71 protein-coding genes and 2 other annotated features (1 of these 73 running past the window's edge) are annotated in these 55,922 nt (G+C 39.2%); of the genes, 69 read left to right on the top strand and 2 right to left on the bottom strand.

Translation table 11 applies throughout. From position 1 onward, the window contains the following. The 67 genes from clpC to ACM6HU_RS13015 all read left to right on the top strand — a co-directional run. Positions 1–1,856, top strand: the 3' portion of a protein-coding gene (clpC, locus tag ACM6HU_RS13345; RefSeq protein ID WP_016116933.1) for an ATP-dependent protease ATP-binding subunit ClpC. It extends 580 nt beyond the left edge of the window; the window shows 1,856 of its 2,436 coding nt (coding positions 581–2,436); its start codon lies off the left edge, out of view; its stop codon occupies positions 1,854–1,856. A gap of 94 nt (positions 1,857–1,950) precedes the next feature. After that, positions 1,951–3,327 carry a DNA repair protein RadA gene (radA, locus tag ACM6HU_RS13340; RefSeq protein ID WP_016116934.1) on the top strand — a complete coding sequence of 459 codons (1,377 nt, stop codon included), beginning with the start codon at positions 1,951–1,953 and terminating at the stop codon, positions 3,325–3,327. 3 nt (positions 3,328–3,330) lie between these two features. Beyond that, positions 3,331–4,404 carry a DNA integrity scanning diadenylate cyclase DisA gene (gene disA / locus ACM6HU_RS13335; RefSeq protein WP_016116935.1) on the top strand — a complete coding sequence of 358 codons (1,074 nt, stop codon included), beginning with the start codon at positions 3,331–3,333 and terminating at the stop codon, positions 4,402–4,404. Positions 4,405–4,564: 160 nt separating this feature from the next. Beyond that, positions 4,565–5,683: a PIN/TRAM domain-containing protein gene (locus tag ACM6HU_RS13330; RefSeq protein ID WP_016116936.1), complete on the top strand. Its 1,119-nt coding sequence runs from the start codon at positions 4,565–4,567 to the stop codon at positions 5,681–5,683. A 16-nt stretch (positions 5,684–5,699) separates the two neighbouring features. Beyond that, positions 5,700–6,380 carry a 2-C-methyl-D-erythritol 4-phosphate cytidylyltransferase gene (ispD, locus tag ACM6HU_RS13325; protein WP_275857535.1) on the top strand — a complete coding sequence of 227 codons (681 nt, stop codon included), beginning with the start codon at positions 5,700–5,702 and terminating at the stop codon, positions 6,378–6,380. Between the two features lie 109 nt (positions 6,381–6,489). Then, the gene (gene ispF / locus ACM6HU_RS13320) at positions 6,490–6,966 is read left to right on the top strand and encodes a 2-C-methyl-D-erythritol 2,4-cyclodiphosphate synthase (protein ID WP_003205484.1); all 477 of its coding nucleotides are present in this window, start codon (positions 6,490–6,492) and stop codon (positions 6,964–6,966) included. 89 nt (positions 6,967–7,055) lie between these two features. Then, the gene (gltX, locus tag ACM6HU_RS13315; RefSeq protein ID WP_016116938.1) at positions 7,056–8,513 is read left to right on the top strand and encodes a glutamate--tRNA ligase; all 1,458 of its coding nucleotides are present in this window, start codon (positions 7,056–7,058) and stop codon (positions 8,511–8,513) included. Between the two features lie 48 nt (positions 8,514–8,561). Further along, positions 8,562–8,808: a binding site (T-box leader), on the top strand. A 298-nt stretch (positions 8,809–9,106) separates the two neighbouring features. After that, positions 9,107–9,772 (top strand): serine O-acetyltransferase, encoded by a 666-nt coding sequence (gene cysE / locus ACM6HU_RS13310; RefSeq protein ID WP_003194315.1) that lies wholly within the window; start codon positions 9,107–9,109, stop codon positions 9,770–9,772. Continuing rightward, a complete protein-coding gene (gene cysS, locus ACM6HU_RS13305) occupies positions 9,753–11,150 on the top strand; it encodes a cysteine--tRNA ligase (RefSeq protein WP_016116940.1) in 1,398 nt (465 codons plus the stop codon). The genes cysE and cysS overlap by 20 nt, the downstream gene beginning before the upstream one ends. 2 nt (positions 11,151–11,152) lie before the next feature. Beyond that, positions 11,153–11,560, top strand: a complete 408-nt coding sequence (locus ACM6HU_RS13300; RefSeq protein WP_016116941.1) for a Mini-ribonuclease 3 — start codon at positions 11,153–11,155, stop codon at positions 11,558–11,560. Beyond that, a complete protein-coding gene (gene rlmB, locus ACM6HU_RS13295; protein WP_003194319.1) occupies positions 11,557–12,300 on the top strand; it encodes a 23S rRNA (guanosine(2251)-2'-O)-methyltransferase RlmB in 744 nt (247 codons plus the stop codon). The genes ACM6HU_RS13300 and rlmB overlap by 4 nt, the downstream gene beginning before the upstream one ends. Before the next feature lie 2 nt (positions 12,301–12,302). Continuing rightward, positions 12,303–12,815 (top strand): NYN domain-containing protein, encoded by a 513-nt coding sequence (locus ACM6HU_RS13290; protein ID WP_016116942.1) that lies wholly within the window; start codon positions 12,303–12,305, stop codon positions 12,813–12,815. A 67-nt stretch (positions 12,816–12,882) separates the two neighbouring features. Continuing rightward, entirely contained in the window at positions 12,883–13,542 is a 660-nt protein-coding gene (locus ACM6HU_RS13285; RefSeq protein ID WP_016116943.1) for an RNA polymerase sporulation sigma factor SigH, read from the top strand. Positions 13,543–13,672: 130 nt separating this feature from the next. Then, entirely contained in the window at positions 13,673–13,819 is a 147-nt protein-coding gene (gene rpmG / locus ACM6HU_RS13280; protein WP_002055487.1) for a 50S ribosomal protein L33, read from the top strand. Positions 13,820–13,851: 32 nt separating this feature from the next. After that, complete coding sequence (gene secE / locus ACM6HU_RS13275; protein WP_003194325.1) at positions 13,852–14,031, top strand: preprotein translocase subunit SecE; 180 nt, start codon at positions 13,852–13,854, stop codon at positions 14,029–14,031. Positions 14,032–14,162: 131 nt separating this feature from the next. Further along, the gene (nusG, locus tag ACM6HU_RS13270; protein ID WP_000415795.1) at positions 14,163–14,696 is read left to right on the top strand and encodes a transcription termination/antitermination protein NusG; all 534 of its coding nucleotides are present in this window, start codon (positions 14,163–14,165) and stop codon (positions 14,694–14,696) included. A gap of 166 nt (positions 14,697–14,862) precedes the next feature. Continuing rightward, positions 14,863–15,288, top strand: a complete 426-nt coding sequence (gene rplK, locus ACM6HU_RS13265; protein WP_001085872.1) for a 50S ribosomal protein L11 — start codon at positions 14,863–14,865, stop codon at positions 15,286–15,288. Positions 15,289–15,469: 181 nt separating this feature from the next. Continuing rightward, complete coding sequence (gene rplA, locus ACM6HU_RS13260; RefSeq protein ID WP_016116944.1) at positions 15,470–16,162, top strand: 50S ribosomal protein L1; 693 nt, start codon at positions 15,470–15,472, stop codon at positions 16,160–16,162. Positions 16,163–16,211: 49 nt separating this feature from the next. Next, positions 16,212–16,355, top strand: a sequence feature (ribosomal protein L10 leader region). 40 nt (positions 16,356–16,395) lie between these two features. Continuing rightward, positions 16,396–16,896 (top strand): 50S ribosomal protein L10, encoded by a 501-nt coding sequence (gene rplJ, locus ACM6HU_RS13255; protein WP_016116945.1) that lies wholly within the window; start codon positions 16,396–16,398, stop codon positions 16,894–16,896. 66 nt (positions 16,897–16,962) lie between these two features. Continuing rightward, positions 16,963–17,322, top strand: a complete 360-nt coding sequence (rplL, locus tag ACM6HU_RS13250) for a 50S ribosomal protein L7/L12 (RefSeq protein WP_003194333.1) — start codon at positions 16,963–16,965, stop codon at positions 17,320–17,322. Between the two features lie 75 nt (positions 17,323–17,397). Continuing rightward, positions 17,398–17,997 carry a class I SAM-dependent methyltransferase gene (locus ACM6HU_RS13245; RefSeq protein WP_016116946.1) on the top strand — a complete coding sequence of 200 codons (600 nt, stop codon included), beginning with the start codon at positions 17,398–17,400 and terminating at the stop codon, positions 17,995–17,997. A gap of 290 nt (positions 17,998–18,287) precedes the next feature. Further along, on the top strand, positions 18,288–21,818 hold the full coding sequence (gene rpoB / locus ACM6HU_RS13240; protein WP_016116947.1) for a DNA-directed RNA polymerase subunit beta: 3,531 nt from the start codon (positions 18,288–18,290) through the stop codon (positions 21,816–21,818). A 37-nt stretch (positions 21,819–21,855) separates the two neighbouring features. Next, positions 21,856–25,467, top strand: a complete 3,612-nt coding sequence (gene rpoC / locus ACM6HU_RS13235; protein WP_016116948.1) for a DNA-directed RNA polymerase subunit beta' — start codon at positions 21,856–21,858, stop codon at positions 25,465–25,467. A 113-nt stretch (positions 25,468–25,580) separates the two neighbouring features. Next, positions 25,581–25,829: a ribosomal L7Ae/L30e/S12e/Gadd45 family protein gene (locus ACM6HU_RS13230; protein WP_077295466.1), complete on the top strand. Its 249-nt coding sequence runs from the start codon at positions 25,581–25,583 to the stop codon at positions 25,827–25,829. A gap of 115 nt (positions 25,830–25,944) precedes the next feature. Further along, positions 25,945–26,367: a 30S ribosomal protein S12 gene (gene rpsL, locus ACM6HU_RS13225; RefSeq protein WP_001142341.1), complete on the top strand. Its 423-nt coding sequence runs from the start codon at positions 25,945–25,947 to the stop codon at positions 26,365–26,367. Positions 26,368–26,396: 29 nt separating this feature from the next. Then, complete coding sequence (gene rpsG, locus ACM6HU_RS13220; RefSeq protein WP_003194344.1) at positions 26,397–26,867, top strand: 30S ribosomal protein S7; 471 nt, start codon at positions 26,397–26,399, stop codon at positions 26,865–26,867. 208 nt (positions 26,868–27,075) lie between these two features. Continuing rightward, on the top strand, positions 27,076–29,154 hold the full coding sequence (gene fusA / locus ACM6HU_RS13215; RefSeq protein WP_016116950.1) for an elongation factor G: 2,079 nt from the start codon (positions 27,076–27,078) through the stop codon (positions 29,152–29,154). A gap of 117 nt (positions 29,155–29,271) precedes the next feature. Further along, entirely contained in the window at positions 29,272–30,462 is a 1,191-nt protein-coding gene (tuf, locus tag ACM6HU_RS13210) for an elongation factor Tu (protein WP_003205504.1), read from the top strand. Between the two features lie 400 nt (positions 30,463–30,862). Continuing rightward, positions 30,863–31,171, top strand: a complete 309-nt coding sequence (rpsJ, locus tag ACM6HU_RS13205; protein ID WP_001040596.1) for a 30S ribosomal protein S10 — start codon at positions 30,863–30,865, stop codon at positions 31,169–31,171. Between the two features lie 34 nt (positions 31,172–31,205). Then, complete coding sequence (rplC, locus tag ACM6HU_RS13200; RefSeq protein ID WP_016116951.1) at positions 31,206–31,838, top strand: 50S ribosomal protein L3; 633 nt, start codon at positions 31,206–31,208, stop codon at positions 31,836–31,838. Positions 31,839–31,863: 25 nt separating this feature from the next. After that, positions 31,864–32,487: a 50S ribosomal protein L4 gene (gene rplD / locus ACM6HU_RS13195; protein ID WP_001127261.1), complete on the top strand. Its 624-nt coding sequence runs from the start codon at positions 31,864–31,866 to the stop codon at positions 32,485–32,487. After that, positions 32,487–32,777 (top strand): 50S ribosomal protein L23, encoded by a 291-nt coding sequence (gene rplW / locus ACM6HU_RS13190; protein WP_016116952.1) that lies wholly within the window; start codon positions 32,487–32,489, stop codon positions 32,775–32,777. Before rplD ends, rplW begins: the two co-directional genes overlap by 1 nt. Positions 32,778–32,805: 28 nt before the next feature. Continuing rightward, positions 32,806–33,636, top strand: coding sequence for a 50S ribosomal protein L2 (gene rplB, locus ACM6HU_RS13185; protein ID WP_003194355.1), 831 nt, complete (start codon positions 32,806–32,808; stop codon positions 33,634–33,636). Positions 33,637–33,696: 60 nt separating this feature from the next. After that, positions 33,697–33,975 (top strand): 30S ribosomal protein S19, encoded by a 279-nt coding sequence (gene rpsS, locus ACM6HU_RS13180; RefSeq protein WP_000124454.1) that lies wholly within the window; start codon positions 33,697–33,699, stop codon positions 33,973–33,975. A 17-nt stretch (positions 33,976–33,992) separates the two neighbouring features. Then, positions 33,993–34,334 carry a 50S ribosomal protein L22 gene (rplV, locus tag ACM6HU_RS13175; protein ID WP_003194358.1) on the top strand — a complete coding sequence of 114 codons (342 nt, stop codon included), beginning with the start codon at positions 33,993–33,995 and terminating at the stop codon, positions 34,332–34,334. Between the two features lie 3 nt (positions 34,335–34,337). Further along, entirely contained in the window at positions 34,338–34,997 is a 660-nt protein-coding gene (gene rpsC, locus ACM6HU_RS13170; RefSeq protein WP_000529958.1) for a 30S ribosomal protein S3, read from the top strand. Between the two features lies 1 nt (position 34,998). Continuing rightward, positions 34,999–35,433, top strand: coding sequence for a 50S ribosomal protein L16 (gene rplP / locus ACM6HU_RS13165; RefSeq protein ID WP_016116953.1), 435 nt, complete (start codon positions 34,999–35,001; stop codon positions 35,431–35,433). After that, positions 35,423–35,623, top strand: a complete 201-nt coding sequence (rpmC, locus tag ACM6HU_RS13160; protein WP_000855718.1) for a 50S ribosomal protein L29 — start codon at positions 35,423–35,425, stop codon at positions 35,621–35,623. The genes rplP and rpmC overlap by 11 nt, the downstream gene beginning before the upstream one ends. A 20-nt stretch (positions 35,624–35,643) precedes the next feature. Continuing rightward, positions 35,644–35,907 (top strand): 30S ribosomal protein S17, encoded by a 264-nt coding sequence (rpsQ, locus tag ACM6HU_RS13155; RefSeq protein WP_016116954.1) that lies wholly within the window; start codon positions 35,644–35,646, stop codon positions 35,905–35,907. A gap of 43 nt (positions 35,908–35,950) precedes the next feature. Next, positions 35,951–36,319, top strand: a complete 369-nt coding sequence (rplN, locus tag ACM6HU_RS13150; RefSeq protein ID WP_000615914.1) for a 50S ribosomal protein L14 — start codon at positions 35,951–35,953, stop codon at positions 36,317–36,319. A 38-nt stretch (positions 36,320–36,357) separates the two neighbouring features. Then, positions 36,358–36,669, top strand: coding sequence for a 50S ribosomal protein L24 (gene rplX, locus ACM6HU_RS13145; protein ID WP_077295468.1), 312 nt, complete (start codon positions 36,358–36,360; stop codon positions 36,667–36,669). A gap of 26 nt (positions 36,670–36,695) precedes the next feature. Continuing rightward, the gene (gene rplE / locus ACM6HU_RS13140) at positions 36,696–37,235 is read left to right on the top strand and encodes a 50S ribosomal protein L5 (RefSeq protein WP_016116955.1); all 540 of its coding nucleotides are present in this window, start codon (positions 36,696–36,698) and stop codon (positions 37,233–37,235) included. A gap of 33 nt (positions 37,236–37,268) precedes the next feature. Next, positions 37,269–37,454, top strand: coding sequence for a 30S ribosomal protein S14 (gene rpsN / locus ACM6HU_RS13135; protein WP_001085700.1), 186 nt, complete (start codon positions 37,269–37,271; stop codon positions 37,452–37,454). A 29-nt stretch (positions 37,455–37,483) separates the two neighbouring features. Next, positions 37,484–37,882 (top strand): 30S ribosomal protein S8, encoded by a 399-nt coding sequence (gene rpsH / locus ACM6HU_RS13130; protein WP_000245511.1) that lies wholly within the window; start codon positions 37,484–37,486, stop codon positions 37,880–37,882. Between the two features lie 32 nt (positions 37,883–37,914). Continuing rightward, complete coding sequence (gene rplF, locus ACM6HU_RS13125) at positions 37,915–38,454, top strand: 50S ribosomal protein L6 (RefSeq protein ID WP_003194369.1); 540 nt, start codon at positions 37,915–37,917, stop codon at positions 38,452–38,454. 31 nt (positions 38,455–38,485) lie between these two features. Continuing rightward, positions 38,486–38,848, top strand: coding sequence for a 50S ribosomal protein L18 (gene rplR, locus ACM6HU_RS13120; protein ID WP_000628818.1), 363 nt, complete (start codon positions 38,486–38,488; stop codon positions 38,846–38,848). Positions 38,849–38,869: 21 nt separating this feature from the next. Beyond that, positions 38,870–39,370, top strand: coding sequence for a 30S ribosomal protein S5 (gene rpsE / locus ACM6HU_RS13115; RefSeq protein WP_000554646.1), 501 nt, complete (start codon positions 38,870–38,872; stop codon positions 39,368–39,370). Positions 39,371–39,386: 16 nt separating this feature from the next. Beyond that, positions 39,387–39,569, top strand: coding sequence for a 50S ribosomal protein L30 (rpmD, locus tag ACM6HU_RS13110; protein WP_001085234.1), 183 nt, complete (start codon positions 39,387–39,389; stop codon positions 39,567–39,569). 33 nt (positions 39,570–39,602) lie between these two features. Next, a complete protein-coding gene (rplO, locus tag ACM6HU_RS13105) occupies positions 39,603–40,043 on the top strand; it encodes a 50S ribosomal protein L15 (RefSeq protein ID WP_006093108.1) in 441 nt (146 codons plus the stop codon). Further along, positions 40,043–41,344, top strand: a complete 1,302-nt coding sequence (secY, locus tag ACM6HU_RS13100; RefSeq protein WP_016116956.1) for a preprotein translocase subunit SecY — start codon at positions 40,043–40,045, stop codon at positions 41,342–41,344. The genes rplO and secY overlap by 1 nt, the downstream gene beginning before the upstream one ends. Before the next feature lie 54 nt (positions 41,345–41,398). Further along, positions 41,399–42,049 carry an adenylate kinase gene (locus tag ACM6HU_RS13095; RefSeq protein ID WP_003194378.1) on the top strand — a complete coding sequence of 217 codons (651 nt, stop codon included), beginning with the start codon at positions 41,399–41,401 and terminating at the stop codon, positions 42,047–42,049. Then, positions 42,049–42,795 (top strand): type I methionyl aminopeptidase, encoded by a 747-nt coding sequence (gene map / locus ACM6HU_RS13090; protein ID WP_016116957.1) that lies wholly within the window; start codon positions 42,049–42,051, stop codon positions 42,793–42,795. The genes ACM6HU_RS13095 and map overlap by 1 nt, the downstream gene beginning before the upstream one ends. Before the next feature lie 68 nt (positions 42,796–42,863). Next, positions 42,864–43,082, top strand: coding sequence for a translation initiation factor IF-1 (gene infA / locus ACM6HU_RS13085; RefSeq protein ID WP_001029884.1), 219 nt, complete (start codon positions 42,864–42,866; stop codon positions 43,080–43,082). A 35-nt stretch (positions 43,083–43,117) separates the two neighbouring features. Then, positions 43,118–43,231 (top strand): 50S ribosomal protein L36, encoded by a 114-nt coding sequence (gene rpmJ, locus ACM6HU_RS13080; RefSeq protein ID WP_000868344.1) that lies wholly within the window; start codon positions 43,118–43,120, stop codon positions 43,229–43,231. A 21-nt stretch (positions 43,232–43,252) separates the two neighbouring features. Continuing rightward, entirely contained in the window at positions 43,253–43,618 is a 366-nt protein-coding gene (gene rpsM, locus ACM6HU_RS13075) for a 30S ribosomal protein S13 (protein ID WP_003194382.1), read from the top strand. Positions 43,619–43,642: 24 nt separating this feature from the next. Then, on the top strand, positions 43,643–44,032 hold the full coding sequence (gene rpsK, locus ACM6HU_RS13070; RefSeq protein ID WP_000101797.1) for a 30S ribosomal protein S11: 390 nt from the start codon (positions 43,643–43,645) through the stop codon (positions 44,030–44,032). Positions 44,033–44,213: 181 nt separating this feature from the next. Next, positions 44,214–45,158 (top strand): DNA-directed RNA polymerase subunit alpha, encoded by a 945-nt coding sequence (locus ACM6HU_RS13065; RefSeq protein WP_000569645.1) that lies wholly within the window; start codon positions 44,214–44,216, stop codon positions 45,156–45,158. Positions 45,159–45,193: 35 nt separating this feature from the next. Beyond that, the gene (rplQ, locus tag ACM6HU_RS13060) at positions 45,194–45,556 is read left to right on the top strand and encodes a 50S ribosomal protein L17 (RefSeq protein WP_000331491.1); all 363 of its coding nucleotides are present in this window, start codon (positions 45,194–45,196) and stop codon (positions 45,554–45,556) included. A 111-nt stretch (positions 45,557–45,667) separates the two neighbouring features. Next, entirely contained in the window at positions 45,668–46,510 is an 843-nt protein-coding gene (locus ACM6HU_RS13055) for an energy-coupling factor ABC transporter ATP-binding protein (RefSeq protein ID WP_016116958.1), read from the top strand. Further along, positions 46,486–47,367 (top strand): energy-coupling factor ABC transporter ATP-binding protein, encoded by an 882-nt coding sequence (locus tag ACM6HU_RS13050; protein ID WP_016133318.1) that lies wholly within the window; start codon positions 46,486–46,488, stop codon positions 47,365–47,367. Before ACM6HU_RS13055 ends, ACM6HU_RS13050 begins: the two co-directional genes overlap by 25 nt. After that, entirely contained in the window at positions 47,355–48,149 is a 795-nt protein-coding gene (locus ACM6HU_RS13045) for an energy-coupling factor transporter transmembrane component T family protein (RefSeq protein ID WP_016116960.1), read from the top strand. The genes ACM6HU_RS13050 and ACM6HU_RS13045 overlap by 13 nt, the downstream gene beginning before the upstream one ends. 14 nt (positions 48,150–48,163) lie before the next feature. Further along, on the top strand, positions 48,164–48,907 hold the full coding sequence (gene truA, locus ACM6HU_RS13040; RefSeq protein ID WP_016116961.1) for a tRNA pseudouridine(38-40) synthase TruA: 744 nt from the start codon (positions 48,164–48,166) through the stop codon (positions 48,905–48,907). A gap of 152 nt (positions 48,908–49,059) precedes the next feature. Continuing rightward, entirely contained in the window at positions 49,060–49,497 is a 438-nt protein-coding gene (gene rplM, locus ACM6HU_RS13035) for a 50S ribosomal protein L13 (protein WP_001260793.1), read from the top strand. Between the two features lie 21 nt (positions 49,498–49,518). Continuing rightward, positions 49,519–49,911, top strand: coding sequence for a 30S ribosomal protein S9 (gene rpsI, locus ACM6HU_RS13030; protein ID WP_000079986.1), 393 nt, complete (start codon positions 49,519–49,521; stop codon positions 49,909–49,911). Positions 49,912–50,324: 413 nt separating this feature from the next. Then, positions 50,325–50,753, top strand: a complete 429-nt coding sequence (locus tag ACM6HU_RS13025; RefSeq protein WP_016116962.1) for a DUF2521 family protein — start codon at positions 50,325–50,327, stop codon at positions 50,751–50,753. Positions 50,754–50,819: 66 nt separating this feature from the next. Then, positions 50,820–51,533 (top strand): N-acetylmuramoyl-L-alanine amidase CwlD, encoded by a 714-nt coding sequence (cwlD, locus tag ACM6HU_RS13020; protein WP_016116963.1) that lies wholly within the window; start codon positions 50,820–50,822, stop codon positions 51,531–51,533. Positions 51,534–51,681: 148 nt separating this feature from the next. Beyond that, complete coding sequence (locus ACM6HU_RS13015; RefSeq protein ID WP_016116964.1) at positions 51,682–52,749, top strand: Mrp/NBP35 family ATP-binding protein; 1,068 nt, start codon at positions 51,682–51,684, stop codon at positions 52,747–52,749. Between the two features lie 71 nt (positions 52,750–52,820). Here ACM6HU_RS13015 and gerD read toward each other — a convergent pair whose 3' ends face one another. Next, positions 52,821–53,441: a spore germination lipoprotein GerD gene (gene gerD, locus ACM6HU_RS13010; protein WP_003205520.1), complete on the bottom strand. Its 621-nt coding sequence runs from the start codon at positions 53,439–53,441 to the stop codon at positions 52,821–52,823. A 138-nt stretch (positions 53,442–53,579) separates the two neighbouring features. Here gerD and ACM6HU_RS13005 point away from each other — a divergent pair, with 138 nt between their 5' ends. After that, complete coding sequence (locus tag ACM6HU_RS13005) at positions 53,580–54,194, top strand: KinB-signaling pathway activation protein (protein WP_016116965.1); 615 nt, start codon at positions 53,580–53,582, stop codon at positions 54,192–54,194. Positions 54,195–54,410: 216 nt separating this feature from the next. Here ACM6HU_RS13005 and pdaB read toward each other — a convergent pair whose 3' ends face one another. Next, positions 54,411–55,175 carry a polysaccharide deacetylase family sporulation protein PdaB gene (pdaB, locus tag ACM6HU_RS13000; protein WP_077295470.1) on the bottom strand — a complete coding sequence of 255 codons (765 nt, stop codon included), beginning with the start codon at positions 55,173–55,175 and terminating at the stop codon, positions 54,411–54,413. Positions 55,176–55,576: 401 nt separating this feature from the next. Here pdaB and ACM6HU_RS12995 point away from each other — a divergent pair, with 401 nt between their 5' ends. Beyond that, positions 55,577–55,795 carry a hypothetical protein gene (locus ACM6HU_RS12995; RefSeq protein WP_006093093.1) on the top strand — a complete coding sequence of 73 codons (219 nt, stop codon included), beginning with the start codon at positions 55,577–55,579 and terminating at the stop codon, positions 55,793–55,795. Positions 55,796–55,922 lie beyond the last annotated feature (127 nt).

Below are 55,922 nucleotides of genomic sequence, written 5' to 3'. Positions count from 1 at the left end.
TTGAAGTATTGAGCCGTAGAACTAAGAATAACCCGGTATTAATTGGAGAACCTGGGGTAGGTAAAACAGCAATTGCTGAAGGTCTAGCACAGCAAATTGTAAATAATGAAGTTCCAGAAACATTACGCGATAAGCGTGTTATGACGTTAGATATGGGTACAGTTGTTGCTGGCACGAAATACCGTGGTGAGTTTGAGGATCGTTTAAAGAAAGTGATGGATGAAATTCGCCAAGCTGGTAATATCATTCTATTTATTGATGAACTTCATACATTAATTGGTGCAGGTGGTGCAGAAGGTGCAATTGACGCATCCAATATTTTGAAACCATCATTAGCACGTGGTGAATTGCAATGTATTGGGGCGACAACATTAGATGAGTATCGTAAATACATTGAAAAAGATGCAGCACTAGAAAGACGTTTCCAACCAATTCATGTTGACGAGCCAAGCTTAGAAGAATCGGTTCAAATTTTAAGAGGGTTACGCGATCGTTACGAGGCACATCACCGCGTTTCCATTACAGATGATGCAATTGAAGCAGCTGTAAAACTTTCGGATCGTTATATTACAGATCGTTTCTTACCTGATAAAGCAATTGACTTAATCGATGAAGCAGCTTCAAAAGTACGCTTACGTTCTTATACAACACCACCAAATTTAAAAGAACTTGAAGTGAAACTTGAAGAAATTCGAAAAGAAAAGGATGCAGCCGTACAGAGCCAAGAATTTGAAAAGGCAGCTTCTTTACGAGATATGGAACAACGTTTACGTGAAAAATTAGAGGATACAAAACGTCAGTGGAAAGAGCAGCAAGGAAAAGAAAATTCAGAAGTAACAGTAGAAGACATTGCAAATGTTGTTTCTACGTGGACGCGTATTCCGGTTTCTAAACTTGCACAAACAGAAACAAATAAATTATTGAATCTAGAATCCATTTTACATGACCGTTTAATTGGCCAAGATGAAGCTGTTGTCGCAGTAGCGAAAGCAGTGCGCCGCGCAAGAGCGGGTTTAAAAGATCCGAAACGCCCAATTGGTTCATTTATTTTCTTAGGACCGACTGGTGTAGGTAAAACGGAGCTTGCGCGTGCATTAGCAGAATCTATGTTTGGTGATGAAGATGCAATGATTCGTATTGATATGTCTGAGTATATGGAGAAACATTCTACTTCTCGCTTAGTGGGGTCTCCGCCAGGATATGTGGGATATGAAGAAGGCGGCCAATTAACAGAAAAAGTTCGTCGCAAACCATATTCTGTCGTGCTGCTAGATGAAGTAGAGAAGGCACATCCAGATGTATTTAACATTTTACTGCAAGTGCTAGAAGATGGGCGTTTAACAGACTCTAAAGGGCGTACAGTTGATTTCCGAAATACAATTGTTATTATGACATCTAACGTTGGTGCCGAAGCATTAAAACGTAATAAACATCTCGGTTTTAACGTACAAGATGAGAGCCGTGATTATTCAGATATGAAGGGTAAAGTAATGGATGAATTGAAAAAAGCATTTCGTCCAGAGTTCTTAAACCGTATTGATGAAATCATTGTTTTCCATATGCTTGAGAAAAAACATATTCAAGAAATTGTAACGCTTATGGTTAATCAATTAGTAAATCGGTTAAAAGAACAAGAGATTGAATTAGAGTTAACAAGTGCAGCAATTGAAGCGATTGCTGATAAAGGATTCGATCGTGAGTATGGTGCTCGTCCACTTCGTCGAGCAATCCAAAAACATGTGGAAGATCGATTATCAGAAGAACTTCTAAAAGGAGAAATTGAGAAAGGTCAAAAAGTTGTCTTTGACGCCGAAGGGGAATCATTTGTCATTCGCAGTGTAGAAAAGGTAAAATAAGTATAGACAAACAAGGAGGGCTAAATAATAGCCCTCTTTCTTGTACGAGAAGGATGTATGTTTATAGATGAAAGTGAAGTGAAGTAAAAACAAGATGGCTAAAAAGAAAACGAGATTTATATGTCAAGAATGTGGTTATCAGTCACCAAAATATATGGGTAAGTGCCCTGGATGTGGGCAATGGAATACGCTTGTTGAAGAGATGGAACAAGTTGTATCATCGCGTCGCATCAACTATGCAAATGCGATTCAAACGGAAGTAACAAAGCCAAGGCGTCTTACAGAAGTAGAAACAAAGTCAGAGGCACGGATTGAAACAAAATTTCAAGAATTTAATCGTGTACTCGGTGGAGGAATTGTTGACGGTTCCCTCGTACTTATTGGAGGAGATCCTGGAATTGGAAAATCAACCTTACTACTACAAATATCATCGCAATTAGCAGATTCTTCGTATGATGTATTGTATATATCTGGTGAAGAATCAGCAAAACAAATTAAACTTCGTGCAGATCGTCTACATGTAAATGGAAGCAACTTATTTGTTGTTTCGGAAACAGATTTACAGCGAATTGCGGCACATATTGATGAAATGAACCCTTCCTTTGTTGTCATTGATTCCATTCAAACTATTTATTTGCCAGAAGTAACTTCAGCACCAGGTAGTGTTTCACAAGTACGTGAATGTACAGCGGAACTGATGAAACTTGCAAAAACGAAAGGAATTCCAATTTTTATCGTAGGACATGTAACGAAAGAAGGGGCAATTGCAGGACCGCGTATGTTAGAACATATGGTGGATGCGGTTCTTTATTTTGAAGGAGACCGTCATCATACATATCGTATTTTGCGAGCGGTTAAAAATCGCTTTGGTTCTACAAATGAGATGGGTATTTTTGAAATGAAGGAACTCGGTCTTGCGGAAGTATTAAATCCTTCTGAAATTTTTCTAGAAGAAAGGCCTGTTGGAGTTGCTGGCTCTACAGTTGTTGCTTCTATGGAAGGGACAAGGCCTGTTTTAGTAGAAATACAAGCATTAATTTCTCCTACTAGTTTTGGAAATCCACGAAGAATGGCTACAGGGATTGATCATAATCGTGTATCGCTTATTATGGCAGTGCTAGAAAAAAGAGCAGGTTTATTATTGCAAAACCAAGATGCGTATTTAAAGGTTGCTGGAGGATTGAGATTGGATGAACCAGCAATTGATTTGGCGGTGGCTTTAAGTATTGCATCGAGTTTTCGAGATAAGTCAACTGCCCCAACCGATGCGGTAATAGGAGAAGTTGGGTTAACTGGAGAAGTAAGAAGGGTATCGAGAATTGAACAACGGGTACAAGAAGCGGCTAAATTAGGATTTCAGCGTGCCATCATCCCGCAAAAAAATTTAGGGGGTTGGACAATTCCTGATGGGATTGAAGTAGTTGGTGTTTCTAATTTAGGAGAGGCGCTTCGTTTGACATTAGGAGGCTAGGCTATGGAAGAAAACAAGCAACGTGTCAAAAGTATGATTAATATTTTGCAGCTTGTTGCACCAGGGACACCTTTGCGAGAAGGCATAGATAATGTACTTCGTGCGCAAACAGGTGGCTTAATTGTCCTTGGGTATAATGATCAAATTAAAAGCATTGTTGATGGAGGATTTCACATTAATTGTGCATTCTCTCCCGCTAGTTTATACGAATTAGCAAAAATGGATGGGGCTCTTATTTTAAATGAGACGGGAAGTAAAATTTTAATTGCAAATGCACAGTTAGTTCCCGAGGCATCTATTGATTCCATTGAAACAGGAATGCGTCATCGCACAGCAGAACGTGTAGCGAAGCAAACAGGAAGTCTTGTTGTTGCTATTTCACAAAGACGTAACGTAATTACGCTATATCAGGGAAGTTTACGTTATACACTAAAAGACATAGGCGTTATTTTAACAAAGGCAAATCAGGCTATTCAAACTTTAGAAAAATATAAAGCAGTATGGAATGATGGTATTACGAACTTGGGTATTCTAGAATTTGAGGAAGTTGTTACGATGTCTGAAGTGGTCCACGTCCTACATAGTGTCGAGATGGTACTCCGTATTAAGAATGAAATCCTAAGTTATATTCATGAATTAGGAACAGAAGGTAGACTTATTCGTTTACAGCTTACTGAGCTGTTGGCTGATTTGGAAGCAGAGGCAGCATTATTAATTAAAGACTACTATCAAGAAAAGACGCAGGATCACTATCAAATTTTAAAAAAATTACAGGAACTTGCAAATGCACAGCTTTTAGAAGATAGTGATTTAGTGAAATTGCTTGGTTACCCAGGGCAAATGAGTTTAGAGGAAAGTGTTACACCGAGAGGATATAGGATTACAAGTAAAATTTCTCGGGTACCACCTCTTATTATTGAAAATTTAATCAATCGATTTAAAACATTGCAAGGTGTCTGTCGTGCAAGTATTAATGAGTTAGATGATGTAGAAGGAATTGGAGAAGTTCGGGCGAAAAAAATACGAGAAGGTTTAAAACGAATCCAAGAGCATTTATATATGAGTAGACACAATTAAGAATATTACATTGATTTCATAATATAACGACACTATCACATTTTTGGTATATGATATGATATATTGGTAAATAAACCAATTTATAAAAAGACACGTCCGCTTTTGCATTCGGCGTTTTGATTAGCAAAACAATGGTTAATAATGAGTAGGAGGTGGTTGGATGTTAAAACGGATCGTACAGCTCTTTGTTTTAGTAATCGGAGGAGCGTTAGGGATTTATTTAATCCCGAAATTTATTAATGTATTGGACATGGGTGCAATCCCGTTACTGGAGGGCTCATATGTTCGTGCAATTATTGGTGCAATTATTTTATTTTTAACAACATTTTGGCTTGTAGATTATATTGTTCAGCTTATTAAACATATTGAGGAAGCTCTTGTAAAGGCGCCTGTAACAGATGTTTTATTTGGCACGCTAGGATTAATCTCAGGTCTTATTGTTGCGTATTTAATTTTGATACCAATTCGTGAATTTACAATTCCAGTCATTAGTACTGTATTGCAAATCTTCTTTACACTTCTACTTGGTTACTTAGGATTCCAGGTAGGATTTAAAAAGAGAAATGAATTGTTAGGATTATTTACACTACCACAACGCGGTGGCAAGAAGAAAAATAACAATAGTGATAATGAAGAGGCTGAAACGGAAACAGGAGTAGAGGAATCTTCTTCGCATTGGAAAATTCTTGATACTAGTGTAATTATTGATGGACGTATTGCTGATATTTGTCAAACGAAATTCCTAGAAGGAACGATTGTCATTCCTCAGTTTGTATTAGAGGAGTTGCAACATATTGCGGATTCTTCGGATGCATTAAAGCGTAATCGAGGACGTAGAGGATTAGATATTTTAAACCGTATTCAAAAAGAGATGCCAATTCCAGTAGAGATTTATGAAGGCGATTTCGAAGATATTCAAGAAGTAGACAGCAAGCTTGTGAAATTAGCGAAAGTAACTGGTGGTACTGTTGTCACAAATGATTTCAACTTAAATAAAGTTTCTGAACTACAAGGAGTAACAGTTCTAAACATTAATGATTTAGCAAATGCAATTAAGCCAGTTGTACTTCCCGGTGAAGAACTAAGCGTTTATGTTGTCAAAGATGGAAAAGAGCAAAATCAAGGTGTTGCTTATTTAGATGATGGTACGATGATTGTAGTAGAAGATGGTCGACAATATGTTGGTTCACAACTTGATGTACTCGTTACGAGTGTACTACAAACATCTGCTGGTCGCATGATTTTTGCAAAGCGAAAATTACTAGAAAAAGCATTATAAGTAGAGGGTTATTAGCATGTATACATTAATTATTCCGGCCGCGGGCCAAGGAAAGCGAATGGGTGCTGGTAAAAATAAATTATTTTTGCTTATTAATGAAGTGCCTATTATTGTGCATACATTACGTGTTTTTGAAAAAGATGAAGCATGTAAAAATATTATTATGGCAATTAATGAAGAAGAACGTTCCTATTTTGAAGAGTTAATACAGAGATATCCGATTCAAAAGAGTGTGCAGTTTATCCAAGGTGGGGCTGAAAGACAAGATAGTGTATATAATGCACTTCAATATGTGAAGCAAACTGAGTATGTTCTCGTACATGATGGAGCACGTCCGTTTGTAACGAATAAAATGACCCGTGATGTATTGATTGCAGCGAAGCAGAAAGGTGCTTCGATTTGTGCGGTACCTGTAAAGGATACGGTAAAACGGGTAGAACAAAATACAGTTGTTGAAACAGTTGAACGTTCTCAGTTGAGAGCCGTACAAACACCTCAAGGGTTTTCTGTTCCACTTTTACTAGAAGCGCATCAAAGTGCAAAGCAGGGATGTTTCCTTGGTACAGATGATGCAAGTCTTGTAGAACGTATTGGTAAGGAAGTGGGCGTAGTAGAGGGTAGTTATTACAATATTAAAGTGACAACGCCAGAAGATTTATTAATTGCTGAAAGTTTCTTGCGTGTTCAGAAGGGGTAGTAGAAAGAATATAAAGAAAAGCCCGGTTACTGCCGGGCTTTTCTTTATAGGTGCATAGATATAATATAGAATCATAACGTTCAGTAGTTTAGCTTGAGGAGGATGTAAAATGTTTCGAATTGGACAAGGTTTTGATGTACACGAATTTGCAGAAGGTAGACCGTTAATTATCGGTGGAATTACGATTCCGCATGAAAAAGGTTTGTTAGGTCACTCAGATGCAGATGTACTTTTACATACAATTGCTGATGCATGTTTAGGAGCAATTGCTGCAGGTGACATCGGAAAACATTTTCCAGATACAGATCCTGCCTTTAAGGATGCAGATTCAGCGGTGTTATTGCAAAAAGTTTGGGAGTTTGTGCGTGAACAAGGGTATGAGTTAGGTAATTTAGATTGTACAATTATTGCGCAGAAGCCGAAAATGGCACCACATATTGAAAATATGCGTAAGCGTATTAGTGAGTTATTAGAAACTTCTATAGGCAATATTAATGTGAAGGCAACAACAACTGAAAAATTAGGATTTACAGGAAGAGAAGAAGGGATTGCTTCTCAAGCAGTTGTATTATTACAGAAAAAATAGTTGTTTTTGATTCGTAAGATGGATAATCAGATTTTTTTGGTGTACAATTATAGAATGTGTTGACATTAAGAATGGAAGGTGTACCAATTATGGAAAAGCAAGTGAGAGTACGCTATGCGCCGAGTCCAACAGGACACTTACATATCGGAAATGCGCGTACGGCATTATTTAATTATTTATTTGCTCGTCATCAAGATGGCAAGTTTATTATTCGTATTGAAGATACTGATGTAAAACGCAATGTTGCTGGTGGGGAAGAAAGCCAATTAAAATACTTGAAATGGCTCGGTATGGACTGGGATGAAGGTGTTGATGTTGGTGGTGAATATGGACCATATCGTCAAACAGAACGTTTAGATATTTATAAAAAGTTATATGAAGATTTACTAGAACGTGGTTTAGCTTATAAATGTTACATGACAGAAGAGGAATTAGAAGCAGAGCGTGAAGGACAAATTGCTCGTGGTGAAACACCTCGTTATGCAGGTAATCACCGTGATTTAACAGAAGAACAAATCAAGCAATTTGAAGCAGAAGGCCGCATTCCAAGTATTCGTTTCCGTGTACTAGCTGACCGCGACTACACGTTTAAGGATATCGTAAAAGATGAAGTTGCTTTCCACTCAAATGACTTTGGTGATTTCGTTATTGTGAAAAAAGATGGTATTCCAACTTATAATTTTGCAGTAGCGGTAGATGATCATTTAATGGAAATCACACATGTTCTTCGTGGCGATGACCATATCTCTAACACACCGAAACAAATGATGATTTATGAAGCATTTGGATGGGATATCCCACAATTCGGTCATATGACATTAATCGTAAATGAGAGCCGTAAAAAATTAAGTAAACGTGATGAATCTATTATTCAATTTATTGAACAATATCAAGCGCTTGGATATCTTCCAGAAGCGATTTTTAACTTTATCGCATTACTTGGTTGGTCACCAGTAGGGGAGGAAGAAATCTTCTCTAAAGATGAGTTTATTGAAATGTTTGATGCGGCACGTTTATCAAAATCACCTGCATTATTTGATTCTCAAAAACTAAAATGGATGAACAATCAATATATGAAAAAGCAAGACCTAGATGCTGTTGTTGCATTAAGTTTACCGCATTTAGTGAAAGCTGGTCGTGTAAGTGAAAACTTAAGCGAACAAGAACAGGTTTGGGTTCGTGATGTAATTGCTTTATACCATGAACAAATGAGCTTTGGAGCTGAAATTGTAGAGCTTTCTGAAATGTTCTTCAAAGATCATGTAGACTATGAAGAAGAAGGACAAGAAGTATTAAAAGGTGAACAAGTACCTGAAGTACTTCGTGCATTTGCAGCGGGATTAGAAGCTTTAGATGAACTAGAACCAGCAGCAATTAAGAAGGCAATTAAAGCTGTTCAAAAAGAAACAGGTCATAAAGGTAAAAATTTATTTATGCCAATTCGTGTTGCAACTACGGGTCAAACACATGGCCCAGAACTTCCAAACGCAATTGCACTTCTTGGAAAAGAAAAAGTTTTAAATCGTATTCGTAAAGTAATTGGTTAACATTTGACGAATTTAGAAATATAATAAGAATACTTAAAAACCTAATAAGGGAAAGCGACGAGAAGGAGAAGTAGAAAATCAGGCTTTTTACAGAGAGAACCACCTTTTGGCTGGAAGTGGTTTATAAGTGGATTTTTGAAATGCCCCTTCGAGTCTTCTGCTGAACAACGAAGAGTTTCGGGACGTCATAAGGACGCAAAGTAAGCAGAAGCGGTATAAACCGTTATCATGGATGAGTTTGAGGCTTTATTTAAGCCTAAACAGAGTGGAACCGCGCTTATAAGGCGCCTCTGTCAATATGACAGAGGCGTCTTTTTTTATACCATGTAAATAGGTATGGGTATAAGTTTTTGTACAGATGGATAAAAACTAGGTAACAAACAAGGAAGTTAGCGATAAAGTGAACCTCTAATCAGTGGGGGCTTCATTCCTCACTAATTATTAGCCTTCACCAATTGGGCCTTTACGGGTAATTCATCTCCAATCTAACTTCTTTTCTTTCACTGAATGATGAGGTGGAGGTAGTACTGTCCACCAATAGCGGGGGAATCAGTTCACTCGGAATAGTAGTCCATAAAGGGGAGGGGACATCGATGTTTAAGAGGCTTCGAGAAGATATTGAAGTCGTTTTTGAACAAGATCCAGCGGCGCGAAGTTATTTCGAAGTCATTTTAACTTACTCTGGATTACATGCAGTTTGGGCACACCGAATTGCACACGCCTTTTATAAACGAAATTTTTTCTTTATTGCGCGTTGGATTTCACAAGTTAGTCGTTTTTTTACTGGTATCGAGATTCATCCAGGAGCCACAATTGGTCGCCGCTTTTTTATTGACCATGGTATGGGAGTTGTTATTGGGGAGACATGTGAAATTGGAGACAATGTAACCATTTATCAAGGAGTTACATTAGGCGGTACAGGGAAAGAAAAAGGAAAAAGGCATCCAACAATTCAAGATAATGTACTTATTGCAACTGGTGCGAAAGTACTCGGATCCATTACGGTTGGAGAGAATTCTAAAATTGGTGCAGGGTCCGTTGTGTTGAAAGAAGTTCCTGCGCATTCGACAGTTGTAGGTATACCTGGTCGTGTCGTAATTCAGAATGGAGTCAAGGTAGGTCAGGAATTAAACCATTCGGATCTTCCGGATCCAATTTTCGATAAATTGAAAGTGATGGAAGCTGAACTTGAGAAATTAAAAAAGCAACTTGAAGTAAAAGTGGAAAGGAAGGATGAAAATGACTATTCACATTTATAATACGTTAACGCGTCAGAAAGAGGAGTTTGTTCCTTTGGAAGAAAATAAAGTGAAGATGTATGTATGCGGGCCGACAGTATACAACTATATTCATATTGGAAATGCAAGACCACCTATGGTATTTGATACAGTGCGTCGCTACTTAGAATATAAAGGGTATGATGTACAATATGTTTCTAATTTTACGGATGTAGATGATAAATTAATTAAAGCAGCAAATGAGCTAGGAGAGGACGTTCCAACAATTGCAGATCGCTTTGTTGAAGCGTATTTTGAAGATGTAACTGCATTAGGTTGCAAGCACGCTACAGTTCACCCTCGTGTAACAGAAAATATGGATATCATTATTGAGTTTATTGAGGAACTTGTGAAAAAAGGATATGCATATGAATCAGAAGGAGATGTTTATTACAAAACGAAAGAATTTGAAGGCTACGGCAAATTGTCTCATCAACCAATTGCAGATTTGCGTCATGGTGCACGTATTGAAGTTGGAGAAAAGAAACAAGATCCACTTGACTTTGTATTATGGAAAGCTGCGAAAGAAGGAGAGATCTTCTGGGAGAGCCCTTGGGGGAAAGGTCGTCCGGGATGGCATATTGAATGCTCTGCAATGGCACGGAAATATTTGGGGGATACAATCGATATTCACGCTGGTGGTCAAGATTTAGCGTTCCCGCATCATGAAAATGAGATTGCACAATCAGAAGCTTTGACTGGAAAAACATTTGCACGTTACTGGATGCATAATGGATATATTAATATTAACAATGAAAAAATGTCTAAATCATTAGGGAACTTCATTTTAGTTCACGATATTATTAAGCAATATAATCCGCAATTAATTCGTTTCTTTATGCTATCGGTTCACTATCGTCATCCAATTAACTTTAGTGAAGAATTATTACAGAATACGAATAATGGGTTAGAGCGTATTAAAACGGCATACGGTAATTTAAAACATCGCATGGAAAGTAGTACGGATTTAACGGATCATAACGAGAAGTGGTTAGCTGAAATGGAAAAATTCCAAGTTGCATTTGAAGCAGCGATGGATGATGATTTTAATACAGCAAACGCAGTAACAGAATTATATAACTTAGCAAACCATGTAAATCAATATTTACTAGAAGAACATACATCAAAAGCTGTGCTTGAGGCGTATGTAAAACAGTTTGAAACATTATTTGGCATCTTAGGATTAGAATTAACAAAAGAAGAATTACTTGATGAAGAGATTGAAGTGTTAATTCAAAAACGTATTGAAGCTCGTAAAAATCGTGATTTCGCATTATCAGATCAAATTCGCGATGATTTAAAAGAGCGCAATATTATTTTAGAAGATACAGCACAAGGTACAAGATGGAAAAGAGGATAAACATGATTGATGCAAAGCAATTGAACAGCTTAGCGTTAGCCTATATGGGTGATGCGGTATATGAACAATATATCCGCTATCACCTCCTTCAAAAAGGAACAGTTCGTCCCAATCAACTACATCGTTTAGGGACAAGCTTTGTTTCAGCAAAGGCGCAGGCGAAAGTTGTTTATCATTTTTTAGAGACAGCATTTCTAACAGAGGAAGAAGAAGCGGTACTAAGAAGAGGGCGTAATGCGAATTCTGGTACTGTTCCAAAAAATACGGATGTACAAACGTATCGCTATAGTACGGCCTTCGAGGCATTGCTCGGCTATCATTATTTATTGAACAATCGTGAACGATTAGAAGAGCTTGTATATAAAGCAATTGATGTATTAGAAGTAAAAGAAGGAGGCGCATCAACATGAGTAGTGAATACATTATCGGCCGTAACCCTGTAATTGAAGCGTTACGATCAGGGCGAGATATTAATAAGATTTGGATTGCAGAAGGTGCTGCCAAGGGACAAGTGCAAATTGTATTAGCGTTAGCGAAAGAGAATAAAATTATTTTACAGCATGCACCAAAGAAAAAATTAGATCAGCTTGTTGAAGGAAATCATCAAGGGGTGATTGCGCAAGTTGCGGCATATCAGTATGCGGAATTAGAAGATTTATTTGAGGTAGCTGCTAAGCGTAACGAAGATCCGTTCTTCTTAATTCTTGATGAAATTGAAGACCCACATAACCTAGGATCTATTATGCGTACAGCGGATGCAACCGGAGCGCATGGGATTATTATTCCAAAGCGCCGAGCAGTTGGGTTAACGGCATCGGTTGCAAAGGCTTCAACAGGGGCAATTGAATACATTCCCGTTGCTCGTGTGACAAATTTATCACGAACAATTGATGAGTTAAAAGAACGTGGTCTTTGGATTGCGGGCACAGATGCAAAAGGGAAAACAGATTATCGCAACTTAGATGGCAATATGCCGATTGGGTTAGTAATTGGTAGTGAAGGGAAAGGTATGAGCCGTATTATTGGTGAAAAGTGTGATTTCCTTATTCATTTACCGATGGTTGGTAAAGTTACATCCTTAAATGCTTCAGTAGCTGCTAGTCTGCTAATGTACGAGGTATATCGCAAACGTCACCAGATTGGTGAGTAAAAATGGACGATATTTTAATCGTTGACGGTTATAACATTATTGGGGCTTGGAGAGACTTGAAAAAATTGAGGGATGTAGACTTACAGTCATCAAGGGACGCGCTAATTGATAAGATGGCGGATTATCAGGGCTACACAGGAACAAGAGTCATGATTGTATTTGATGCTTATACAGTTCAAGGTATTGAGAAGAAGATGCAGCAATCGCGTGTTGAAGTTATTTTCACAAGGAGAAATCAAACTGCTGATGAAAAAATTGAACAGCTCGCGATTGAGCTTCGTAACATTAATACACAAATTTATGTTGCGACTTCCGATTATACAGAACAGTGGGTTATTTTTGCGCAAGGAGCACTTAGGAAATCAGCCCGTGAACTAGAGATAGAAGTACAGGCGATGGAACAACAAGTGCGCCATCAAACGCGAGAGGTAAAAGATAAACAACCAGCTATGCGAACGATATTTAGCAAGGATATTACAGAAAAGTTAGAAAAATTAAGGCGAGGAGAGCGTTGAACCATTGACGCTCTTCAAGCGCTTACTGTATAATATTTCTAAATAAATAGCGGTCGGAGGGATCAGAGTGGAAACAGGCTTCGTAAGTACCAACAACGTTACGTTTCGTGATTTAGAGGATGAGGCAATAGTTGAGTTAGTTCGAAAAGGTAATATTGATGCTCTTGAATATTTAATTCACAAGTACAAGAACTTTGTTCGCGCAAAATCAAGATCGTATTTTTTAGTAGGTGCCGATCGGGAAGATATTGTTCAAGAAGGTATGATTGGATTGTTTAAAGCTATTCGTGATTATAAAGGGGACAAGCTCTCTTCTTTTAAAGCATTTGCTGAATTATGTATTACTCGTCAAATTATTACTGCTATTAAGACAGCAACGAGACAAAAACATATTCCTTTAAATTCGTATGTTTCTTTAGACAAACCGATTTACGATGAGGAATCTGATCGTACGCTATTAGATGTTATTTCAGAAGCAAAGGTAACTGATCCTGAAGAGATGATTATTAGCCAGGAAGAATATACCGACATAGAACTAAAGATATCTGAATTATTAAGCGATTTAGAAAGGAAAGTCCTTTCTTTATATTTAGATGGTCGCTCTTATCAAGAAATCTCAGAACAGCTAAATAGACATGTAAAGTCTATTGATAATGCCCTGCAGCGTGTGAAAAGAAAACTTGAACGATATATGGAAATGAGAGAAAATACAACTTTAAACTCATAGTATATGTCGCAGGAGGTAAAGTGATTCTCCTGTTTTCTTTTTGTAAGGTAGTAAGCGGCATGTCATTGACATTGTCTTTTATTGTATGATACATTTTTAGGGACATAACGTTACAAGGTTGGTGTAACAAATGAGGAAAAAAGTTGTACTCTCATGTGAAGAGTGTAAGAATCGAAACTACTCCACAATGAAAGATACGAGCTCAGTAGAGCGACTTGAGATAAAGAAGTTTTGTAAAACATGCAATATGCATACAGTTCATAAGGAAACAAAATAAATAATCGAAACAATACACTGGAGGTCCCGTAAATGCGTTTGACGAACTTTTTCGGCGATGTAGGTCGCGAAATGAAAAAAGTAAGTTGGCCTAAGAAAGATGAATTACTCCGTTCAACAGCTACTGTTATTGCGACAGTTGTGTTTTTTGCAGTTTTCTTTGCAGTAGTTGACATGGGTATTTCTTCTTTAATTCGGTTAATTCTTGGTTAGTTCTTGAATAAGAAGCACTTATCCATGATATAATGTTATTTATACGAACTGTGTAAAAGCCCGATGAACGGGTTTTTTCATTTGCACAAAAAAATGTACGTCAGGGAGGGAAGGACGCTCGTCCTAAATGAATGGAAAAAAGTTGGTATGTTGTCCATACTTATTCTGGATATGAAAATAAAGTAAAAGCAAACCTAGAGAAACGTGTAGAATCAATGGGAATGCAAGATAAAATTTTCCGTGTTGTTGTTCCGGAAGAAGTAGAAGTAGAAATGAAAAACGGAAAAGAAAAATTAACAAAAAGAAAAGTATTCCCAGGTTATGTATTAGTTGAACTAATTATGACTGATGATTCTTGGTATGTTGTTCGTAATACACCAGGCGTAACAGGTTTTGTTGGATCTTCTGGGTCAGGTTCAAAACCATCTCCTTTATTAGAAGAGGAAGTTGTTACCATTATGAAGCATATGGGAATGGACAATGAAGTGGTTGATTTTGACTTTGAACTTCATGAAACAGTGCGTGTAAATGAAGGGCCATTCGCGAACTATACAGGCGCAATCGAAGAGATTGATATGGAAAAACAAAAAGTAAGAGTGCTTGTAGACATGTTTGGTCGTGAAACACCGGTCGAGCTGGATTTCCATCAAATTGAAAAATTATAAAATGAAACTTGAAATGAATTGTAAAAAGTGATAATATCTTTTAAGTCAGTACGTCTTCGGTAACGGAGACGTTTTTTGAAAAGATTTTATCGTACAGATAAAATAAAAGTGGGAGGGCAAATCACTGCCCAATTGACCACATCACGGACTTAAGGAGGTGTGTCTCGTGGCTAAAAAGGTAATTAAAATGGTAAAACTTCAAATTCCTGCAGGTAAAGCTAACCCAGCTCCACCAGTTGGTCCAGCATTAGGACAAGCGGGTGTTAACATCATGGGCTTCTGTAAAGAGTTCAACGCTCGTACAGCAGATCAAGCTGGTCTTATCATTCCTGTTGAAATTACGGTATTCGAAGACCGTTCATTCACTTTCATTACTAAAACTCCTCCTGCTGCTGTTCTTCTTAAGAAAGTAGCTGGTATCGAGTCTGGTTCTGGTGAACCAAACCGTAATAAAGTGGCAACTGTTAAGCGTGATAAAGTACGCGAAATCGCTGAAACAAAAATGCCTGACCTAAACGCTGCTAGTGTAGAAGCTGCAATGCGTATGGTTGAAGGTACTGCGCGCAGTATGGGTATCGTTATCGAAGACTAATTCGATTTGTTTTTTTGTAAAAAAGGTTGCGGGTCTGGAATTCCAATTCGCAACCTTTATTATCGTAAATGAGTATCGTTTTTAAATAAATGGATGGGCGCACATCCTCGGGGGTTCCCGGAATGAAGGCGTAAACGTGGGAGGTTATTCCGCTAAAACCACATTCAAGGAGGAAATAAACATGGCTAAAAGAGGTAAAAAGTACGTAGAAGCTGCGAAGCTTGTTGATCGTGCAACTGCTTACTCTGCAACAGAAGCAGTAGAATTAGTAAAGAAAACAAACACAGCTAAATTTGATGCAACTGTAGAAGCTGCATTCCGTTTAGGTGTTGATCCTAAGAAAGCTGACCAACAAATTCGTGGTGCAGTTGTTCTTCCACACGGTACTGGTAAAGTACAACGTGTATTAGTATTCGCTAAAGGCGAAAAAGCAAAAGAAGCTGAAGCTGCTGGCGCTGACTTCGTAGGCGATACTGATTACATCGGCAAAATCCAACAAGGTTGGTTCGGTTTCGATGTAGTAGTAGCAACTCCTGACATGATGGGTGAAGTTGGTAAACTCGGTCGCGTATTAGGACCTAAAGGTTTAATGCCAAACCCTAAAACTGGAACAGTTACTTTCGATGTAACAAAAGCTGTTAACGAAATCAAAGCTGGTAAAGTTGAATACCGCGTTGATAAAGCTGGTAACATCCATGTTCCAATCGGTAAAGTATCTTTCGAAGATGCTAAACTAGTAGAAAACTTCAAAACAATTGCTGATACGCTATTAAAAGCTAAACCAGCTGCTGCAAAAGGTACTTACATGAAGAATGCAACTGTTGCTTCTACAATGGGACCTGGCGTACGTGTAGACGTTTCTACAATCGCGTAAAAATTGGAAGTTGACTTCATAAAGAAGTTTTAATATAATCATTTATGTTGTGAATTTAAATAGTGTACCGTAGACAGTAGGTGCCAACTTGGCTTAATTTCCTACCTAGGTGTTAATATACGAAGCGGAATTTTTTTCTGTGACTATATGCCTCCATGTCTACAACTGGGCATGGAGGTTTTTTAGTGCACTTTCGGTACATCTTCTATATAATCTACAGGAGGTGTAATAACATGAGCAAAGCAATCGAAACTAAACAACAAGTTGTAACTGAAATCGCTGATAAACTTCGCGAAAGTAAATCTACAATCGTTGTTGACTACCGTGGTTTAACAGTATCTGAAGCAACTGAATTACGTAAAAACTTACGTGAGGCTGGCGTTGAGTTCAAAGTTTACAAAAACTCTTTAACTCGCCGTGCTGCAGAATCTGTTGAAATGGCTGAGTTAAACGAATTCTTAACAGGACCAAACGCAATCGCGTTCAGTAACGAGGATGTAATTGCTCCTGCGAAAGTTTTAAACGACTTCGCTAAAGATCATGAAGCTTTAGAAATTAAAGCGGGCGTAATCGAAGGTAAACTTGTATCACTTGATGAGGTTAAAGCTATCGCTACTCTTCCATCACGTGAAGGCTTACTTTCTATGCTTCTTAGCGTTCTTCAAGCTCCAATGCGTGGTCTTGCAATCGCTACTAAAGCAGTTGCAGATCAAAAAGAAGAGCAAGGCGCTTAATTTTCAAAAGATAATTACGTGTTATCGATAAAACAATAAGAACCTAATTAAGGGAGGATATTTACAATGACTAAAGAACAAATCATTGAAGCAGTTAAATCTATGACTGTATTAGAACTTAACGACTTAGTAAAAGCTATCGAGGAAGAATTCGGCGTAACTGCTGCTGCTCCTGTAGCTGTAGCTGGTGGCGCTGGTGAAGCTGCTGCTGAGCAAACTGAATTTGATGTTGTACTTGCTAGCGCAGGCGCACAAAAAATCAAAGTTATCAAAGTTGTTCGTGAAATCACTGGTCTTGGCTTAAAAGAAGCTAAAGAAGTAGTTGACAACACTCCAAAAGCAGTTAAAGAAGGCGCTTCTAAAGAAGAAGCTGAAGAAATCAAAGCTAAACTTGAAGAAGTTGGCGCTTCTGTAGAAGTTAAGTAATTAACTTTTGAAGCTATAAAAAAGCTCGCTCTTATGCGGGCTTTTTTTTTAACTGTAAAGAAAAGAGGTGGCCATATGGCAGACCATTATTTTTCTAATGATCCTTCGAGCAAAAGTGATCGTAAACGATGGGAATATGCATTGCGAGGATCCCACTTTGCTTTTTTATCTGATCATGGGGTGTTTTCGAAAAACGAGGTGGACTTTGGTTCTCGCCTTTTAATTGAAGCGTTTCAAATGCCGGATATTAAAGGTGACGTATTAGACGTGGGATGTGGATACGGTCCAATCGGTTTGTCGTTAGCAAAAGAGTTTCAAGAGCGTAGTGTTCACATGGTGGATGTGAACGAAAGGGCACTTGGACTTGCAAAAGAAAATGCTGCTAATAACAAAATTGAAAACGTTCGTATTTTTCAAAGTAGTGTCTATGAAAATGTAGATGGCAAGTATGCTGCTATTCTATCTAATCCTCCAATTCGTGCTGGTAAGCATATCGTGCATGAGATTTTAGAAAAAGCTGCCCTTCATCTAGTGTCGGGTGGAGAGCTTTGGATTGTTATTCAAAAGAAACAAGGTGCACCATCTGCGCTTAAAAAACTAGAGGAAACATTTTCTGAAGTTGAAGTTGTAGAAAAGAAAAAAGGATATTATATCATAAAATCAAAAAAACGTTGACGGTTATTTTTGGCTATGTTAACATTATACAATGCCAATATATGATTTTCTGCGTTGAGAACGATGTATATTTTTGCTTCTCTTGGAAAAGATAGTAAAATCAGCAGATGATGAAACAGAATGATGGTTTTCTTATAGAAGCCATTTTTCTTTTTTGAGCAGGTAGAAAGACTCAGCGTATCTATCTTTGAGAGAAAAAGCTGCGCTACTGGCGTTAGCTGTATTTATTTGTGATTTTGCACAAATTTTTTTGTGCATTTATAATACTCATGATTTGAGGGGTGAAGCAGTTGACAGGTCAACTAGTTCAATACGGACGCCACCGCCAACGAAGAAGTTATGCCCGTATTAGTGAAGTATTAGAGTTACCAAATCTTATCGAAATTCAAACCTCTTCTTATCAGTGGTTTCTTGATGAGGGTTTGCGAGAAATGTTCCAAGACATTTCTCCGATTGAAGACTTTACGGGAAATCTATCGCTTGAATTTATCGACTACAGCTTAGGTGAACCTAAATACTCTGTAGAAGAATGTAAAGAGCGTGATGTGACGTATGCAGCACCACTTCGTGTGAAAGTTCGTCTAATCAATAAGGAAACTGGTGAAGTAAAAGAACAGGATGTGTTCATGGGAGATTTCCCACTCATGACAGAGACAGGAACATTCGTAATTAACGGTGCAGAACGTGTTATCGTTTCCCAGTTAGTTCGCTCTCCAAGCGTATACTATAGTGGCAAAGTGGATAAAAACGGAAAACGTGGTTTTACTGCTACTGTAATTCCAAACCGCGGAGCTTGGTTAGAGTATGAAACAGATGCTAAGGATGTTGTATATGTGCGTATCGACCGTACGCGTAAACTTCCTGTAACTGTTTTGTTACGCGCATTAGGGTTTGGCTCTGATCAAGAAATCACCGAGCTTTTAGGTGATAACGAATACTTAAGCAATACGCTAGAAAAAGACAACACAGATAGCACAGAAAAAGCATTGCTTGAAATTTATGAGCGTCTACGCCCAGGTGAACCACCAACAGTAGAAAATGCGAAAAGCTTGCTTGTTTCTCGCTTCTTTGATCCGAAGCGCTACGATTTAGCAAATGTAGGTCGTTACAAGATCAACAAAAAGCTACACATTAAAAACAGATTGTTTAACCAACGCTTAGCTGAAACATTAGTAGATCCAGAAACTGGAGAAATTTTAGCGGCAGAAGGAACAGTCTTAGACCGTCGTACACTAGATCGCATTTTACCTTACTTAGAGAAAAACATTGGATTCAAGACAGCGAAACCAATGGGTGGAGTGGTAGAAGGCGATGTTGAGCTGCAATCGATTAAGATTTATGCTCCAGAGTCAGACGGTGAACGTTCTATCAATGTAATTGGGAATGCAAATATCACTCGTGACGTAAAACACATCACACCAGGTGATATCCTTGCTTCTATTAGCTACTTCTTTAACTTACTATACAAAGTAGGGGATACAGATGATATTGACCATTTAGGAAACCGTCGTCTTCGTTCTGTAGGGGAGTTATTACAAAACCAATTCCGTATCGGTCTTTCTCGTATGGAACGTGTTGTTCGTGAGAGAATGTCGATCCAAGATACAAATGCAATTACACCGCAAGCGTTAATTAACATTCGTCCGGTTATTGCATCTATTAAAGAGTTCTTCGGAAGTTCTCAGTTATCTCAGTTCATGGACCAAACAAACCCATTAGCAGAGTTAACACACAAACGAAGACTATCTGCATTAGGACCTGGTGGTTTAACGCGTGAGCGTGCAGGCTTTGAAGTACGTGACGTTCACTACTCTCACTATGGTCGTATGTGTCCAATCGAAACGCCAGAGGGACCAAACATCGGTTTGATCAACTCATTATCTTCATTCGCGAAAGTAAATGAGTTTGGTTTCATTGAAACACCATACCGTCGTGTTGATCCAGAAACTGGACGTGTAACGGGCCATGTTGATTACTTAACAGCAGATGAAGAAGATAACTATGTTGTAGCCCAAGCGAACATGAAATTATCTGAAGAAGGAGAATTCCTTGATGAAGATATCGTAGCTCGTTTCCGTGGTGAAAACATTGTCACAAATAAAGAACGTATCGATTACATGGATGTATCTCCAAAACAAGTAGTGTCCGCAGCGACAGCTTGTATTCCGTTCTTAGAAAACGATGACTCCAACCGTGCACTTATGGGTGCGAACATGCAACGTCAGGCGGTTCCGTTAATGAATCCGGAATCTCCGATTGTAGGTACAGGTATGGAGTACGTATCAGCAAAAGACTCAGGGGCTGCAGTAATCTGTAAACATCCTGGTACTGTTGAGCGCGTAGAAGCACGTGAAGTTTGGGTACGTCGCTATGTAGAAGTTGACGGTCAAAAAGTAAAAGGCGATTTAGATCGCTACAAAATGTTGAAATTCATTCGTTCTAACCAAGGAACTTGTTACAATCAACGTCCAATTGTAAGTGTTGGAGATCAAGTTGTAAAAGGTGAAATCCTTGCGGATGGTCCTTCTATGGAACTAGGTGAACTAGCACTTGGACGTAACGTGCTTGTTGGCTTTATGACATGGGATGGTTATAACTACGAGGATGCAATCATCATGAGTGAGCGCCTTGTAAAAGATGATGTGTACACTTCTATCCATATTGAAGAATATGAATCAGAAGCCCGTGATACGAAGCTTGGACCAGAAGAAATTACACGTGATATCCCGAATGTTGGGGAAGATGCACTTCGTAATCTTGACGAGCGCGGTATTATTCGCGTCGGTGCTGAAGTAAAAGACGGAGATCTACTTGTTGGTAAAGTAACGCCAAAAGGTGTAACAGAATTAACAGCAGAAGAACGTCTATTACATGCAATCTTCGGTGAAAAAGCGCGTGAAGTACGTGATACATCACTACGTGTGCCACATGGTGGTGGCGGTATTATCTTAGACGTAAAAGTATTCAACCGTGAAGATGGCGATGAATTGCCACCAGGTGTGAACCAACTTGTACGTGCATATATCGTTCAAAAACGTAAAATTTCTGAAGGTGACAAGATGGCCGGTCGTCATGGTAACAAAGGTGTTATCTCTCGTATTTTACCGGAAGAAGATATGCCTTACTTACCAGATGGCACGCCAATCGATATCATGTTGAACCCATTAGGGGTACCATCTCGTATGAATATCGGTCAGGTATTAGAGCTTCATCTTGGTATGGCAGCAAGATACCTTGGCATCCATATTGCAACGCCAGTATTCGATGGTGCTCGTGAGGAAGACGTATGGGGTACAATCGAAGAAGCTGGTATGGCAAATGATGCGAAAACAATCCTTTATGATGGACGTACTGGTGAACCATTCGACAATCGCGTATCTGTTGGTGTCATGTACATGATCAAACTTGCGCACATGGTTGACGATAAACTTCATGCTCGTTCTACTGGACCATACTCACTTGTAACGCAGCAACCTCTTGGAGGTAAAGCTCAGTTCGGTGGACAGCGTTTCGGTGAGATGGAGGTTTGGGCACTTGAAGCTTACGGTGCTGCTTATACTCTTCAAGAAATCTTAACAGTGAAGTCTGATGATGTTGTTGGACGTGTTAAGACGTACGAAGCAATTGTTAAAGGTGAAAATGTTCCAGAACCAGGCGTTCCAGAATCATTCAAAGTATTGATTAAAGAACTGCAAAGTTTAGGTATGGACGTTAAAATGATGTCTAGCGACGATACAGAAATTGAGATGCGTGATACGGAAGATGATGATCATCAATCAGCAGACAAATTGAATATCGAAGTTGAGACAACTAAGGAATAATCGGGATAACCTGTAGACTAAAAGGGAGGTAGGCCCCTTGATAGATGTAAATAACTTTGAATATATGAAGATTGGACTTGCTTCACCTGACAAGATTCGTTCTTGGTCATACGGTGAAGTTAAGAAACCAGAAACGATTAACTATCGTACGTTAAAGCCTGAAAAAGATGGCTTGTTCTGTGAGCGTATTTTCGGACCACAAAAGGACTGGGAATGTCATTGCGGAAAATATAAACGTGTACGTTATAAAGGTGTAGTTTGTGATCGATGTGGCGTTGAAGTAACGCGTGCAAAAGTTCGTCGTGAACGTATGGGCCATATCGAATTAGCTGCTCCTGTATCTCATATTTGGTATTTCAAAGGTATCCCGAGCCGCATGGGACTTGTCTTAGACATGTCCCCTCGCGCGCTTGAAGAAGTAATTTATTTCGCTTCTTATGTTGTAACAGAAAGTGGAGATACACCACTTGATAAGAAGCAATTACTTTCTGAAAAAGAATACCGTGCATATCGTGATCGATATGGCAGCACATTCCAAGCTGCTATGGGTGCAGAAGCAATTAAGAAGCTATTACAAGACATCGATTTAGATAAAGAAGTAGACTTCTTAAAAGAAGAATTAAAAACAGCACAAGGACAACGCCGTACTCGTGCTATTAAACGTCTAGAAGTATTAGAAGCATTCCGTAACTCTGGAAATCACCCATCTTGGATGATCTTAGATGTTCTTCCAGTTATCCCGCCAGAACTACGCCCAATGGTACAGTTAGATGGTGGACGTTTTGCTACTTCTGACTTAAACGACTTATACCGTCGTGTAATTAACCGTAATAATCGTTTAAAACGTCTATTGGACTTAGGTGCACCAAGCATCATCGTTCAAAACGAAAAACGTATGTTACAAGAAGCTGTAGACGCACTAATCGATAATGGTCGTCGTGGCCGTCCAGTTACTGGACCAGGTAACCGTCCATTGAAATCACTATCTCACATGCTTAAAGGTAAACAAGGACGTTTCCGTCAAAACTTATTAGGTAAACGTGTTGACTACTCTGGTCGTTCTGTAATCGTTGTAGGACCGAACTTAAAGATGTATCAATGTGGATTACCGAAAGAGATGGCGCTTGAATTGTTCAAACCTTTCGTTATGAAAGAGTTAGTTGGAAAAGGATTAGCGCACAACATTAAGAGTGCGAAACGTAAAATCGAGCGTGTACAACCTGAAGTTTGGGATGTTTTAGAATCTGTGATTAAAGAGCATCCAGTACTTCTAAATCGTGCGCCAACGCTTCACCGTCTTGGTATCCAGGCGTTTGAACCTACATTAGTAGAAGGTCGCGCAATCCGTCTTCATCCACTTGTATGTACTGCATACAACGCTGACTTTGACGGTGACCAAATGGCGGTTCACGTTCCGTTATCATCAGAAGCTCAAGCGGAAGCTCGTCTTCTTATGTTAGCAGCACAAAACATCTTGAATCCAAAAGACGGAAAACCAGTTGTTACTCCATCTCAGGATATGGTATTAGGTAACTACTACTTAACACTTGAGCGCGAAGGTGCAATTGGTGAAGGTATGGTGTTCAAAGATGCAAACGAAGCATTGCTTGCATATCAAAATGGATATGTACATCTGCACACACGTGTTGCAGTTGCTGCAAGTTCAGTAAACAACGAAACATTTACTGAAGAGCAAAAGAGCAAACTTCTACTAACAACAGTTGGTAAATTAATGTTTAACGAAATCTTACCGAAGTCGTTCCCTTATATTAACGAACCGACAAATTCAAACCTTGAAAAAGAAACACCAGCGAAGTATTTCGTTGAAAAAGGTGCGAACATTAAAGAGATTATTGCTAGTCGTGAAGAAGTGGCGCCATTTAGCAAGAAAATCCTTGGAAATATCATTGCGGAAGTATTTAAACGTTTCCAAATTACGGAAACATCTCGTATGCTTGATCGCATGAAAAACTTAGGATTTAAATATTCTACAAAAGCTGGTATTACAGTTGGGGTAGCAGATATTCTTGTATTAGGTGAAAAAGATGAAATTCTCCACGAAGCACAAGCAAAAGTAGATAATGTAATTAAACAATTCCGTCGCGGTTTAATCACGGAAGAAGAACGTTACGATCGTGTTATCTCTATTTGGAGTAATGCGAAAGATGTTATCCAAGGAAAACTGATGAAATCCTTGAATAAGCGCAATCCAATCTTCATGATGAGTGATTCTGGTGCCCGTGGTAACGCATCGAACTTTACTCAGCTTGCTGGTATGCGTGGTTTGATGGCAAACCCATCTGGTCGTATCATTGAACTTCCAATCAAATCAAGTTTCCGTGAAGGTTTAACAGTACTTGAGTACTTCATCTCTACGCATGGTGCGCGTAAAGGTCTTGCCGATACAGCACTTAAAACTGCCGATTCTGGTTACTTAACACGTCGTCTTGTAGACGTTGCACAAGATGTAATTGTCCGTGAAGATGATTGTGGAACAGATCGTGGTTTACTAATTGGTGCGATTAAAGAGGGTAATGAAGTTATTGAGTCATTATATGATCGTCTTGTTGGACGTTTTGCAAGAAAAACTGTAAAACATCCTGAAACAGGTGAAGTATTAGTTGGTGAAAACCAATTAATTACTGAAGATATCGCTCATATCGTTGAAAGTTCGGGTGTTGAAACTGTAAACATTCGTTCAGCGTTTACATGTAATACTCGCCATGGTGTATGTAAGAAGTGTTACGGTCGTAACTTAGCAACTGGTACAGATGTAGAAGTAGGAGAGGCGGTAGGTATTATCGCAGCTCAATCTATCGGTGAGCCAGGTACACAGTTAACGATGCGTACGTTCCATACAGGTGGGGTTGCCGGAGATGATATCACACAAGGTTTACCTCGTATCCAAGAGATCTTCGAAGCTCGTAATCCGAAAGGTCAGGCAGTTATTAGTGAAATTGACGGTGTTATCGCAGCGATCAACGATGTTAAAGATCGTCAAGAAGTAGTTGTACAGGGTGAAGTTGAAGCTCGTACGTATGCTATTCCTTACGGTGCTCGTCTGAAAGTAACTCCAGGACAGCCTATCAGTCACGGAAAAGAGTTAACAGAAGGTTCTATTGATCCGAAAGAATTATTAAAAGTAACTGATATTACAGCAGTTCAAGAATACTTACTACGTGAAGTTCAAAAAGTATACCGTATGCAAGGGGTAGAAATTGGTGATAAGCACGTAGAAGTAATGGTTCGCCAAATGCTTCGTAAAGTTCGCGTAAGCGATGCTGGTGAAACAGATGTATTACCAGGAACGTTACTAGACATCCATCAGTTCACTGATGCGAATGCGAAGGTGTTACTATTAGGTAAACAACCAGCAACAGCTAGACCGGTTCTTCTTGGTATTACAAAAGCTTCACTAGAAACAGATTCATTCTTATCTGCAGCATCGTTCCAAGAAACAACTCGTGTTCTAACAGATGCAGCAATTAAAGGAAAACGTGATGAACTTCTAGGATTGAAAGAGAATGTTATTATCGGTAAACTTGTTCCTGCTGGAACAGGTATGAATCGTTATCGCAAAGTGGATCTTGTGAAAACAACACAAGATGACATGAATGTAGAAAACGATGAAGTTTATGTGGAACAGTAAAATTTTCCGTCGTAAATTTTGTACAAAAACAGATAATCCTAGTTGACATTATATGAGTCAAAATGTTACTATAAGCAAGGTTGCTCCTGAACGATGCTTTGGAGGATATGTATATGTCTTATCAAAAAGTGTCAACTGCTGAAAATGTAGTCGTTGGTCATAAACGAACATTGGAAGCAATCAAAAATGGTACAGTTAAAGAAGTTGTCATTGCAGAAGATGCTGACATGCGGTTAACCGATGTTATTACTCGTACTGCATTGCAATATAACGTACCCATAACCAAAGTTGAATCAATTCGTAAACTTGGAAAAGTTTCGGGGATTCAAGTGGGAGCTTCAGCAATAGGAATAATAAGTTAAAACTGTTTTTGTGAGGAGAGAGCATTTGCTCTTCCTTGCAAAAACTTTGTTTTCAACTAATAATGAACCACCTGGATATGTGGTCATACAAACATGCGAAGGGAGGATAAATCAAATGCCTACTATTAACCAATTAGTGAGAAATGGTCGTACTGATAAAGTATGGAAATCTAAATCACCTGCGTTAAACAAAGGTTTCAACTCTTTAAAGAAAAAATCAACTGATATCTCTGCACCTCAAAAACGTGGTGTGTGTACTCGTGTTGGTACAATGACTCCGAAGAAACCAAACTCAGCGTTACGTAAATACGCTCGTGTACGTTTAACAAATGGTATCGAGGTTACAGCTTACATCCCAGGTATCGGTCATAACCTACAAGAGCATAGCGTAGTATTAATTCGCGGTGGTCGTGTAAAAGATTTACCAGGGGTACGTTACCACATCGTTCGTGGTGCGCTTGATACAGCTGGTGTTGACAAACGTATGCAAGGACGTTCTAAATATGGTACTAAGCGACCAAAACCTGCTAAGAAATAATAAACTTACAATGAAAGGAGGAACTCAATATGCCTCGTAAAGGACCTGTTGCGAAACGTGACGTGTTACCAGATCCAATGTACAATTCTAAACTTGTAACACGCCTAATCAACAAAATGATGGTTGACGGTAAAAAAGGTAAATCTCAAACAATTCTTTATAACGCGTTCGATATCGTTCGTGAACGTGCTGGTAAAGAGCCAATGGAAGTATTCGAGCAAGCTCTTAAGAACATCATGCCTGTTCTTGAAGTACGCGCTCGTCGTGTTGGTGGTGCTAACTACCAAGTTCCAGTTGAGGTTCGTCCAGAACGCCGTACAACTTTAGGTCTTCGCTGGTTAGTAAACTATGCTCGTCTTCGTGGTGAAAAAACTATGGAAGAGCGTCTAGCTTACGAAATCTTAGATGCAGCTAACAACGCTGGTGCATCTGTTAAGAAACGTGAAGACACTCATAAAATGGCAGAAGCTAACAAAGCATTTGCTCATTACCGTTGGTAGGATTCAACGTAAAATAAATGTAAGCATAAACCGCTTTATTTGTCGCTTATGGAAGTGTGGAGAGGGAGGATGCCTCTCCCTTTCAATGAGCGCTCATTTTACATAATGAGGGTACTGGACATACTGACATAAGTAACAAAATAAAGTGGCTTTTTTGCTACTTAAAATAAAATAATCCAATCCATATATGGAAGGAGCAAGACACCAAATGGGAAGAGAGTTCTCTTTAGAAAACACTCGTAATATTGGTATCATGGCTCACATCGATGCTGGTAAAACAACAGCAACTGAGCGTATCCTGTACTACACAGGACGTATTCATAAAATCGGTGAAACTCACGAAGGTGCATCTCAGATGGACTGGATGGAGCAAGAGCAAGAGCGTGGTATCACAATCACTTCTGCTGCAACTACAGCTCAATGGAAAGGTCATCGTGTAAACATCATTGACACTCCAGGACACGTAGACTTCACAGTAGAAGTAGAACGTTCTTTACGCGTACTTGATGGCGCAGTAGCAGTTCTTGATGCACAATCTGGTGTAGAACCACAAACAGAAACTGTTTGGCGTCAGGCTACTACTTATGGTGTACCTCGTATCGTATTCGTTAACAAAATGGATAAGATCGGTGCAGATTTCTTATACTCTGTAGGTACAATCCATGACCGTTTACAAGCAAACGCACATCCAATTCAGTTACCAATCGGTGCTGAAGACGAGTTCAATGGTATCATTGACCTTGTTGAAGAGTGTGCTTATATGTACGGTAACGATTTAGGAACAGATATTCAACGTATCGAAATTCCTGAAGAGCATAAAGAGCTAGCTGAAGAATACCGTGGAAAATTAATCGAAGCGGTAGCTGAGCTTGATGAAGAAATGATGATGAAGTACCTAGAAGGTGAAGAAATTACTGTAGAAGAGCTTAAAGCTGGTATCCGTAAGGCTACAATTTCTGTTGAATTCTTCCCAGTAATCTGTGGTTCTGCATTCAAAAACAAAGGTGTTCAAATTCTGTTAGACGCAGTTATTGACTACTTACCATCTCCACTAGATGTACCTGCTATTAAAGGTATTCTTCCGGATACAGATGAAGAAGTAGAACGTAAGTCTAGCGATGAAGAACCATTCGCAGCTCTAGCGTTCAAAATCATGACTGACCCTTATGTTGGTAAATTAACGTTCTTCCGTGTGTATTCTGGTGTGTTAAACTCTGGATCTTACGTGAAAAACTCAACTAAAGGTAAGCGTGAGCGTGTAGGACGTATCCTACAAATGCATGCTAACAGCCGTGAAGAGATTTCAACAGTTTATGCTGGTGATATCGCTGCTGCTGTCGGTTTAAAAGATACTACTACTGGTGATACTCTTTGTGAGGAGAAGAACCTTGTTATCCTTGAGTCTATGGAATTCCCAGAGCCAGTTATCTCTGTAGCTATCGAACCAAAATCTAAAGCTGACCAAGATAAAATGGGTACAGCATTATCTAAGCTTTCTGAAGAAGATCCAACATTCCGTGCTCACACTGACCAAGAAACTGGCCAAACAATCATCGCTGGTATGGGTGAACTTCACCTTGATATCATCGTTGACCGTATGCGCCGTGAATTCAAAGTGGAAGCAAACGTTGGTGCTCCTCAGGTAGCATACCGTGAGACTTTCCGCGCTGCTGCGAAAGTTGAAGGTAAGTTCGCTCGTCAGTCTGGTGGTCGTGGACAATTCGGTCACGTTTGGATTGAGTTTGAACCTAATGAAGAAGGTAAAGGATTCGAATTCCAAAACAAGATCGTCGGTGGTGTAGTTCCACGTGAATACATCCCAGCTGTTGGAGCGGGTCTTGAAGATTCACTTAAAAATGGTGTACTAGCTGGATATCCACTAGTTGACATTAAAGCTGCATTAGTTGACGGATCTTACCATGATGTTGACTCCTCTGAGATGGCGTTCAAAATCGCTGCATCTATGGCGCTTAAAGCTGCGGTTTCTAAATGTAGCCCAGTAATTCTTGAGCCAATGATGAAAGTTGAAGTTGTAATTCCTGAAGAGTACATGGGTGACATTATGGGTGACGTAACATCTCGTCGTGGACGCGTAGAAGGTATGGAAGCTCGCGGTAACGCACAAGTTGTTCGTGCTATGGTTCCACTTTCTGAAATGTTCGGTTATGCAACGGCATTACGTTCTAACACGCAAGGACGCGGAACATTCTCAATGACATTTGATCATTATGAAGAAGTACCAAAGTCTGTTTCAGAAGAAATTATCAAAAAAAATAAAGGTGAATAATTGATTTTTATCGATTGTTCAAGTATAACTACTTATGTAAGCTTAGAAAGTGAGGCTTATGTCGCGCTTTCTAGTCTAAATATAAAATAACCTATATAAACTAAGGAGGAATTTAGAATGGCTAAAGCTAAATTCGAACGTTCTAAACCCCATGTTAACATCGGTACAATCGGCCACGTTGACCATGGTAAAACTACATTAACTGCTGCGATCACTACAGTTCTTGCAAAAGCTGGTGGTGCTGAAGCACGCGGATACGATCAAATCGATGCTGCTCCAGAAGAAAGAGAGCGCGGTATCACAATCTCAACTGCACACGTTGAGTACGAAACTGAAACTCGTCACTATGCACACGTTGACTGCCCAGGACATGCTGACTATGTTAAAAACATGATCACTGGTGCTGCTCAAATGGACGGCGGTATCTTAGTAGTATCTGCTGCTGATGGCCCAATGCCTCAAACACGTGAGCACATCCTTCTTTCTCGTCAAGTAGGTGTTCCTTACATCGTTGTATTCTTAAACAAATGCGACATGGTAGACGACGAAGAATTATTAGAATTAGTAGAAATGGAAGTTCGCGACCTATTATCTGAATACGGATTCCCAGGCGACGATATTCCTGTAGTTAAAGGTTCTGCTCTTAAAGCTCTTCAAGGCGAAGCTGAGTGGGAAGAAAAAATCATTGAGTTAATGGCTGAAGTTGATGCTTACATCCCAACTCCAGAACGTGAAACTGACAAACCATTCTTAATGCCTATCGAGGATGTATTCTCTATCACAGGTCGTGGTACAGTTGCAACTGGTCGTGTAGAGCGCGGAGTAGTTAAAGTTGGTGACGTAGTAGAAATCATCGGTCTTGCTGAAGAGAACGCTTCTACAACTGTAACTGGTGTAGAAATGTTCCGTAAACTTCTTGACCAAGCTCAAGCTGGAGACAACATTGGTGCTCTACTTCGTGGGGTTGCTCGTGAAGACATCCAACGTGGACAAGTTCTTGCTAAAAGCGGTTCTGTAAAAGCTCACGCTAAATTCAAAGCTGAAGTTTTCGTATTATCTAAAGAAGAAGGTGGACGTCACACTCCATTCTTCGCTAACTACCGTCCGCAATTCTATTTCCGTACAACTGACGTAACTGGTATCATCCAATTACCAGAAGGTACTGAAATGGTAATGCCTGGTGACAATATCGAAATGACTATCGAACTTATCGCTCCAATCGCAATCGAAGAGGGAACTAAATTCTCTATTCGTGAAGGTGGACGTACAGTAGGTTACGGTGTAGTTGCTACAATCGTTGCTGAATAATCTTTAAATAGATTATTAAAAACTCAAGGGATTTTCCCTTGAGTTTTTTTATTGCTTATTTATATAGAAGAAAGAGGTGCGTTTTCTATTTTTGAATGAGTTTCTTCTACAGTATATAAAACGAAAACAACACCCAAAAACTGTAAGTTGAATAAGAGTAGATGAAAACTTGAAATTCTTTAAAGTGCCATGTATAATAGCAAAAGTAGAGAAAAGCAGATGCAAACAAAAAGATGCTTGCATCTAGACGAATAACATTGTATAATAGAAAATGTTGGTCTTTGACTGCGATGAAGTGGAAGGTTGCTGACACACCCGGCCGCTTTGCCATGGCATGGTGTGGGGAAATTTCCATGGAGAAGGTCTATTTTAGAAATAGGCGAACGAAGGAGGGAAAATAATGGCAAAAGAAAAAATTCGTATCCGTTTAAAAGCTTACGATCACCGTATTCTTGATCAGTCAGCTGAGAAAATTGTAGAAACAGCTAAGCGTTCTGGGGCAACAGTTTCTGGTCCGATCCCATTACCAACTGAAAAAACTGTTTACACAATTCTTCGTGCTGTCCATAAGTACAAAGATTCTCGTGAGCAATTCGAAATGCGCACGCACAAACGTCTAATCGACATCGTGAGTCCTACTCCTCAAACAGTAGATTCATTAATGCGTTTAGATTTACCATCTGGTGTAGATATCGAAATCAAACTATAATTCATATAACTTAAAAATGTAGGAGGTGTAACTCATGACCAAAGGAATCTTAGGAAGAAAGATCGGTATGACTCAAGTATTTGCTGAAAACGGTGAGTTAATCCCAGTAACAGTAATCGCTGCGAACCCAAACGTTGTTCTTCAAAAGAAAACAACAGAAACTGACGGCTATAATGCAATTCAGTTAGGATTCGAAGATAAACGTGAAAAGTTAACTAACAAACCTGAACAAGGCCACACTGCTAAAGCATCTACTACTCCTAAGCGCTTCATTCGCGAAATCCGCGATGCAGACGTGGACGGATTAGAGGTTGGTCAAGAGGTAAAAGTTGAAGTTTTCACTGCAGGTGAAATCGTTGACGTAACAGGAATTTCTAAAGGTAAAGGTTTCCAAGGTGTTATTAAACGCCACGGACAATCTCGCGGACCTATGTCTCATGGTTCTCGCTATCACCGTCGTCCTGGTTCAATGGGCCCAGTTGCTCCGAACCGTGTATTCAAAGGCAAAAAACTTGCTGGACGTATGGGTGGAGACCAAGTTACAATCCAAAACTTAGAAATCGTTCAAGTTGACGCTGAGCGCAACTTATTATTAGTAAAAGGTAACGTTCCAGGTGCTAAGAAATCTCTTGTAGTTGTTCAAGGCGCTGTGAAGGTTAGTAAATAATTCACAATAGGAAGGAGGAATTCCAATGCCAAAAGTTACTGTATATAACCAAACTGGTTCACAGGTTGGTGAAATCGAATTAGCTGAAGCTATTTTCGGTATCGAACCAAATGAAGCTGTACTTTTCGAAGCTGTAATGATGCAACGTGCGTCTTTACGTCAAGGTACACACAAAGTAAAAACTCGCTCTGAAGTGCGCGGTGGTGGTCGTAAACCATGGCGTCAAAAAGGAACTGGACGTGCTCGTCAAGGTTCTATCCGCTCTCCTCAATGGCGTGGTGGTGGTACGGTATTCGGACCTACACCAAGAAGCTATGCGTACAAACTTCCTAAGAAAGTTCGTCGTTTAGCGATCAAATCTGCATTAGCTACTAAAGTAGTTGAGAACAACATTGTAGTTCTTGAAGACCTAGTGTTAAATGCACCAAAAACAAAAGACATGGTAGCAGTACTTAAAGGATTAACTGTTGAAAAGAAAGCTCTTATCGTAACTGCTGATGCAAACGAATCTGTAGAGTTATCTGCTCGCAATATCCCTGGAGTAACAGTAATCACTGCTGATGGCGTAAACGTTTTAGACGTGCTTCATCATGATAAGCTAATCATGACAAAAGCGGCAGTGGAAAAAGTAGAGGAGGTGCTTGCATAATGAGAGATCCTCGTGATATCATTAAGCGCCCAGTTATCACTGAACGTTCTATGGAAATGATGGCTGAAAAAAAATACACGTTCGACGTGGACGTTAAATCTAATAAAACAGAAGTTAAAGACGCTATAGAAGCGATCTTTGGTGTTAATGTAGACAAAGTAAATATCATGAACTACAAGCCGAAAGCAAAACGCGTTGGTCGTCACGCTGGTTTTACTAACCGTCGTCGTAAAGCAATCGTTAAGCTAACTGCTGACAGCAAAGAAATCGAAATCTTCCAAGGTGTTTAATTCTTACTAAAGAAGGAGGGAAATTGAGATGGCAATTAAGAAGTATAAACCAACTACTAACGGTCGTCGTAATATGACAACGAATGATTTCGCTGAAATTACTACTGACAGACCTGAAAAATCTTTACTTGCGCCTTTAAGCAAAAAGGCTGGTCGTAATAACCAAGGTAAAATTACTGTACGTCACCAAGGTGGCGGACATAAGCGTCAATACCGTATCATCGACTTCAAACGTAATAAAGATGGAATTCCAGGACGCGTTGCTACGATCGAATACGATCCAAACCGCTCTGCGAATATCGCATTAATTAACTACGTTGACGGTGAAAAACGTTACATCCTTGCTCCTAAAAACTTAGAAGTAGGTATGGAAGTTATGTCTGGCGCTGAAGCTGACATTAAAATCGGTAACGCATTACCATTAATCAACATTCCAGTAGGTACTGTTGTTCATAACATCGAGCTTAAGCCTGGTCGTGGCGGACAATTAGTTCGTTCTGCTGGTACATCTGCTCAAGTACTTGGTAAAGAAGGAAAATACGTACTTGTACGTTTAACTTCTGGTGAAGTGCGTTTAGTATTATCTGCTTGTCGCGCTACAGTTGGTCAAGTAGGTAACGAACAACATGAACTTATCAAAATCGGTAAAGCAGGTCGCTCTCGCTGGTTAGGTAAGCGCCCAACAGTTCGTGGTTCTGTAATGAACCCAGTTGATCACCCACACGGTGGTGGTGAAGGACGCTCTCCAATCGGACGTAAGTCTCCAATGTCTCCATGGGGTAAACCAACTCTTGGATTCAAGACTCGTAAGAAAAATAAAGCGTCTGATAAATTTATCGTTCGTCGTCGTAAAAAATAATGGGATTGTAGTACGGTTCATTTCTAGAACCGTACGCCAATCACGAAGGGAGGCACCACAATGGCTCGTAGCTTAAAAAAAGGACCATTTGTCGATGATCACTTAATGAGCAAAATGGAAAAATTAGTTGCATCTGAGCAAAAACAAGTTGTTAAAACTTGGTCTCGCCGTTCAACAATCTTCCCTCAGTTCATCGGTCATACAATTGCTGTATATGATGGTCGTAAACACGTACCTGTGTACATCACTGAGGATATGGTTGGCCATAAGTTAGGTGAATTCGCACCAACTCGTACGTACAAAGGTCACCTTGCTGACGATAAGAAAACTAGAAGATAATGAGAGGAGGCACTTCAATGCAAGCTAAAGCAGTAGCGAGAACAGTTCGTATTGCTCCTCGTAAAGTTCGTTTAGTTGTAGACTTAATCCGAGGTAAGCAAGTGGGTGAAGCGATTGCTATCCTTAACCACACACCAAAAACTGCTTCTCCAGTTGTAGAGAAAGTTTTAAAATCTGCAATCGCAAATGCAGAGCACAATTACGAAATGGACATTAACAACCTAGTTGTTGAAACAGTTTTCGTTGACGAAGGTCCAACGTTGAAACGTTTCCGTCCACGTGCAATGGGTCGTGCAAGCCAAATTAACAAACGCACAAGCCACATCACAGTTGTGGTATCAGAAAAAAAGGAGGGATAATCGATGGGTCAGAAGGTTAATCCAATTGGTCTTCGTGTCGGTGTTATCCGTGACTGGGAATCTCGTTGGTTCGCTGAAAAAGATTACGCTACATTATTACATGAAGACATCAAAATCCGTGAGTACATTACTGTACGCTTAAAAGATTCTGCTGTTGCTAAAGTAGAAATCGAACGTGCAGCAAATCGTGTAAATGTTACAATTCACACTGCAAAACCTGGTATGGTAATTGGTAAAGGTGGTACAGAAGTTGAAGCACTTCGTAAAGCTCTTAACCAATTAACAGGCAAGCGTGTACACATCAACATCTTAGAAGTTAAGAGAGCTGATCTTAACGCTAAATTAGTAGGCGAAAACATCGCTCGTCAATTAGAAAACCGTGTATCTTTCCGTCGTGCACAGAAGCAAGTAATTCAACGTGCTATGCGTGCAGGAGCTAAAGGTATTAAAACACAGGTTTCTGGTCGTCTTGGCGGAGCTGATATCGCTCGTGCAGAATCTTACAGTGAAGGAACTGTTCCACTTCATACACTTCGCGCTGATATTGACTATGCAGCAGTTGAAGCTGATACAACATACGGTAAATTAGGCGTAAAAGTATGGATCTACCGTGGAGAAGTCCTTCCTACAAAAAAGAAAGCTTCTGAGGAAGGAGGAAAATAATATGTTAATGCCTAAACGCGTAAAATATCGTAGAGAGCATCGTGGTAAAATGCGTGGTCGTGCAAAAGGTGGAGCTGAAATTGCTTTCGGTGAATTCGGTTTACAAGCACAAGCCGCTTCATGGATTACAAACCGTCAAATCGAAGCTGCTCGTCGTGCAATGACTCGTTACATGAAACGTGGCGGTAAAGTATGGATTAAAATTTTCCCTTCTAAGCCTTACACTGCAAAACCTCTAGAAGTACGTATGGGTTCCGGTAAAGGGGCACCAGAAGGCTGGGTAGCAGTAGTAAAACCTGGGAAAATTATGTTCGAAATCGCGGGTGTATCTGAAGAGGTAGCACGCGAAGCCTTACGTCTTGCAGCTCACAAATTACCAGTGAAATGTAAATTCGTAAAACGTGAAGAAAATGGTGGTGAATCTAATGAAAACTAATGATATTCGTGAATTAACCACTGCCGAAATCGAAACAAAAGTTAAAGCTTTAAAGGAAGAGTTGTTTAATCTTCGCTTCCAACTTGCTACAGGACAATTAGAGAATCCAACTCGCATCCGTGAAGTGCGTAAAGCGATTGCTCGTATGAAAACTGTAGTTCGTGAAAGAGAGATCGGAATTAATCGATAAATTGAGGGGAGGTTTGCATAGTGAGCGAACGTAACCAACGCAAAGTTTATACTGGTCGTGTAGTGTCTGACAAAATGGACAAAACGATTACAGTTTTAGTTGAAACTTACAAAACTCATTCCTTGTACGGAAAACGTGTTAAGTATTCTAAAAAGTACAAAGCCCATGATGAGCAAAACCAAGCAAAAATTGGCGATATCGTAAAAATCATGGAAACTCGCCCGCTTTCTGCTACTAAGCGTTTCCGTTTAGTTGAAATCGTTGAAGAAGCGGTTATTATCTAAATAGACGAATCGGAATTTTTAGTCCGAAGGGAGGTTTCATAACATGATCCAACAAGAATCTCGTTTGAAAGTTGCTGACAATTCTGGTGCACGTGAACTTTTAACAATTAAAGTATTAGGCGGCTCTGGTCGTAAATATGCTAACATTGGTGATATTATCGTTGCTACGGTAAAACAAGCAACACCAGGTGGCGTTGTTAAAAAAGGTGACGTTGTTAAAGCAGTAGTGGTACGTACGAAGAGCGGAGCTCGTCGTCCGGACGGTTCTTACATTAGCTTTGATGAAAACGCAGCGGTTATCATTAAAGACGATAAGAGCCCACGTGGTACTCGTATCTTTGGACCAGTAGCTCGTGAATTACGTGATAGCAACTTCATGAAGATCGTTTCTTTAGCTCCAGAAGTTCTATAATTTAAGGTATTGCCTTGCTAAGGAGGTGCAGAATTAAGATGCATGTAAAAAAAGGTGATAAAGTACAGGTAATCACTGGTAAAGACAAAGGAAAACAAGGTGTTATCCTTGTGGCTTTCCCAAAGCAAAACCGTGTTATCGTTGAGGGTGTTAACATCGTTAAGAAACACTCTAAGCCATCTCAATTAAATCCACAAGGTGGAATTATTACGAAAGAAGCACCTATTCACGCTTCTAATGTTATGGTATTAGATCCGAAAACAGGCGAACCTACTCGTGTAGGCTTCAAAGTAGAAGATGGTAAAAAAGTTCGTATTGCAAAAAAATCTGGTGAATTATTAGATAAATAATTTTCTTAAGAAAGGAGGTCACTTCATTGAATCGCCTTAAAGAGAAGTTCCAAAAGGAAATTACTCCTGCTCTAGTGAGCAAGTTTAACTATAAATCTGTGATGGAAGTACCGAAAATCGAAAAGATCGTAATCAACACTGGTGTTGGTGACGCGGTATCTAACTCAAAAGCTTTAGACAATGCAGTAGAAGAATTAACGCAAATCGCAGGTCAAAAACCTGTTGTAACTCGCGCTAAAAAATCAATCGCTGGTTTCCGTCTTCGTGAAGGTATGCCAATCGGTGCAAAAGTAACTTTACGCGGCGAGCAAATGTATGAGTTCTTCGACAAATTAGTATCAGTTTCTTTACCACGTGTACGTGATTTCCGTGGTGTTTCTAAGAAATCATTCGACGGTCGTGGTAACTACACATTAGGTGTTAAAGAGCAACTAATTTTCCCTGAGATTGATTATGATAAAGTAAACAAAGTCCGCGGTATGGACATCGTAATCGTTACTACAGCGAAAACTGATGAAGAAGCTCGTGAACTTTTAACACAATTCGGTATGCCATTCCAAAAATAATGGAAGCCAACGCTAAGTAGAGGAGGCGAAAACGTGGCTAAAAAATCTATGATCGCGAAACAAAAGCGTACTCCTAAGTTTAAAGTACAAGAGTATACACGTTGCGAACGCTGCGGTCGTCCGCATTCTGTATACCGCAAATTTAAACTTTGCCGTATTTGTTTCCGTGAACTTGCATATAAAGGTCAAATTCCTGGTGTTAAAAAAGCTAGTTGGTAAAACCCACAAATGGGAAGGAGGTAAAACACATGGTGATGACAGATCCAATTGCAGACATGCTTACTCGCATCCGTAATGCGAACATGGTACGTCATGAGAAATTAGAGGTTCCTGCTTCTAAAATCAAAAAAGAGATCGCTGAACTTTTAAAACGTGAAGGTTTCATTCGTGATGTAGAATACATCGAGGATAACAAACAAGGTATCCTTCGTATTTTCCTGAAATATGGTGCAAACAATGAACGTGTAATCACTGGATTAAAACGTATCAGTAAACCTGGCTTACGCGTTTACGCTAAAGCTGACGAAGTACCACGTGTACTTAACGGATTAGGTATCGCTCTTGTTTCTACATCTAAGGGAGTAATGACAGACAAAGATGCTCGTCAATTACAAACTGGTGGAGAAGTAGTAGCATACGTTTGGTAATATATATTTAAAACGAACGGAGGTGTGACCACATGTCTCGTATTGGTAAAAAGATTCTTGAAATCCCTGCAGGTGTTACTATCACAGTTGCAGAAGACAATACTGTAACAGTAAAAGGCCCTAAAGGTGAATTAACTCGTACTTTCAATGCTGATATGTCTATCAAAATTGAAGAAAATACACTAACAGTTGAGCGTCCATCTGAACAGAAGGAACACCGTGCATTACACGGTACAACTCGTGCTTTAATCGGAAACATGGTTGAAGGTGTAACTACAGGTTTCGCACGCGGACTTGAATTAGTCGGTGTTGGTTACCGTGCTCAAAAACAAGGTGATAAACTTGTATTAAGCGTAGGTTATTCTCATCCAGTAGAAATGACTCCGGAAGCAGGACTTGAAGTTGAAGTACCTGCACCAACTAAAATCGTAATTAAAGGTATCGACAAGCAACGTGTTGGCGAATTTGCTGCTAACATCCGTGCTGTACGTGCTCCAGAGCCATATAAAGGCAAAGGTATTCGTTACGAAGGCGAAGTTGTTCGTCGTAAAGAAGGTAAAACTGCTAAGTAAACCCGTTAGGTGAGAGAAAGGAGTGACAAGAATGATCACTAAAGCTGATAAAAATGCGACTCGTAAGAAAAGACATGCACGTGTACGTGCAAAACTTACTGGTACTGCAGAACGTCCACGTTTAAATGTGTTCCGTTCTAACCAACATATTTACGCTCAAGTTATTGATGATGTAAATGGTGTAACATTAGTAAGTGCATCTACTCTTGATAAAGACCTTGCTCTTAACGGTACTAGCAATACTGAAGCTGCTACGAAAGTTGGCGAATCAGTTGCTAAGCGTGCTGTAGAGAAAGGCGTTAAAGAAGTAGTATTTGATCGCGGTGGTTACTTATACCATGGCCGTGTTAAAGCTCTAGCTGAAGCTGCTCGTGAGGCTGGATTACAATTTTAATGGTCAAAGGAGGGAAAATTGATGCATCGCATTGACCCAAGTAAATTAGAACTTGAAGAACGTGTAGTTACGATAAATCGTGTCGCGAAAGTTGTTAAGGGTGGTCGTCGTTTCCGCTTTGCTGCACTAGTTGTAGTTGGCGATAAAAACGGTCATGTTGGATTCGGTACCGGTAAAGCACAAGAGGTACCAGATGCAATTCGCAAAGCTATCGAAGACGCTAAGAAAAACTTAATCGCAGTACCATTAGTTGGTACAACAATTCCACACACAATCAACGGTCATTTTGGAGCTGGTGAAGTATTCTTAAAACCTGCTGCTGAGGGTACTGGAGTTATTGCTGGTGGACCAGTTCGTGCGGTACTTGAATTAGCTGGTGTACAAGATATTCTTTCGAAATCTCTTGGTTCTAACACACCAATTAACATGATTCGCGCTACTGTGAACGGATTAAGCGAGCTTAAGCGCGCTGAAGATGTTGCAAAATTACGCGGTAAATCTGTAGAAGAGCTACTAGGTTAAGAAGGAGGGAAAACAAATGGCGAAAAAGTTAGAAATTACCCTCACTCGTAGTGTAATTGGTCGTCCACAAGATCAACGTGCGACGGTAGAAGCTTTAGGTCTTAAAAAGTTGAATTCAACTGTAGTTAAGGAAGAAACTCCTGCTATTCTTGGTATGATCAACAAAGTTTCTCACCTTGTAACTGTAAAAGAAGCTTAAGGATAACTCATTAATATAAGGAGGTGCCTGGGAATGAAACTTCATGAATTAAAACCTGCAGAAGGTTCTCGTAAAGTACGTAACCGTGTCGGTCGTGGTATCGGTTCTGGTAACGGTAAAACTGCTGGTAAAGGTCATAAAGGACAAAACGCACGTTCTGGTGGCGGTGTTCGTCTTGGCTTCGAAGGTGGTCAAACTCCATTATTCCGTCGTTTACCAAAACGCGGCTTCACAAACATTAACCGTAAAGAGTTTACTATCGTAAACTTAGCAACGTTAAATCGTTTTGAAGATGGTACAGAAGTAACACCTGAATTATTGCTGGAAACTGGCGTTATCAGCAAATTAAACGACGGTGTTAAAGTTCTTGCAAGCGGAGCTGTAGAGAAAAAATTAACTGTTAAAGCGCACAAGTTCTCTTCAAGTGCTAAAGAAGCAATTGAAGCAGCTGGCGGATCAGTTGAGGTGATCTAATGTTTCGTACAATCTCCAACTTTATGCGCGTTGCTGAGATAAGACGTAAAATATTATTCACTTTAGCGATGTTAATCGTATTCAGGATTGGCACGTTTATCCCAGTGCCATTTACAAATGGAGACGTACTGAAAGCACAAGATCAGTTAAATGCATTAGGCATCCTAAATACATTTGGCGGTGGCGCGTTGAAAAACTTCTCCATCTTTGCGATGGGAATCATGCCGTATATTACAGCATCCATCATCGTGCAATTATTGCAGATGGATGTTGTTCCTAAATTTTCGGAATGGTCGAAGCAAGGCGAAATGGGCCGTCGTAAACTAACGCAATTCACGCGTTATTTTACAATTGTTCTTGCGTTTATTCAGGGGTTTGGTATGTCAATCGGTTTTAACGGTATGGTAGGTGGACAGTTAATTTTGAATCCAGGTTGGAGCACTTATTTATACATTGCTACGGTACTGACTGCTGGTACTGCATTTTTAATGTGGTTAGGTGAACAGATTACAGCTAAAGGTGTAGGTAATGGTATTTCCATCCTAATCTTTGGTGGTATTGCCGCAGCGATCCCAAGTGTAATATCTCAAGTGTATCAACAACAGTTTCAAAATGCCGGAGATCAATTGTTCATGAGTATCGTTAAAGTTGTATTGATTTTACTAGCTGTGTTAGCAGTTGTTGTTGGTGTTATTTTCATTCAACAAGCTGTTAGAAAGATCCCAATTCAATATGCGAAGCGTGTAACAGGAGGAAATGGTAATCATGCTGGAGCACAAAACACACATTTACCGCTTAAGGTAAATAGTGCGGGTGTTATTCCAGTAATTTTTGCTGTTTCATTCTTGATTACACCTCCAACTATTGCACAGTTCTTCCCGAAACATGACGTATCGCAGTGGATTATTGCAAACTTTAACTATTCCCACCCAGTGGGAATGATAATATATGTAGCGCTCATTGTAGCCTTCACATACTTCTATGCATTTGTTCAGGTTAATCCAGAGCAAATGTCAGAAAACCTAAACAAGCAAGGTGGATATGTTCCAGGTATTCGTCCGGGTAAGAATACAGAACAATATCTAACAAAAATCTTGTATCGTTTGACCTTTGTAGGATCTATTTTCCTAGCAGCGATTGCAATTCTTCCAGTTATCTTTACGAAATTGGGAAATCTTCCTCCATCTGCACAGATCGGTGGAACGAGTATGTTAATCGTTATCGGCGTTGCTTTAGAAACAATGAAGCAGCTAGAAAGCCAACTGGTAAAACGCCATTACAAAGGGTTTATCAAGCAGTGAGTAAGTGGGAAGAATTGTCTTCCCTACATGCTCATGTATTGAGGGGGAACAAGGATGAACTTAATTTTAATGGGGCTTCCTGGTGCTGGTAAAGGTACACAAGCCGAACAGATTGTTGCCAAGTATAACATCCCTCACATCTCAACAGGAGATATGTTCCGTGCAGCTATGAAGGCTGAAACTGAACTTGGTTTACAAGCAAAGTCCTTTATTGATAAAGGTGCGCTTGTTCCAGATGAAGTTACAATCGGAATTGTTCGTGAGCGTTTAAGTCAAGAAGACTGTGTAAAAGGCTTCTTACTAGATGGTTTCCCACGAACAGTTGCACAGGCATCTGCACTTGAAGAGATTATGAAAGATCTTGGCAAAAAAATCGACTATGTTTTAAACATTAATGTGGATTCAGGATTGCTATTAAAACGTCTTACAGGCCGTCGTATTTGTAAAGAGTGCGGTGCGACTTACCACTTAGAATTCAATCCGCCAGCAAAAGCTGACGTGTGCGATAAATGTGGTGGCGAATTATATCAACGCTCTGATGACAATGAAGAAACTGTAGCGAATCGTTTAGAGGTAAATATTAAGCAAACAAAACCTTTGCTTGATTTCTATGAAGAGCTTGGTTACTTACAAAGCATTAATGGTGAGCAAGATATCAATAAGGTATTTGCTGATATTGATGTTCTCATTGGAGACTTAGCGTAATGATCATTTGCAAAACTCCTCGCGAGATAGAAATCATGCGAGAAGCTGGCAGGATCGTTGCTTTAACTCATCAAGAGTTGAAAAAGCATATTACTCCAGGAATTACAACGAAAGAGCTCGATCAAATAGCGGAAAAGACGATTCGAAAATATGGTGCTACGCCATCTTTTAAAGGATACAACGGATTTCCGGGAAGCATCTGTGCTTCTGTAAATGAAGAGCTTGTACATGGGATTCCAGGTAAGCGCAAGCTCCAAGAAGGTGATATCATCAGTATCGATATTGGTGCGAAATACAATGGGTACCATGGAGATTCTGCGTGGACGTATCCAGTAGGAAACATTTCTGAATCTGTTCAAAAGCTACTTGATGTCACAGAAAAATCGTTGTATCTTGGTCTAGAACAAATAAAACCAGGCGTGAGATTATCAAATGTTTCACATGCGGTTCAAACGTATGCTGAAGACAATGGATTCTCGATCGTTAGGGAGTATGTTGGTCACGGAATCGGGCAAGACTTACATGAAGACCCTCAAATCCCGCACTATGGTCCACCAAATAAAGGTCCTAGATTAAAGCCGGGAATGGTTATCTGTGTCGAACCGATGGTGAACCAAGGAAGACGATATGTAAAAACACTATCTGATGACTGGACAGTGGTAACGGTAGATGGTAAATGGTGTGCACATTTTGAGCACACGATTGCTCTTACAGAAGCAGGATACGAAATCCTTACCACTTTATAAGTAGCTGGCTCTCCGGGATTTCAGAGCAGTGTAAAATGTTACTGATTTGAAGAAGGGAGAACTATTGAATGGCTAAAGATGATGTAATTGAAGTCGAAGGTACCGTTCTTGAAACGTTGCCAAATGCTATGTTCAAAGTAGAATTAGAGAATGGGCATGTCGTATTGGCTCACGTTTCTGGTAAAATCCGTATGAACTTCATTCGGATTTTACCAGGAGACAAAGTTACGGTAGAATTATCTCCGTACGATTTAAATCGTGGTCGTATTACGTACCGTTTTAAATAATATAGCACTCCGTAATCTTTAAGGAGGTTCGAGACATGAAAGTAAGACCGTCAGTTAAACCAATCTGCGAAAAATGTAAAGTTATTCGTAGACGTGGAAAAGTAATGGTTATTTGTGAAAACCCTAAACATAAACAAAAACAAGGTTAATCAGAAGGAGGTGCATTCGGAATGGCACGTATCGCAGGTGTAGATATTCCTCGTGACAAACGCGTTGTTATTTCTTTAACTTACGTATTCGGCATTGGTCGCACGACTGCTGAAAAAATTCTTGCTGAAGCTGGTGTTTCTGAAGAAACACGAGTTCGTGATTTAACGGAAGACGAATTAGGTCGTATCCGTGACATCGTAGATCGCGTTAAAGTTGAGGGAGACCTTCGTCGTGAAGTTTCTCTTAACATTAAACGTCTAATGGAGATCGGTTCTTACCGTGGTCTTCGTCACCGTCGTGGTTTACCAGTTCGTGGTCAAAATTCTAAAAATAATGCTCGTACGCGTAAAGGTCCACGTCGTACAGTAGCAAATAAAAAGAAATAATAAGTAAAGGAGGTTGAACTAACAATGGCACGTAAAACAAACACTCGTAAAAAACGTGTGAAAAAGAATATTGAAGCTGGTATTGCTCATATTCGTTCTACTTTCAACAACACAATCGTAACACTTACAGATACTCACGGTAACGCACTTTCTTGGTCTAGTGCTGGTGCACTTGGTTTCCGTGGATCTCGTAAATCTACTCCATTCGCTGCGCAAATGGCTGCTGAGGCTGCTGCTAAAGTTGCAATGGAGCATGGTTTAAAAACTTTAGAGGTTACTGTAAAAGGTCCTGGTGCTGGTCGTGAAGCTGCAATTCGTGCTCTTCAAGCTGCAGGTCTAGAAGTAACAGCAATCAGAGATGTTACTCCAGTTCCTCATAATGGATGTCGTCCGCCAAAACGTCGTCGTGTTTAATTTTTCTGTATAGAATTTTCCCTTTTGTCTATAATGGATATGATGCATTATCGAGAAATTTCGTACAGAAACATCGCTTGTTGTGCACAATCGGGAACTGCCTAAGGGGGACTTTCGGTTAGACAGAGGTTTTTTCCTTTGTTTAGCCGAGGTTTCGACGTTTTGAAGGAGGGTTTAGTTAATGATTGAAATTGAAAAACCGAAAATCGAAACGGTTGAACTTAACGAAGATGCTAAATATGGTAAATTCGTGATTGAACCGCTTGAGCGTGGATATGGTACTACTTTGGGTAACTCCTTACGTCGTATTCTTTTATCCTCACTCCCTGGTGCCGCTGTAACTGCTATCCAAATTGATGGCGTATTACACGAATTTTCAACAGTTGAGGGCGTAGTAGAGGACGTTACGACGATCATCTTAAACTTGAAAAAGTTAGCTCTTAAAATCTACTCTGAAGAAGAGAAGACGTTGGAAATCGATGTACAGGGCGAAGGTATTGTCACAGCTGCTGATATTACTCACGATAGTGATGTTGAAATCTTAAATCCAGATTTATACATTGCGACGTTAGCAAAAGATGCGCATTTCCGCGTGCGTTTAACTGCAAAGCGTGGCCGTGGGTATACGCCAGCTGATGCAAATAAAAGCGAAGATCAACCAATAGGAGTTATTCCTATTGATTCTATTTATACTCCAGTATCACGTGTGACTTACCAAGTGGAAAAGACACGTGTCGGACAAGTGGCAAATTATGATAAGCTTACGCTTGATGTATGGACGGATGGAAGCATCGGGCCAAAAGAAGCTATCTCTTTAGGTGCCAAAATCTTAACTGAGCATTTAAATATCTTCGTTGGTTTAACTGATGAAGCACAAAATGCTGAGATTATGGTCGAGAAGGAAGAAGATCAAAAAGAAAAAGTTCTAGAAATGACTATTGAAGAACTTGATCTTTCTGTTCGTTCTTATAATTGCTTAAAACGTGCAGGAATTAATACTGTACAAGAGCTTGCGAACAAAACAGAAGAAGATATGATGAAAGTTCGTAACTTAGGACGTAAATCCTTAGAAGAAGTTAAGCATAAGCTTGAGGAATTAGGTTTAGGCTTACGTAAAGACGACTGAGGATTTAATCTCATCAACAAAGGAGGGAACTACGAATGGCATACAGAAAATTAGGCCGTACAAGTGCGCAACGTAAAGCTATGTTACGTGACTTAGCTACAGATTTAATTATCAACGAGCGCATCCAAACGACAGAAACTCGTGCAAAAGAACTTCGTTCTGTAGTGGAAAAAATGATCACTTTAGGTAAACGCGGAGATCTTCATGCTCGCCGTCAAGCTGCATCTTTCATCCGCAATGAAGTTGCTAATGCTGAGACTGGTCAAGATGCACTTCAAAAATTATTCGCTGATGTAGCTCCACGCTATGCTGAGCGTCAAGGCGGATACACTCGTATTGCAAAAATTGGTCCACGTCGCGGAGACGCAGCACCAATGGTAATTATCGAGTTAGTATAATGATAATTAAAAGGGCAGGACAGTTCTTTTCAAGTAACTGGTCATGGCCCTTTTTTTTTAAATATAGAAAATAGGCTAACTTGATGAAGTAATGAGAGAGGGTGCCTTGCATTGAAAAAAGAGAAACTTCGCACGCAAAATATATCATTTCAATATCCCGGGGCAACTTCTTATGCGCTAAAAGACGTATCATTCTCTTTATATGAGGGAGAATGGGTTTCTGTAATTGGACAAAATGGTTCAGGAAAGTCTACACTTGCAAAGCTATTAAATGGTTTATTTTTACCGGAATCAGGCACGATTGTTGTAAATGATACAATGACTTTATCTGAAGAAACGGTATGGGATATTCGAAAGAAAATAGGTATGGTATTTCAAAATCCAGATAATCAATTTGTTGGGACAACAGTGCAAGATGATGTTGTATTTGGTCTTGAAAATATCGGGATGCCTCGGGAACAGATGGTAGAACGGATGAATCAAGCGCTGCAGATGGTCCGAATGGAAGAGTTTCTTAATGAAGAGCCTCATTCGTTATCTGGTGGACAAAAGCAACGTGTTGCGATTGCAGGTGTGCTAGCATTGCAACCATCTATTTTAATATTGGATGAAGCAACATCGATGTTAGATCCACAAGGACGACGTGAAGTAATTGAAACGGTTAGGAAGCTTGTGGATACAAAAGGTATTACCGTGTTATCGATTACGCATGATTTGGAAGAAGCTGCACAATCAGACCGTGTTATCATTTTGAATCAGGGAGAAATATTAGAGGTAGGTACGCCAGAGCAAATTTTCAAGTCCTCTCATATGCTTAGGGAAATCGGATTAGATGTACCATTCTCAGTGAAAATAGCAGAATTATTAAAAAGAAATGAAATTCCACTGCAAAATACGCATCTTACAATGGAAAGCTTGGTGAACGAACTTTGGAGATTACATTCCAAACAGTAGAGCATCGTTATCAATATAAAACTCCATTTGAAAGACGCGCGCTTTATGATGTAAACGTGTCGTTTCCAAGTGGGGGGTATTATGCCATTATCGGTCATACTGGTTCCGGCAAATCGACGATGATTCAACATTTAAATGGTTTATTGCAGCCGACAAATGGCACGGTCCAAATTGGGGAGCATTTGATTTCCTCGCAAAAGAAAGAAAAGAAATTAAAGCCGCTACGAAAAAAAGTAGGGGTTGTCTTTCAATTTCCAGAGCATCAGTTATTTGAAGAAACAGTTGAGAAAGATATTTGTTTTGGACCCTCAAATTTCGGAGTATCGGAAGAAGAGGCAAGACAAAAGGCAAGGGATGCAATTGAGCTTGTAGGATTGGATCCAGAGCTATTAGCGCGTTCGCCGTTTGAGTTAAGTGGTGGACAAATGAGACGTGTTGCAATAGCAGGCGTACTTGCGATGGAACCGGAAGTGCTTGTATTAGATGAACCCACAGCAGGGCTTGATCCTAAAGGACAGCATGAGCTTATGGAAATGTTTTATAAGCTTCATAAGGAACAGGGGCTTACAGTAATCCTTGTTACCCATAATATGGAGGATGCTGCTAAATATGCGGATCAAATTGTGGTTATGCATAAAGGAACGGTCTTTTTGCAAGGAACAGCAGAGGAAGTATTTTCGCATGCAGATGAGTTAGAACAAATCGGCGTGGATCTTCCAATGTCTTTAAAGTATAAACGTGCAATTGAAGAGAAGTTTGGTATCTCCATTCCAAAGGCTACCTTATCTTTAGAGGATCTTACTCATGAAGTTGTACAGGTGTTACGAAAAGGTGGTCATGAATCATGCAGCAGTTGATTATTGGGAGATATATTCCAGGTAGGTCGCTCATTCATCAACTTGATCCACGTACGAAGCTGTTGATTGTCTTTTTATATGTATTTGTTGTCTTTTTAGCAAATAATGCGATTTCATATGGATTTTTATTTTTATATGCACTCATTGCTTTATTTTTTGCAAAAGTGCCGATTCGTTATGTACTTTCGGGCTTAAAACCAATCTTATGGATTTTTCTGTTTACCTTTTTTCTGCATATTTTTACAAACAAAGAAGGGGATGTACTGCTTCAGCTTGGTTGGTTTTCGATACATGAAAAGGGATTAGAGCAAGGGATATATATTTCTATACGCTTCTTTGTCATTATTTTAATGACGACATTATTAACGTTAACAACAACACCAATTGAAATTACTGATGGTATGGAAACATTGTTAAAGCCATTAAAGCGTATAAAGGTTCCTGTTCATGAAATCGCATTGATGATGTCTATTTCTCTTCGTTTTATCCCAACATTAATGGATGAGACGAGTAAAATTATGAAAGCACAAGCGTCCCGTGGTATTGATTTTTCTGGTGGGCCGATAAAGGACCGATTAAAGGCGGTTATTTCTTTGCTTGTACCGCTTTTTATTAGTGCCTTTAAGCGTGCTGAGGACTTAGCAATTGCAATGGAAGCGCGTGGGTATCAAAGTGGTGAGGGACGTTCTAAATTTAGGCAGCTACGCTGGAAAACAAGCGATACGTTAACGATAGTAAGTTTACTTTGTTTAGCATGTATTCTAGCATGGGTGCGATCGTAATGGAGAATAGAGAAATGGAAAGAATAAAATGTACAGTTGCATATGATGGCATCAATTTTTGCGGTTATCAAATTCAACCGCAGCATCGTACTGTTCAACAAGAAATAGAGAAAGCTCTGCAAAAATTGCATAAAGGAGAGCTTGTTCGTGTTCAGGCATCAGGACGAACAGATTCTACTGTTCATGCAAGAGGACAGGTTATTCATTTTGACACACCGTTGTCTCTTGAAGAATGGCAATGGATGAATGCCCTAAATACGATGCTGCCGGACGATATAGTTGTCAGGCAAGTAGAGAAAAAAACAGAAGATTTTCATGCACGCTATGGTGTTGAGAGAAAAGAATATCGCTACCGTGTATTATTATCTAAAAATGCTGATGTATTCCGTAGAAATTACGTATACCAGTATCCATATCCGCTTGAGATAGAATCTATAAGAAAAGCAATTCCTTATTTTATTGGAACGCATGATTTCACTTCGTTTTGTTCGGCAAAAACTGACAAAAAGGATAAAGTGCGAACAATTTACGAAATAGATTTAATGGAACAAGATGATGAGTTGATTTTTCGTTTTGTAGGTAATGGATTTTTATATAATATGGTTCGAATTATTGTTGGTACACTACTTAGCGTAGGACAAGGAAAGATGGTTCCTGACAGCATTCCAGAGATTTTAAAAAAACAAGATCGTCGTTTTGCTGGGAAGATGGTGCCAGGGCACGGGCTTTATTTATGGCAGGTAAACTATAACAACTAATCCTGGTGTAACATTTGCTTGACATTAGAAACTCAAAAGGATATCATAACATATGGTATTGTTTCTAAAACCACGATTAGCCCCGGAAGGAAATCGTGTTTAAGATAAACAATAGATTTTTTCTATGGAAAAGATAACGAGGAGGGAAACACATGCGTACGACTTTTATGGCAAAAGCTAACGAAGTTGAGCGTAAATGGTATGTGGTTGACGCTGAAGGTCAAACTTTAGGTCGCCTTGCTAGTGAAGTAGCATCCATTTTACGTGGTAAAAACAAACCAACATTTACACCACACGTTGACACGGGTGATCATGTAATTATTATTAACGCTGAGAAAATTCATTTAACAGGTAATAAATTAAACGATAAAATTTACTACCGTCACACTAACCACCCAGGTGGACTTAAACAAAGAACAGCTCTAGAAATGCGTACAAACTACCCTGTACAAATGTTAGAGCTTGCAATTAAAGGCATGCTTCCAAAAGGACGTTTAGGACGTCAAGTGTCTAAAAAATTAAATGTGTATGCTGGAGCTGAGCATCCACACCAAGCACAAAAACCAGAAGTTTACGAACTTCGCGGATAATTAATTAAAGGAGGGCTTACATTGGCACAGGTACAATACTATGGTACTGGACGTCGTAAGAGTTCAGTAGCACGCGTACGCCTAGTTCCAGGCGAAGGACGCGTTATCATTAACGGTCGTGATTTTGAAAACTATATCCCATTTGCTGCATTACGTGAAGTAGTGAAACAACCTCTAGTTGCAACAGAAACTTTAGGTAACTACGATGTACTTGTAAACGTAAATGGTGGTGGATACACTGGTCAAGCTGGTGCTATTCGTCACGGTATCTCTCGCGCTTTATTAAAAGCTGACCCAGAATACCGTCTAACATTAAAACGTGCAGGTCTATTAACTCGTGACGCACGTATGAAAGAGCGTAAAAAATACGGTCTTAAAGGCGCACGTCGTGCACCTCAGTTCTCAAAACGTTAATTTTTGCGAACTTCAAACCCCAGTCTATTGGCTGGGGTTTTTTATTATTTCAACCGGTAAGACCCCCTTCTCTAAACGAAGTGAAGGTAAGGGGAGTTTAATATGCCTAATGGAACTATATAAAGTGAAACTTCCATCCATCGTGAGCTTACGGGATAAATTCATTTTGATTTTTCACCATATAAATCACTGCTATGAAGAACAAAAGGTAACCTGCACTCGTATGTTCTTTTTGTTTAAACTTGGTTGGCATGGGGCAGAGAAAGGTTTTATATTGTTTTTTATTTATATAATTATCCTCAATTATTTTTAGTCCCCTTATTATTGCTTGGAATATTTTAGTGCTGCCTTCTTACGTATGCTTCATCTTTAGAAGTTTAGACTAATACGTATTAGGGAGGTTTATAAGTACTATGAATGTCATTGTTAGCTTACAAGAAAAACAAAAAGAAAAGCAGTTGAAATATGAACGGAAGATGCTTCGCGAACTATCATTAAAAACATTAAGATCTAATATTCGTGCTGCCTTCGATATGAAAGAACTGCACAGGCAGTACGAGGATTATTGTATTGAACTTGGAATTGAATCGTACTTATTAGGAGCAAGATATAGCAAATTTGGCTATTATGGTGAATCTTTTTTTGATGTGAAATATAGAGCTTTAGAAGAGGAGCAGCAATTAACAGAAATGTTGTTTCAATTTTTAACAAGCATGACCATGCGAGAGATAGAATCAAACGATAAGGAGTTGCTGTATGAGTCCTGTGAACAGTTTATTAGTTCATGGTGGCGCGAAGGGTATGAAAAGGGTGAAAGAAGATATCGTTTAAAGCTGCATTAAGAGAAGCATAAACTTTCCTCTTGTCCCATATAAGTAATTAGAGGGACTAGCTGGAGGAGGAAAGGTATGAAGAGAATTCGAATTATCTCTTTTATGCTTGCTGCGGTTGTACTGTTTTTCTTGGTAAAACAAGAATTTCAAATTACAAAATCGTGGAGAGCTTGGAATTTACCCTTATCTGGAAAAGTAATTGTACTAGATGCCGGACATGGTGGACCAGATGGAGGGGCGGTTGGTGGTAAAGATATTGTAGAAAAAGACATTACGCTTGAAATTACAAAAATGGTACAAGACTATTTGCAAGAACAAGGTGCTTTAGTTATTTTAACGCGAGAGGGAGATTATGATCTAGCTGATAAAGACACAAAGTCATATAGTAGGCGCAAAGCAGAAGATCTCAAAAAACGTGTAGAGATTATTAATAAGCCGGATGTAGACTTTTTTGTGAGTGTTCACTTAAATGCTTTGCCTAGCAGTAGTTCGAAGGGAGCACAAACGTTTTATTATCGCTCTTTAATTGAAAATGAGCGTGCAGCAAAGTTTATACAGGCTGAATTGCGAACTAGCCTAGAAAATACGAACCGCTCAGCTAAAACAATCTCCCGTGTTTATTTACTTAAGTATGCAAAAACACCAGGTGCTTTAGTTGAGGCTGGTTTTTTATCGAATGTAAATGAACGATATATGTTAAATTCAGAGAAGTATCAGCAAAAGGTTGCAGCTGCGATATACCGGGGAATACTACGTTATTTTACGGAAAAAGGAAATCCTCCTGAGTAAGGAGGGTTTTTTGAGTTCCTCTCGTTAACGAAGTTTTCGGAAAATATGTTATACTGGAAATGTAAACGCATTTATTTTGGAAATGAAAATAAATAAACCCAATTTATTTAACATGACTTTATTTTTCATACAGGGGGCTGGGCCGATTATGGTAACGAAAGAGCAAGTAGTGGAGGCGCTTGAAGGGATTAATGATCCATTTCTACATAAAACATTAAAAGAAACAAATGCAATTAAAGAGGTAAATATAAAGCCTGAGAAAGAGCATGTCAGTGTTAAAATTGCAATTGTAAAAACAGGGACTGCCGAACAAATGCAATTGCAGGCTACTATTGTGAAGCTTGTGAAAGAACTTGGAGCAGCAACGGTTGGTTTGCGTTTCGCTGAATTTACAGAGGAAGAGCTAGCGCAGTTTGCGCCGCCGCAAGAAGAGAAAGAAAGTCAATCTTTATTATCAGAGCATTCTAAAACAACATTTTTAGCAGTTGCAAGTGGAAAAGGCGGAGTTGGTAAATCAACTGTTTCTGTAAACCTTGCGATTTCATTAGCTCGTTTAGGAAAGAAAGTTGGTATTATTGACGCTGACATATATGGCTTTAGTGTGCCTGATATGATGGGAATCGAAAAACGTCCAATCGTAAGGAGCGATAAAATTATTCCAGTGGAGCGCTTAGGGGTAAAAGTAATTTCAATGGGCTTCTTTGTAGAAGACAATGCTCCTGTTATTTGGAGAGGGCCAATGCTTGGTAAAATGTTAAATCACTTTTTTACAGAGGTGGAATGGGGCGATTTAGACTATTTAGTATTAGACTTGCCACCAGGTACAGGGGATGTGGCTTTAGATGTTCACTCAATGCTACCATCTTGTAAAGAAATTATTGTAACAACGCCTCATCCAACAGCGGCATTTGTTGCAGCTCGTGCAGGCGCTATGGCACTTCGTACTGAACATAGTATTCTTGGGGTTGTTGAAAATATGGCTTACTTCGAGAGTAAAGTAACCGGTGAGAAAGAGTATGTGTTTGGAAAAGGCGGAGGAGATAAGTTAGCCGCAGAATTACAAACAGATGTATTAGGACGAATTCCACTTCAGCAACCAGATTGGAATAAAGAAGATTTTGCGCCATCGGTATACGAGGATACACATAAAACGGGTGTCATCTATCGGACGATAGCTGAGCAAGTTATTGATAGAACATCAGTTAAACAAAAATAAATTTATGCAAGTAGAAAAATTCCCCATCCTGTATGTGGTGATGGGGAGTTTCCTATGTGCAAGGAGTTGTTTTATTTTTGTTCTTTGCTTCCGCCTTTTGAACCGCCTTCTCCGCCAGATTCTTTTTTTTCAGAGCCGCCGCTCTTTTCGGCTTTTTCAATACCTTTGCTAATGATATCAATTATCTTAGTTTGGAAGAGTGGACTTTCAGCGGATTCTGTTAATACTTGTTGTAAATATTGACGATACTCTTTGCTTTTCATTGTTTGTAGCATCATCTTCTCTACTTCGGGATTTTTCATAATTTCTATAACGCCTGCTTGATATTCAGGGTCTTTTAATAGAGTTTTCATTAAGGCTGTTTGTTCTTTACTGATACTTTTTGCGAATTTCGCTGAAAACTCTGGGTCTTTAAATAGTTTTTCCCAAAGCTGCTGCCCTTTTTCGGATACCATCGCATCTTCAATCGTTTTTTTGACCACAGTTTCATCCAATATAAGTGCTTGTTTCATTTTCTCATCTGTTAATACATCTTGAATTGCTTTCTTTCCTTGATCGGTTTTTAAAATATCGACAATCATTTTTTTTGTTTGATCGTAATCTAATTCAGATTTCGCTTCTTTTCCTTGTGCACATGCGACAAGTACAGTAAAAAGAAGTGAAGAAACTAAGACGAGCAGCATCCGTTTCATTAGCTGGAGCTCCTTTCAACACAGTTCTCTTTTTTAATATAAATATCTTAGAGGAATTTATACATGTTCATGGCTAGCTTTTTGAAATTGTCATTGATACAATTTAAGTAGAAATATATCAATAATGGGGGATGTGTTGTGAATAGCCGAAAATGGGTACGACTATTTTTAACGACGTTGCTACTTGGGGGGATTAGTACAATCCTTATTGGTTTTATTTTAGGATGGGACAAGTACGCTAAATTTTTTCAAAATTTTGACGGTAAAGAGATTCTAATAATTTCTTTTTGGTTACTTGGCGTTGGTTTTATTTTTAGTGTAATTAGTCAAATGGGCTTTTTTGCGTATTTAACAGTTCATCGTTTTGGGCTAGGAATGTTCCGATCGTCTGCTCTTTGGAACGCAGTTCAGCTCTTTTTCATTGCATTTGTACTTTTTGATTTTGTTTATTTAAGATCGGTACTCGTTGCAAATGGAGATGTTTCGTTTGGGAATAATATTCTTGTAGCAGGAATGTTGTTTTTATTTGGAGCACTTGTAGCCTATATAAAGAGTAAAGAGACGAATAAAAAAGCGTTTATACCGGCTTTGTTCTTTATGGTTGTCGTAACAATCCTTGAATGGGTACCGGCGCTTCGGATTAATGATACTGATTGGTTATATTTGATGGTTATACCACTTTTATTGTGTAATGCATATCAGTTACTCATATTACATCGTTTAATAGGACAAAGAAGTAAGTCAGTTAGTTAATTAACAATATACGAGTGAAAAAGGATACAGCACCTTTCGTATGGGGTGCTGTATCCTTTTTAGTATGGGGATTTTTATCCTGCTATTTGCGGACAGTAACATTTCTACCTTAAAATTCAGCGGAATTAAAGAGGTTAGGTGCAAGATGAACGGTCCATAAAAGCCCGATTGGTGAGGGCTAATAATCAGTGGAGAGAATCCCCACTGATTAAAGTTTTACTTTATGTCATTACTTCTTGCACTTGTGTTAGAAATAAGCTGTGATACAGATACTTGCTCATAGCCATCGCTTTTTAATTTCTGCAGGAGCAGCGGTAGAGATTTATTTGTTTGAAGTGCCGAATCGGAAGCGTGTAATAAAACGATGTCTCCACCTCGTAAATTGTTAGCGACTGTTGATACAATTTTATTTACACCAGGGTTTTTCCAGTCGTTTGAATTATTACTCCAGTGTACAACAGTATATCCAAGAGACTCTGCTACTTTGAGAACTGTTTTATTAAATTCCCCACTAGGAGGCCGCAAGAGCTTGACTTGTTTTATGCCAAGCTTTGTAAATACATCTTGCGAACGTAAAAGGTCTCTTCGCATTTCGTTCGCTTCCAAAGAAGGATAAGATGTATAGTTATATCCCATACTGCCAATTTCGTGACCATCCTGTATAATCCGTTCGACAATATCGGGGTGCCTTTCTGCCCATGCTGCAGAAAGGAAGAAAGTCGCATTTTTAATTTCTCTTTCTTTTAAAGTATCAAGAATAGGAACTGCTTTTTTATCTCCCCAGCTAATATCGAATGTTAACGCAACTTGTTTTTTTGCGGTATCGCCTTTGTAAATGACTTTTGGACCAGTTGCAGTTGAAAAAGCCGATTGATGAGAATATGTCTTTAAAAAAAGAAGCCACGCTGTAAATAAGGACAGTATGATAATTAAACTAATGTGCTTAAATTTACGTTTACTTGTTATAAAAAAGAAAAACATAATACTCCGCCCCTTTGTCCAATCCTTTTCAGTTACTTATATGCTCAAAAAGTTGAAAAGAGAACTGAACGATTAATATCGTAGGAAATGGATATAATGGACAATATAGTATGAATTGTAATTTTGGTGGTGATGCATTCGTCATTAGAGTTGATGAATATATTACGCTATTTTGTGTATATATATGTTTTGATTTTCTAACATATAAGTCGCTGCTAGGAAGAACAAAGGGTGACCTGCACTCGTTTCACTCTTTGTTTTAACTTGGCATAGGGCGCGGGAAGAGGGTCTGATCGCTTCTATGCATGACCGGATGTTCTCTCCCACCTAAAGATTAGGGTTTATGTTGGTTTTTCAATTTGTATTTATATAGGCATATGAGTAATTGTTGAGGTGATAGTTTGCTTGGGATTATGATTACAAAAGAAGAACAGAAAGAAATAGAATATGTATTGAAGAGAGAGCTGGATGAGCTTTTATTTGATTTTGCAGACGAGCGAATACATGATGTCGTAAAAAAGACAATGGAAGAACGATATAAAATTCTTTTTTGTTTATTTAGAAGAGTAGCAAATGCAGAAGAATGCATCCGTTATGTAAGAAAAAGAATTTTTTATTAAAAAGTGTTGACTCAAGTAGTTGATATATGATAAATTAATAACCGTCGCTGATGCGGAACAGCAGAAAGCGAAAAAAGAAATTAAAAAACTTAGTTGACATCAAAAAACGAAGATGTTAACATAAGGA

The organism is Bacillus sp. IT-79MI2 (genome assembly GCF_949768135.1).
In the GTDB taxonomy this organism is placed as follows: Bacteria; Bacillota; Bacilli; order Bacillales; family Bacillaceae_G; genus Bacillus_A; species Bacillus_A pseudomycoides.
This window is presented reverse-complemented; position numbering and strand designations above follow the sequence as displayed.

What these genes read in the sequence shown, in the direction of transcription:
- radA (WP_016116934.1), top strand. Translation starts at nt 1,951, where the DNA reads ATGGCTAAAAAGAAAACGAGATTTATATGTCAAGAATGTGGTTATCAG.
- disA (WP_016116935.1), top strand. Translation starts at nt 3,331, where the DNA reads ATGGAAGAAAACAAGCAACGTGTCAAAAGTATGATTAATATTTTGCAG.
- ACM6HU_RS13330 (WP_016116936.1), top strand. Translation starts at nt 4,565, where the DNA reads ATGTTAAAACGGATCGTACAGCTCTTTGTTTTAGTAATCGGAGGAGCG.
- ispD (WP_275857535.1), top strand. Translation starts at nt 5,700, where the DNA reads ATGTATACATTAATTATTCCGGCCGCGGGCCAAGGAAAGCGAATGGGT.
- ispF (WP_003205484.1), top strand. Translation starts at nt 6,490, where the DNA reads ATGTTTCGAATTGGACAAGGTTTTGATGTACACGAATTTGCAGAAGGT.
- gltX (WP_016116938.1), top strand. Translation starts at nt 7,056, where the DNA reads ATGGAAAAGCAAGTGAGAGTACGCTATGCGCCGAGTCCAACAGGACAC.
- cysE (WP_003194315.1), top strand. Translation starts at nt 9,107, where the DNA reads ATGTTTAAGAGGCTTCGAGAAGATATTGAAGTCGTTTTTGAACAAGAT.
- cysS (WP_016116940.1), top strand. Translation starts at nt 9,753, where the DNA reads ATGACTATTCACATTTATAATACGTTAACGCGTCAGAAAGAGGAGTTT.
- ACM6HU_RS13300 (WP_016116941.1), top strand. Translation starts at nt 11,153, where the DNA reads ATGATTGATGCAAAGCAATTGAACAGCTTAGCGTTAGCCTATATGGGT.
- rlmB (WP_003194319.1), top strand. Translation starts at nt 11,557, where the DNA reads ATGAGTAGTGAATACATTATCGGCCGTAACCCTGTAATTGAAGCGTTA.
- ACM6HU_RS13290 (WP_016116942.1), top strand. Translation starts at nt 12,303, where the DNA reads ATGGACGATATTTTAATCGTTGACGGTTATAACATTATTGGGGCTTGG.
- rpmG (WP_002055487.1), top strand. Translation starts at nt 13,673, where the DNA reads ATGAGGAAAAAAGTTGTACTCTCATGTGAAGAGTGTAAGAATCGAAAC.
- secE (WP_003194325.1), top strand. Translation starts at nt 13,852, where the DNA reads ATGCGTTTGACGAACTTTTTCGGCGATGTAGGTCGCGAAATGAAAAAA.
- nusG (WP_000415795.1), top strand. Translation starts at nt 14,163, where the DNA reads ATGGAAAAAAGTTGGTATGTTGTCCATACTTATTCTGGATATGAAAAT.
- rplA (WP_016116944.1), top strand. Translation starts at nt 15,470, where the DNA reads ATGGCTAAAAGAGGTAAAAAGTACGTAGAAGCTGCGAAGCTTGTTGAT.
- rplJ (WP_016116945.1), top strand. Translation starts at nt 16,396, where the DNA reads ATGAGCAAAGCAATCGAAACTAAACAACAAGTTGTAACTGAAATCGCT.
- rplL (WP_003194333.1), top strand. Translation starts at nt 16,963, where the DNA reads ATGACTAAAGAACAAATCATTGAAGCAGTTAAATCTATGACTGTATTA.
- ACM6HU_RS13245 (WP_016116946.1), top strand. Translation starts at nt 17,398, where the DNA reads ATGGCAGACCATTATTTTTCTAATGATCCTTCGAGCAAAAGTGATCGT.
- ACM6HU_RS13230 (WP_077295466.1), top strand. Translation starts at nt 25,581, where the DNA reads ATGTCTTATCAAAAAGTGTCAACTGCTGAAAATGTAGTCGTTGGTCAT.
- rpsL (WP_001142341.1), top strand. Translation starts at nt 25,945, where the DNA reads ATGCCTACTATTAACCAATTAGTGAGAAATGGTCGTACTGATAAAGTA.
- rpsG (WP_003194344.1), top strand. Translation starts at nt 26,397, where the DNA reads ATGCCTCGTAAAGGACCTGTTGCGAAACGTGACGTGTTACCAGATCCA.
- fusA (WP_016116950.1), top strand. Translation starts at nt 27,076, where the DNA reads ATGGGAAGAGAGTTCTCTTTAGAAAACACTCGTAATATTGGTATCATG.
- tuf (WP_003205504.1), top strand. Translation starts at nt 29,272, where the DNA reads ATGGCTAAAGCTAAATTCGAACGTTCTAAACCCCATGTTAACATCGGT.
- rpsJ (WP_001040596.1), top strand. Translation starts at nt 30,863, where the DNA reads ATGGCAAAAGAAAAAATTCGTATCCGTTTAAAAGCTTACGATCACCGT.
- rplC (WP_016116951.1), top strand. Translation starts at nt 31,206, where the DNA reads ATGACCAAAGGAATCTTAGGAAGAAAGATCGGTATGACTCAAGTATTT.
- rplD (WP_001127261.1), top strand. Translation starts at nt 31,864, where the DNA reads ATGCCAAAAGTTACTGTATATAACCAAACTGGTTCACAGGTTGGTGAA.
- rplW (WP_016116952.1), top strand. Translation starts at nt 32,487, where the DNA reads ATGAGAGATCCTCGTGATATCATTAAGCGCCCAGTTATCACTGAACGT.
- rplB (WP_003194355.1), top strand. Translation starts at nt 32,806, where the DNA reads ATGGCAATTAAGAAGTATAAACCAACTACTAACGGTCGTCGTAATATG.
- rpsS (WP_000124454.1), top strand. Translation starts at nt 33,697, where the DNA reads ATGGCTCGTAGCTTAAAAAAAGGACCATTTGTCGATGATCACTTAATG.
- rplV (WP_003194358.1), top strand. Translation starts at nt 33,993, where the DNA reads ATGCAAGCTAAAGCAGTAGCGAGAACAGTTCGTATTGCTCCTCGTAAA.
- rpsC (WP_000529958.1), top strand. Translation starts at nt 34,338, where the DNA reads ATGGGTCAGAAGGTTAATCCAATTGGTCTTCGTGTCGGTGTTATCCGT.
- rplP (WP_016116953.1), top strand. Translation starts at nt 34,999, where the DNA reads ATGTTAATGCCTAAACGCGTAAAATATCGTAGAGAGCATCGTGGTAAA.
- rpmC (WP_000855718.1), top strand. Translation starts at nt 35,423, where the DNA reads ATGAAAACTAATGATATTCGTGAATTAACCACTGCCGAAATCGAAACA.
- rplN (WP_000615914.1), top strand. Translation starts at nt 35,951, where the DNA reads ATGATCCAACAAGAATCTCGTTTGAAAGTTGCTGACAATTCTGGTGCA.
- rplX (WP_077295468.1), top strand. Translation starts at nt 36,358, where the DNA reads ATGCATGTAAAAAAAGGTGATAAAGTACAGGTAATCACTGGTAAAGAC.
- rpsH (WP_000245511.1), top strand. Translation starts at nt 37,484, where the DNA reads ATGGTGATGACAGATCCAATTGCAGACATGCTTACTCGCATCCGTAAT.
- rplF (WP_003194369.1), top strand. Translation starts at nt 37,915, where the DNA reads ATGTCTCGTATTGGTAAAAAGATTCTTGAAATCCCTGCAGGTGTTACT.
- rplR (WP_000628818.1), top strand. Translation starts at nt 38,486, where the DNA reads ATGATCACTAAAGCTGATAAAAATGCGACTCGTAAGAAAAGACATGCA.
- rpsE (WP_000554646.1), top strand. Translation starts at nt 38,870, where the DNA reads ATGCATCGCATTGACCCAAGTAAATTAGAACTTGAAGAACGTGTAGTT.
- rpmD (WP_001085234.1), top strand. Translation starts at nt 39,387, where the DNA reads ATGGCGAAAAAGTTAGAAATTACCCTCACTCGTAGTGTAATTGGTCGT.
- rplO (WP_006093108.1), top strand. Translation starts at nt 39,603, where the DNA reads ATGAAACTTCATGAATTAAAACCTGCAGAAGGTTCTCGTAAAGTACGT.
- secY (WP_016116956.1), top strand. Translation starts at nt 40,043, where the DNA reads ATGTTTCGTACAATCTCCAACTTTATGCGCGTTGCTGAGATAAGACGT.
- ACM6HU_RS13095 (WP_003194378.1), top strand. Translation starts at nt 41,399, where the DNA reads ATGAACTTAATTTTAATGGGGCTTCCTGGTGCTGGTAAAGGTACACAA.
- map (WP_016116957.1), top strand. Translation starts at nt 42,049, where the DNA reads ATGATCATTTGCAAAACTCCTCGCGAGATAGAAATCATGCGAGAAGCT.
- infA (WP_001029884.1), top strand. Translation starts at nt 42,864, where the DNA reads ATGGCTAAAGATGATGTAATTGAAGTCGAAGGTACCGTTCTTGAAACG.
- rpmJ (WP_000868344.1), top strand. Translation starts at nt 43,118, where the DNA reads ATGAAAGTAAGACCGTCAGTTAAACCAATCTGCGAAAAATGTAAAGTT.
- rpsM (WP_003194382.1), top strand. Translation starts at nt 43,253, where the DNA reads ATGGCACGTATCGCAGGTGTAGATATTCCTCGTGACAAACGCGTTGTT.
- rpsK (WP_000101797.1), top strand. Translation starts at nt 43,643, where the DNA reads ATGGCACGTAAAACAAACACTCGTAAAAAACGTGTGAAAAAGAATATT.
- ACM6HU_RS13065 (WP_000569645.1), top strand. Translation starts at nt 44,214, where the DNA reads ATGATTGAAATTGAAAAACCGAAAATCGAAACGGTTGAACTTAACGAA.
- rplQ (WP_000331491.1), top strand. Translation starts at nt 45,194, where the DNA reads ATGGCATACAGAAAATTAGGCCGTACAAGTGCGCAACGTAAAGCTATG.
- ACM6HU_RS13045 (WP_016116960.1), top strand. Translation starts at nt 47,355, where the DNA reads ATGCAGCAGTTGATTATTGGGAGATATATTCCAGGTAGGTCGCTCATT.
- truA (WP_016116961.1), top strand. Translation starts at nt 48,164, where the DNA reads ATGGAAAGAATAAAATGTACAGTTGCATATGATGGCATCAATTTTTGC.
- rplM (WP_001260793.1), top strand. Translation starts at nt 49,060, where the DNA reads ATGCGTACGACTTTTATGGCAAAAGCTAACGAAGTTGAGCGTAAATGG.
- ACM6HU_RS13025 (WP_016116962.1), top strand. Translation starts at nt 50,325, where the DNA reads ATGAATGTCATTGTTAGCTTACAAGAAAAACAAAAAGAAAAGCAGTTG.
- cwlD (WP_016116963.1), top strand. Translation starts at nt 50,820, where the DNA reads ATGAAGAGAATTCGAATTATCTCTTTTATGCTTGCTGCGGTTGTACTG.
- ACM6HU_RS13015 (WP_016116964.1), top strand. Translation starts at nt 51,682, where the DNA reads ATGGTAACGAAAGAGCAAGTAGTGGAGGCGCTTGAAGGGATTAATGAT.
- gerD (WP_003205520.1), bottom strand. Translation starts at nt 53,441, where the DNA reads ATGAAACGGATGCTGCTCGTCTTAGTTTCTTCACTTCTTTTTACTGTA.
- pdaB (WP_077295470.1), bottom strand. Translation starts at nt 55,175, where the DNA reads ATGTTTTTCTTTTTTATAACAAGTAAACGTAAATTTAAGCACATTAGT.